The organism is Enterobacter sp. JBIWA003 (assembly GCF_019968825.1).
Classification (GTDB): domain Bacteria; phylum Pseudomonadota; class Gammaproteobacteria; order Enterobacterales; family Enterobacteriaceae; genus Enterobacter; species Enterobacter quasiroggenkampii.
This window is the reverse complement of the sequence record NZ_CP074172.1, coordinates 1-57,671: the sequence shown is the minus strand read 5'-3', so window position 1 is coordinate 57,671 and position 57,671 is coordinate 1. Positions and strand designations below refer to the sequence as shown.

35 protein-coding genes and 10 pseudogenes (1 of these 45 running past the window's edge) are annotated in these 57,671 nt (G+C 54.1%); 12 read left to right on the top strand and 33 right to left on the bottom strand.

The genetic code is table 11. The features are described from left to right. The 3 genes in view from KGP25_RS25870 to KGP25_RS25860 are tightly spaced (at most 36 nt apart) and all read left to right on the top strand, a layout consistent with a single transcriptional unit that may run on beyond the window. Window positions 1-437, top strand: the 3' portion of a protein-coding gene (locus KGP25_RS25870; RefSeq protein ID WP_223540659.1) for a recombinase family protein. The gene continues 181 nt to the left of window position 1, outside the view; the window shows 437 of its 618 coding nt (coding positions 182-618); its start codon lies beyond the left edge, outside the window; its stop codon occupies window positions 435-437. After that, entirely contained in the window at window positions 424-3,393 is a 2,970-nt protein-coding gene (locus tag KGP25_RS25865) for a Tn3 family transposase (RefSeq protein ID WP_223540660.1), read from the top strand. The genes KGP25_RS25870 and KGP25_RS25865 overlap by 14 nt, the downstream gene beginning before the upstream one ends. A gap of 36 nt (window positions 3,394-3,429) precedes the next feature. After that, a complete protein-coding gene (locus tag KGP25_RS25860) occupies window positions 3,430-3,660 on the top strand; it encodes a type II toxin-antitoxin system RelE/ParE family toxin (protein WP_223540771.1) in 231 nt (76 codons plus the stop codon). A gap of 361 nt (window positions 3,661-4,021) precedes the next feature. On the opposite strand, the gene KGP25_RS25855 is transcribed toward KGP25_RS25860, so the two are convergent. The 9 genes from KGP25_RS25855 to KGP25_RS25810 form a co-directional block, all read right to left on the bottom strand. Continuing rightward, window positions 4,022-4,324: a hypothetical protein gene (locus KGP25_RS25855; protein WP_223540768.1), complete on the bottom strand. Its 303-nt coding sequence runs from the start codon at window positions 4,322-4,324 to the stop codon at window positions 4,022-4,024. Between the two features lie 67 nt (window positions 4,325-4,391). After that, window positions 4,392-12,689, bottom strand: a complete 8,298-nt coding sequence (locus KGP25_RS25850; RefSeq protein WP_223540767.1) for a hemagglutinin repeat-containing protein — start codon at window positions 12,687-12,689, stop codon at window positions 4,392-4,394. 362 nt (window positions 12,690-13,051) lie between these two features. Further along, a complete protein-coding gene (gene traM, locus KGP25_RS25840) occupies window positions 13,052-13,402 on the bottom strand; it encodes a conjugal transfer relaxosome DNA-binding protein TraM (RefSeq protein ID WP_223540770.1) in 351 nt (116 codons plus the stop codon). Between the two features lie 6 nt (window positions 13,403-13,408). Continuing rightward, a protein-coding gene (locus tag KGP25_RS25835; RefSeq protein ID WP_223540765.1) for an IS3-like element ISEc36 family transposase occupies window positions 13,409-14,637 on the bottom strand; the annotation gives its coding sequence in 2 pieces (ribosomal slippage) (window positions 13,409-14,322 and window positions 14,322-14,637; 1,230 coding nt in all). Window positions 14,638-15,469: 832 nt separating this feature from the next. Beyond that, on the bottom strand, window positions 15,470-16,330 hold the full coding sequence (locus KGP25_RS25830; RefSeq protein ID WP_223540764.1) for an adhesin: 861 nt from the start codon (window positions 16,328-16,330) through the stop codon (window positions 15,470-15,472). Window positions 16,331-16,447: 117 nt separating this feature from the next. After that, window positions 16,448-16,753 (bottom strand): type II toxin-antitoxin system RelE/ParE family toxin, encoded by a 306-nt coding sequence (locus KGP25_RS25825; RefSeq protein ID WP_223540628.1) that lies wholly within the window; start codon window positions 16,751-16,753, stop codon window positions 16,448-16,450. Next, window positions 16,750-17,037, bottom strand: a complete 288-nt coding sequence (locus KGP25_RS25820; RefSeq protein ID WP_223540710.1) for a damage-inducible protein J — start codon at window positions 17,035-17,037, stop codon at window positions 16,750-16,752. The genes KGP25_RS25825 and KGP25_RS25820 overlap by 4 nt, the downstream gene beginning before the upstream one ends. Before the next feature lie 10 nt (window positions 17,038-17,047). Beyond that, window positions 17,048-18,115 (bottom strand): site-specific tyrosine recombinase XerC, encoded by a 1,068-nt coding sequence (xerC, locus tag KGP25_RS25815; protein WP_223539164.1) that lies wholly within the window; start codon window positions 18,113-18,115, stop codon window positions 17,048-17,050. After that, on the bottom strand, window positions 18,108-21,212 hold the full coding sequence (locus KGP25_RS25810; RefSeq protein ID WP_223540627.1) for a CHC2 zinc finger domain-containing protein: 3,105 nt from the start codon (window positions 21,210-21,212) through the stop codon (window positions 18,108-18,110). Before KGP25_RS25810 ends, xerC (KGP25_RS25815) begins: the two co-directional genes overlap by 8 nt. 131 nt (window positions 21,213-21,343) lie before the next feature. Between KGP25_RS25810 and KGP25_RS25805 the strand changes: the two genes are divergently transcribed. Then, window positions 21,344-21,706, top strand: a complete 363-nt coding sequence (locus tag KGP25_RS25805) for a helix-turn-helix transcriptional regulator (RefSeq protein WP_348984754.1) — start codon at window positions 21,344-21,346, stop codon at window positions 21,704-21,706. 1,030 nt (window positions 21,707-22,736) lie between these two features. Here the strand turns inward: KGP25_RS25805 and KGP25_RS25800 are convergent. The 6 genes from KGP25_RS25800 to KGP25_RS25775 form a co-directional block, all read right to left on the bottom strand. Continuing rightward, a complete protein-coding gene (locus KGP25_RS25800; protein WP_223540625.1) occupies window positions 22,737-22,988 on the bottom strand; it encodes a hypothetical protein in 252 nt (83 codons plus the stop codon). After that, window positions 22,975-24,015 carry a hypothetical protein gene (locus KGP25_RS25795; RefSeq protein WP_223540763.1) on the bottom strand — a complete coding sequence of 347 codons (1,041 nt, stop codon included), beginning with the start codon at window positions 24,013-24,015 and terminating at the stop codon, window positions 22,975-22,977. The genes KGP25_RS25800 and KGP25_RS25795 overlap by 14 nt, the downstream gene beginning before the upstream one ends. 117 nt (window positions 24,016-24,132) lie before the next feature. Then, window positions 24,133-24,438 (bottom strand): type II toxin-antitoxin system RelE/ParE family toxin, encoded by a 306-nt coding sequence (locus KGP25_RS25790; RefSeq protein WP_223540628.1) that lies wholly within the window; start codon window positions 24,436-24,438, stop codon window positions 24,133-24,135. Next, window positions 24,435-24,722 carry a damage-inducible protein J gene (locus tag KGP25_RS25785; RefSeq protein WP_223540710.1) on the bottom strand — a complete coding sequence of 96 codons (288 nt, stop codon included), beginning with the start codon at window positions 24,720-24,722 and terminating at the stop codon, window positions 24,435-24,437. The genes KGP25_RS25790 and KGP25_RS25785 overlap by 4 nt, the downstream gene beginning before the upstream one ends. 10 nt (window positions 24,723-24,732) lie before the next feature. Next, on the bottom strand, window positions 24,733-25,800 hold the full coding sequence (xerC, locus tag KGP25_RS25780; protein WP_223539164.1) for a site-specific tyrosine recombinase XerC: 1,068 nt from the start codon (window positions 25,798-25,800) through the stop codon (window positions 24,733-24,735). Continuing rightward, a complete protein-coding gene (locus KGP25_RS25775) occupies window positions 25,793-28,897 on the bottom strand; it encodes a CHC2 zinc finger domain-containing protein (protein WP_223540627.1) in 3,105 nt (1,034 codons plus the stop codon). Before KGP25_RS25775 ends, xerC (KGP25_RS25780) begins: the two co-directional genes overlap by 8 nt. A 131-nt stretch (window positions 28,898-29,028) precedes the next feature. Between KGP25_RS25775 and KGP25_RS25770 the strand changes: the two genes are divergently transcribed. Further along, window positions 29,029-29,391 carry a helix-turn-helix transcriptional regulator gene (locus KGP25_RS25770; protein ID WP_348984754.1) on the top strand — a complete coding sequence of 121 codons (363 nt, stop codon included), beginning with the start codon at window positions 29,029-29,031 and terminating at the stop codon, window positions 29,389-29,391. 1,030 nt (window positions 29,392-30,421) lie between these two features. Here KGP25_RS25770 and KGP25_RS25765 read toward each other — a convergent pair. From KGP25_RS25765 to KGP25_RS25740, 6 genes and pseudogenes are all read right to left on the bottom strand, one after another. Further along, window positions 30,422-30,673, bottom strand: a complete 252-nt coding sequence (locus KGP25_RS25765; RefSeq protein WP_223540625.1) for a hypothetical protein — start codon at window positions 30,671-30,673, stop codon at window positions 30,422-30,424. Continuing rightward, window positions 30,660-39,794, bottom strand: a complete 9,135-nt coding sequence (locus KGP25_RS25760; RefSeq protein ID WP_223540762.1) for a hemagglutinin repeat-containing protein — start codon at window positions 39,792-39,794, stop codon at window positions 30,660-30,662. Before KGP25_RS25760 ends, KGP25_RS25765 begins: the two co-directional genes overlap by 14 nt. A gap of 129 nt (window positions 39,795-39,923) precedes the next feature. Then, complete coding sequence (locus KGP25_RS25755) at window positions 39,924-40,499, bottom strand: Ail/Lom family outer membrane beta-barrel protein (RefSeq protein WP_123061010.1); 576 nt, start codon at window positions 40,497-40,499, stop codon at window positions 39,924-39,926. A 52-nt stretch (window positions 40,500-40,551) separates the two neighbouring features. Next, a complete protein-coding gene (locus KGP25_RS25750; RefSeq protein ID WP_123061009.1) occupies window positions 40,552-41,103 on the bottom strand; it encodes a toxin-activating lysine-acyltransferase in 552 nt (183 codons plus the stop codon). 10 nt (window positions 41,104-41,113) lie between these two features. After that, on the bottom strand, window positions 41,114-42,793 hold the full coding sequence (locus KGP25_RS25745; protein WP_223540622.1) for a ShlB/FhaC/HecB family hemolysin secretion/activation protein: 1,680 nt from the start codon (window positions 42,791-42,793) through the stop codon (window positions 41,114-41,116). A 360-nt stretch (window positions 42,794-43,153) separates the two neighbouring features. After that, window positions 43,154-43,249 (bottom strand): annotated as a pseudogene (locus KGP25_RS25740) (NgoMIV family type II restriction endonuclease); the annotation flags it as partial. Window positions 43,250-43,365: 116 nt separating this feature from the next. Here KGP25_RS25740 and KGP25_RS25735 point away from each other — a divergent pair. Beyond that, window positions 43,366-43,941: a hypothetical protein gene (locus KGP25_RS25735; RefSeq protein ID WP_223540761.1), complete on the top strand. Its 576-nt coding sequence runs from the start codon at window positions 43,366-43,368 to the stop codon at window positions 43,939-43,941. Between the two features lie 8 nt (window positions 43,942-43,949). Next, window positions 43,950-45,164, top strand: coding sequence for an IS91 family transposase (locus KGP25_RS25730; protein WP_223540665.1), 1,215 nt, complete (start codon window positions 43,950-43,952; stop codon window positions 45,162-45,164). Between the two features lie 256 nt (window positions 45,165-45,420). Here KGP25_RS25730 and KGP25_RS25725 read toward each other — a convergent pair. Continuing rightward, window positions 45,421-45,806: pseudogene (locus KGP25_RS25725) on the bottom strand (IS3 family transposase); the annotation flags it as partial. A gap of 291 nt (window positions 45,807-46,097) precedes the next feature. Between KGP25_RS25725 and KGP25_RS25720 the strand changes: the two are divergent. Continuing rightward, window positions 46,098-46,700: pseudogene (locus KGP25_RS25720) on the top strand (Rpn family recombination-promoting nuclease/putative transposase); the annotation flags it as partial. Between the two features lie 236 nt (window positions 46,701-46,936). On the opposite strand, the gene KGP25_RS25710 reads toward KGP25_RS25720, so the two are convergent. Beyond that, the gene (locus KGP25_RS25710; RefSeq protein ID WP_123061194.1) at window positions 46,937-47,263 is read right to left on the bottom strand and encodes a multidrug efflux SMR transporter; all 327 of its coding nucleotides are present in this window, start codon (window positions 47,261-47,263) and stop codon (window positions 46,937-46,939) included. A 62-nt stretch (window positions 47,264-47,325) separates the two neighbouring features. Continuing rightward, window positions 47,326-48,327, bottom strand: a complete 1,002-nt coding sequence (locus KGP25_RS25705) for an SLAC1 anion channel family protein (RefSeq protein WP_123061193.1) — start codon at window positions 48,325-48,327, stop codon at window positions 47,326-47,328. A 115-nt stretch (window positions 48,328-48,442) separates the two neighbouring features. On the opposite strand from KGP25_RS25705, the gene KGP25_RS25700 reads away from it, so the two are divergent. Further along, window positions 48,443-49,399: a DJ-1/PfpI family protein gene (locus tag KGP25_RS25700; RefSeq protein WP_123061192.1), complete on the top strand. Its 957-nt coding sequence runs from the start codon at window positions 48,443-48,445 to the stop codon at window positions 49,397-49,399. A gap of 277 nt (window positions 49,400-49,676) precedes the next feature. On the opposite strand, the pseudogene KGP25_RS25695 reads toward KGP25_RS25700, so the two are convergent. The 3 genes and pseudogenes from KGP25_RS25695 to KGP25_RS26820 form a co-directional block, all read right to left on the bottom strand. Beyond that, window positions 49,677-50,255: pseudogene (locus KGP25_RS25695) on the bottom strand (recombinase family protein). 73 nt (window positions 50,256-50,328) lie between these two features. After that, a complete protein-coding gene (locus tag KGP25_RS25690; RefSeq protein WP_223540760.1) occupies window positions 50,329-50,628 on the bottom strand; it encodes a polymyxin B resistance protein pmrD in 300 nt (99 codons plus the stop codon). A 146-nt stretch (window positions 50,629-50,774) separates the two neighbouring features. Then, window positions 50,775-51,630 (bottom strand): annotated as a pseudogene (locus KGP25_RS26820) (hypothetical protein); the annotation flags it as partial. Between KGP25_RS26820 and KGP25_RS25680 the strand changes: the two are divergent. After that, a pseudogene (locus tag KGP25_RS25680) lies at window positions 51,598-52,590 on the top strand (AAA family ATPase); the annotation flags it as partial. The pseudogenes KGP25_RS26820 and KGP25_RS25680 overlap by 33 nt on opposite strands. Window positions 52,591-52,794: 204 nt before the next feature. On the opposite strand, the pseudogene KGP25_RS25675 reads toward KGP25_RS25680, so the two are convergent. Further along, window positions 52,795-52,968: pseudogene (locus KGP25_RS25675) on the bottom strand (IS3 family transposase); the annotation flags it as partial. A gap of 11 nt (window positions 52,969-52,979) precedes the next feature. Beyond that, a pseudogene (locus KGP25_RS25670) lies at window positions 52,980-53,309 on the bottom strand (integrase core domain-containing protein); the annotation flags it as partial. On the opposite strand from KGP25_RS25670, the pseudogene KGP25_RS25665 reads away from it, so the two are divergent. Together KGP25_RS25665 and KGP25_RS25660 are read left to right on the top strand one after the other, a co-directional pair. After that, window positions 53,310-53,525, top strand: a pseudogene (locus KGP25_RS25665) (serine recombinase); the annotation flags it as partial. 121 nt (window positions 53,526-53,646) lie between these two features. After that, a complete protein-coding gene (locus tag KGP25_RS25660) occupies window positions 53,647-54,588 on the top strand; it encodes an Rpn family recombination-promoting nuclease/putative transposase (RefSeq protein ID WP_123061204.1) in 942 nt (313 codons plus the stop codon). Here KGP25_RS25660 and KGP25_RS25655 read toward each other — a convergent pair whose 3' ends face one another. The 4 genes and pseudogenes from KGP25_RS25655 to repA all read right to left on the bottom strand — a co-directional run bounded on the left by KGP25_RS25655 (window position 54,589) and on the right by repA (window position 57,671). Next, on the bottom strand, window positions 54,589-55,239 hold the full coding sequence (locus KGP25_RS25655; RefSeq protein ID WP_123061196.1) for a DUF2913 family protein: 651 nt from the start codon (window positions 55,237-55,239) through the stop codon (window positions 54,589-54,591). Between the two features lie 68 nt (window positions 55,240-55,307). Then, window positions 55,308-55,631 (bottom strand): annotated as a pseudogene (locus KGP25_RS25650) (NIPSNAP family protein); the annotation flags it as partial. A gap of 23 nt (window positions 55,632-55,654) precedes the next feature. Then, entirely contained in the window at window positions 55,655-55,888 is a 234-nt protein-coding gene (locus KGP25_RS25645) for a DUF2767 family protein (RefSeq protein ID WP_181013416.1), read from the bottom strand. A 907-nt stretch (window positions 55,889-56,795) separates the two neighbouring features. After that, window positions 56,796-57,671, bottom strand: coding sequence for an incFII family plasmid replication initiator RepA (gene repA / locus KGP25_RS25640; RefSeq protein WP_223540758.1), 876 nt, complete (start codon window positions 57,669-57,671; stop codon window positions 56,796-56,798).

The following is a 57,671-nucleotide window of genomic DNA, read 5'->3' as shown; positions in this document are numbered from 1 at the left end:
TCCTGATAGTCTGGAAGCTTGATAGGCTTGGTCGCTCACTCTCACATTTGATCCGAATTGTAGAAGACCTGAAAATCCGCGGTGTTGCCTTTAAGTCATTGACTGAAGCCATCGATACAACAACGCCACATGGCTCGTTCCTCTTTAATCTTTTCGGCACCCTCGCTGAATATGAAAGAACGCTTATCGCTGAACGTGTTAATGCGGGCCTGGCTGCAGCTCGCCGACGGGGGCGAAAAGGTGGAAGACCACCGACGATAGATGCTGAAAAGGTTGAGCAGATCCTCACTGCTCTGGAAACCGGTGCCAGTAAAGCGTCAGTGTGTCGCACATTCAGGGTACCGCGCTCGACACTCATCGATACGCTGCGGCGAATCGGCTGGACCGGGCCAGGATCCTGCAATCTGAAGGCAGACCAGGCCGATGTCCTTTCTTGACGCCAAATCGCATGATGCTCTTTTTGCGCTGCCTGAGGTTTATGAGGAGGCGCTTTCCCGGTTTGCACTGTCCTGTGAAGATGTTGCATTCGCCAGATCGCATCGTCGGTCTCATAACCGCCTTGGTTTTGCTGTTCAGCTCGCACTTATCCGCGACCTCGGTCGTACGCTACGTGCAGGAGAGGTTCCTACGGAGGCGGTTATCGCTGTTGTTGCAGAGCAACTGGATATTGACCCAGCCGTTTTTACACTTTACGCCCAACGCGAGGAGACTCGTCGGGAGCATGCCCGCGAAATTGTCTCTGCCCTGGGTCTTCGTTCCGTCCGGGTCAGCGATTACAGAATGCTCATTCTTGCGGCCGCACGCGAGGCAGCAACAACCGAACGGGGGCTACCGATCACCAGAGCGGTTATCGACAAGCTAAAGGACAAAAAGTTACTGGTCCCTGTCCCGACACAACTCGTTCGCCTGGCAATGGCGGGGCGGGCAGCCGCCCGCCGGCTGTCCTACCGGGAGCTGATCAGGGATCTGGAGCCTTCATCTATCACCGCACTTGAGCAACTACTTACCGAACGAGCCGGTGAAAGGAGCCTTCTTGGCTGGATAGCCGAAGCTCCGGAAGGTGTGAAACTCAAGAATCTCAGAGGACTGATTAGCCGGCTCGAGATATTACGGGCAGCGGCAATCTCCGATGAGCAGCGCAAAAGGATCCATGTAAACCGTTACGGTATTATTGCCCGCGATTCTCGTGTTTTACATGCACGTGAGATACAACGTCTGGCGTCCGAACGCCGCCGCGCCACGCTGGCAGCCTTCGTCATCGAAAAACAGGCGATAATTACCGATCTGGCTATTGATATGTTCTGCAAATTGATTGGCAGCACGAGGCGCAAGGCAGAGATAAGCCAGAAGGAGCGTCGACTGAAAGCCGCAGAAGTGCTTGAAGTCGTGGCTCTGGTTCATATAAAGCTGGGTCAGGCGCTTCTGGATGCCCGTGACGGCAAGACTGATTTTGCATCAGCGATAACGGCATCACTTGGCTGGGAAGGTTTGATCGCCAGTATGGCTGCTGCGGCTTCTGTCGCATCACCCCATCGTAATACCGAATTTGACGAGCTTATCGGAAGACAAAAATCATTACGTAAGCTGGGGCGGCTTATTTTCAGTACTTTTTCTTTCAGGGCGTTTCGCGCGGATGAGCCGGTTCTGCTGGCTGTGGATCATCTTCTGGCACTCTACCGCGGTCGAAAACTTCCCTCGAAGGTACCGCTCGATTTTATGTCCCGTAAATGGCTGCGGCGAGTCAGTCCGGGGGCGGGAAATACAGATTTTCAGGCATGGGAGGTTGCCGTATTCGTTCATCTGCGGGAGCGGCTGAAAACCGGAGACATATGGGTTGATGGCAGCAGGGCCTGGCGCAGTTTTGAGGATTATCTTCTACCACGCCATGTTTTCGACCAGATGCGTACAGAATCACGGCTCGGACTTGCCATTCCGGATAATTTTTCGGAATGGAGGGCGGAGCGTACCGCCACTCTAGATACAAAACTAAAAGCGCTGGCAAAAGCCGCCGCTGATAATGCCATACCTGATGCAGAGCTTTCTGACAGAGGGCTGTCCGTTTCACCAATCCGCGAGGAGGATAGCGACAGGATTACCACACTCAGCCGAAAGCTTTACATGCTGGTTCCCCGGGTCAGGATCACCAGCCTGCTCGCTGAAGTCCATAGCTGGACTAATTTTCTTGATTGTTTCACCCATTATCGCACCGGAGAACAGGCTGAAGACGAAGCGTCGCTCATGGCAGCGATCCTTGCTGATGCGACTAATGCCGGAGCTGAACGAATGGCACAGAGTTCACGTGGTGTCACCATTCACCAGATGATGGTAATGGTGGATCGTCATTTACGCGCTGAAACCTATGCAGCTGCAACCTCGGTACTGGTCGATGCCCAGCAGGAACATCCTTTTGCCGCTATCTGGGGGGATGGCCATGTATCATCCTCGGACGGGCAGTTTTTCCCTGCCGGCGGACGTGGTGAAGCCAGCCTTGAATACAATGCAAAATACGGCAAGCGGCCAGGAGCGTCGATTTATGGCTTTCTGTCGAACCGGTTTGCGTCCTTTTTCTCCAGAATGATCCAGGCCTCTGAGAGTGAAGCACCTTACGTACTCGATGGTTTGCTTCACAACGAAAGTTCAGTGGAAATTCATGAACATGCCACCGATACTGCCGGTGCGACTGAAACAACATTTTCGATGTTTCACTCCTTTGGTTACAGGCTCATTCCCCGCATTCGCAATTTGGGTAGTCGCAGACTGTACGTCATTACTCCCTCGGAGGAATACAGGCCACTTGATGCTCTGATTGCCGGAAGAGCCAGGATGGATGTTATAGAGCAACACTGGGATGAGGTGCTGCGGCTAAAGGCTTCGATCGGCGCAGGTCTGGTGCCTCCATCAGTGATACTGAAAAAGCTGGCAGCGTCTCCCAGACAAAACCGGCTCAACCAGGCTTTGCGAGAAATGGGACGCATTGAACGCTCTATCTTTATTTGTGACTGGTTGCTTGATACCCGCTTACGTCGCAGATCACATGCCATTCTCAACAAAGGCGAAAGCCGCCATGCCCTTGCCCGCGCCATTTTTCTTCACCAACTTGGCGAGCTTCGTAACAGAGCTGCCGAGGCTATGGCTTACAGGGCATCTGGCCTCAACCTTGTTGTTAATGCAATAGTCCTGTGGAACACGGTCTATCTCAGCCGTGCTGTTGATTACGTTCGCAGCCAGGGGATCATCATACCGGAAGAGCTGTTGTCCAGCGTGGCGCCACTACCGTGGGGTCATATATCTCTCACCGGAGATTACCTGTGGAACGAAATTGACCGTCCCCTTGAACGGTACAGGCCAGTTCGCACTAAGCGATTCAATCCAAAGAACTTCATTTTTCCTTAGCGGGTGTTATTGCAGAAATGACCACGGAACCCCTATATCAGCCAGGATAACCCGCAGGCAGCAATCGACCTGGATGATGAGTTTGAGACGGCGGCAGAGCGGGCCTGTGGCAATCCTGACATGTACAAACCTGGCCGGGTCAAAGGCACCCGGGAAGTAGTGGTCAGACCTCATTACATTCTGGTCTACCAGACTACAGCAGAAGAGGGAGTTCTGACGGTTTTACGTGTCCTTCATGCCGCCCGGCAATGGCCACCTGTTCGATGACGGAAATTTCGGCGGTTGCGGCGTAGAACCCCGTGTTCTGCATCCCGGCGTCGAATTACCTCGCAGCCGCACAGGCTGCTTAGAAATGCTTTCTCGAAGCGCTGCCACTCAGCGCATAACAGGCCCATAACCGGACCGGAAGGCTGTTGCTGAATTTACACCACCTTGACGGACTCGACCTTGCTGCGATGTTGGGAAGATCACCACTTCCTCGGGTTGTATTCCCATTGCTATCATAAAACCCAGGTAACTCACTACCGATGAAATCATGTGTCCCTGCGAACGACTTAACTATATTGTTGCCGGGAGAGCCCCAGTAATGCGGGAAAATTATTCAAACGCCCACAGGATCTCCATGCACCTAATTGCAAAGGCCAGTTGGTGCTTTCAGTGGGCCACATTCATCAAATCCATAAACTACATATCCTTTGCTTTTCATACAACTTTCAAGCTTTTCAGCTCTTGATACTGATTGCTGCAATGTTTCATTAGGATTTGAACCACCTCTACTCCAGGTTCCATCATCAAGATTTGTGCTTTTATCTACTCCGCATGAGTATAAATCACGCTTTCTTTGCTCAATATTCGTATCTCCTATTGTATTATTTTTCTGAAATGTTTTTATGTAAGGAACATAATCATAATCGGATGAATCCATATTCATAACAACACATCCAGTCAGAGAATGTATACTTATAGCGACGAGCAATTCTTTTATCATGAAATCCTCGCTATTTGCCTGCGGAGAAAATAAACTGCAGTAACTCAGGGGATACCAGTTCACTCATTGCAAATGGTGTAGCAATTGGTATTGCTGCTACCGTCCAAGTGTTAGCTGCTATATTTTCAAGTTCGCTACGCCCACGAGCAGTGTTTCCTGTATTATCGTAAAAGCCCGGGAGTTGTCCACCAATCAAATCATGAGTGCCAGCATAACTCTCGACTAAGTCGTCGAAAAATGAACCTGGGTTATAAGGTATTGGCCCCATACTTCCCGCACCTCCCTGAAAACCACCTGTTGGGCCATATAAGCCACCAGACATATTCTTGTCTGCTAATAATGAGTCAAATGTTGGATGCTTGTCATCACCTGTGTATTGAACATGGCCCTGAGCATCGAACACCAAGTTACCATTAATATCTTTTTTGCACCTCCCGTTACCCTTACCACATACAAAGTCAAGCCCCACTCTCACCCCCCCAATTTTTATACCATCATACAATCCATCACTTTCCCCAGAAACGTTACTGATAACTCGTCCATCTTTATCAACAGCACCTTTAAATATAAATGAGTTTTTAACACTTTCTTCACGCATCGCCGTGGCCGCCGTCGCCAGTGTTCCCTGCGTAATCGCCACGCCCGGAGTTCCCGCTACAACACCAACCAGCGTCTCCAGGAAACGTTTCTGGTACTGAAGCTTGTAGATTTCATCCAGTGCCTTATCACGGGCAACGGGATCATTTTCATCCATCGCCTTCTTCAGGTCGGCACGGGCGCTGGCCTGTTTGCTGTCGATATAGCTGTCTATCTGTTTGTTGGCATTGTCCCTGAACTCTTTGGTCACACTGACCTGCAGATGAAGCTCTTTGAATACACCGTCTTTATCAAAGTTATTGTCTAGTTTGCCTGAGTTCGCCGCCGCCGTCTCCGTACTGACATCCGTCCTTATAGCATCAATAGTTTCCGCCACAGTTTTCCCCGTCAGTGCCTGCTGTTCATCTGCCCGGGTGATAACGATATTGCCGGTATTGATCCCACTGTGTGTCACTGAACCTTCACTGCCATGGTCGTAACCAATACCTCCTGACATATTTTTGCCAACCAGCGTCTTACCGGAGTTGTTGCCATTCTCACCGTTGCTGGCAACGCTAATCCCCCCACTGAGCCCGACGCCTTTCCCTTCAAATTCAGAGTGGTTTTCAATATCACTCGCCGTCAGCGTTCCGGTACTGAGCTGGTTTTTACCCATGCGCTCAGCAATATCGTTCGAGGTGATAATCCCACCTTTGAGGTCAGTATGATTGTTGACGTTAATCTGGTAGCCATTATCTCCGGCAAAAATACCGGACTGCTCCTGTACCGAGGCATAATCCGCATTCACCTCAGCCATATTGAAACTGCCGGACGCCGAGAAACCGTAACCCATGGTGACCTGACCGCTCATGTCCATCTGCTTGCCCTGATACTTCATCGTATCCTGCAGGCTCTCAATGTTAAGATTGTCTGCGGTTATCTGCACACCCTGGCCCATAATCTGCCCACCACGCAGCGTAGTATCCCCGCCGCTGGTTATGCTGGTCAGCCCCCCGGCGTCTCCGACATGGCTGTTACGCCAGGTGACCTCATCCCCCTGACCGTTCCCCACGCCATACTGCCCGCCAGCGGTGACCCCAAATGCCGCACCGCTCTGACCATAGCTGACAGCCACACCCGCATTCCAGCCGCTGGAGTGGTCGTCCGTATGGTCATGGCGTTCTTGTTTTGCAGCAACGATATTGATGTCGTTATCCGCAAACAGGGTCGTCCCCTGTTTTCCGGCTATATCCGAACCTATAATGTTGATATCCGAATGCTCACCGCCTGTCGCCACAATCACGGCATTCTTACCGGCGTTGATTTTACTTGCCTGCGCGGTGGTGCTGTTGATGGTTTCGGTATTGGTCTGCTTGCTTTTACCGTAGGTCAGGGAAACACTGACGTTCTGCGCCGCCCCCTGCGCACCGTTTTCCATGACGGCTTTCGCACCGTCCATCATCGTGTTAGCAGCACCAGCACTGTCCCAGGCAGCATTCGCCGCCGCCAGCATATTGATACGGTCATCGCCACTCTTACCGACCTTCTTCACTGCACTGGCTGCCACCTGCAGAGCCTGGAGCGCCGGTACATTCACGGCAAGTGTAAATCCACTTTGCTCAACAGTGTGCCTGTACTGTGAATCCCAGGTATTCTGCGCCGCTTCGATGGTGACGTTTTTCCCCTGAATCAGCACATTTCCCGCTGGAGCGGAGACGGTGCTTCCTGTCTGTCGGTAATCATTTCCTGCCAGAAGGAGTGTGTCCCCCTGCAGGCTCCCTACCATGGATTGACGGTTGCCACGTACCTGACTGTCATTTTCAGTAGTTTCTTTGAGTGTGCCCACGGTAAAGCCCATGCCACCCGAACTCAGCAGCCCGGATTTGGTCGTTTTCTTCATGTGCCATTCCCGGCTGGTCTCTTCCGCGCTGGTTATTGTCAGATTACGACCCGCCTGCATGGCGATATCACCTGTGGCGGCAGCATCACTGCCACGCACCAGAATGTCATGACCGGCTTTTACGGTGATGGTATTCGCGCTAAGGGTGCTTGCGGCTGCCGTATCCCTGCTAAACGCATCACGGGTCGCAACCGTACTGTGGGAAAGCAGGCCACCATTGACGTTTTTCTTATGGCTCTCGTCCACTTCATCGTGGTTAGTGCCACTGACGATATTAATGTCATGGCCTGCCGCCAGGGCCAGCGCATCGCTTGCATTGATACTGACCGCACGGGCGTTGATATCCTGGCCTGCAGCCAGTGAGACACTGCCATTGCTGGCTATTTGAGTCCCAATTTCATTACTGTTGGCCTGATGCAGGGTGTTGTCTTTATCCCACGCCACATTATCCTGGCTGGCGGTGGTGACGGTGTTAAGGTTGACATTCCGCCCGGCTGCAATCAGCATCTGACTCTCGTTTCCGGCATTTACTACCTGCGCCGCCGTCAGATTTGCATCGCGTCCGGCGTTAATCACCAGTGTACTGTTATCATTCAGTACGGCAATGCTGGCGACCTTATCCAGCGTGGTACGGCTGAACTGGCTGGTTGTATTGCTGCTGCTTGTGCTGCGGGTCGTTGTCGTGATGTTAATGTCCCGCCCGGCATTCGCCACCAGAGAATCCAGCCCCTGAAGGGTGCCGCCGATGCTGGTGATATCGTTGCGGGCACTCAGGCTGACATCAGCCCCCTGAATGCTTCCCGCGTTATTAAGGATATTTTCAGCGGTGATCACCGTGGCTTTACGCCCGCCGATCACACCACTGTTGTTCAGATCACCTGTCAGGTTCATGGCGATATTCCCGCCGGACATCAGTGCGCCACTGGCATTGAGATCGCCCGCTTTAACAGGGGCATAAACCTGCGGCACAAGCACTGTCTGGCGTGAACCATCCGGCATGGCGATTGTGGTGTTTACCAGCCAGACGATAGGTTTGGTGAGTTTCGCCATCTGCTCCGCCGTCAGTGCCACGCAAGGACTGAGTTGATACTGATCGTTAAAGGCCAGGCCGTTATCCATCAGCGCCTTGTATTCGTCTTCATCATTGCTGAAGCCATCAAGATAGCGCATGCCGGACAGGGCAATAATCTGTTCACGCACCAGGCGTTGCTCATAGTAGCCATCGCCCAGACGTTTCATGGTCTGATCAATGCCCAGCCTGTCCTGCATATAATCGCTGCCGAGCCACTTTTTATTACTGGTAAAGCGCGGGTCAGTCTGGATCAGATAGCTGCTGTTGTTATCCGTGATCACGTTAAACAGGCTGTTGTCCGGCAAACGGGTGTCAGGGGTGACAGTGCGGATCACCGTACTGCCATCGCCACCTTCTGGCGTCACATCAAACTGGGTTCCTGGCTGTGGTGCCACAGGAGTTTTATCACTGCCGTTAACACCGGTGTCAGCACTGCCTGCGCCACCGGTATTAACATCCGTATTCCGGTTCCCCTGAGCATCAATGTTTTCGCCGCTCCCGCTGAAGCTGCTGTTGCCGTCCATGCGTCCCGGATTGAGCGAAATCGTCTGAATGATCGCCGGTGGAGTGTACTTAGAGGTATCGATCCCTGGGGAATCCCCTCCTTTATGACTGTCGCGCCAGTAGTGCTTCAGTGTGCCGTTGTCAGTGATGATGCGCTGGCCTTCTGCCTGCTCGTTGTCCACTGTCGCTGCATTCACCGCCAGCGTACCCCCCGCGACTATCTGGCTGTTTTCGTTGTAAACAGAGTCAGCGTTGATGGTCAGATTCCCCCCCGCGAGAATTTTCGCCGGATCGCTCTCTTTGACCTGCGTTTCCTGGGTGGTTTCGGTGTAACGGTACTCGTTGAAGTTATCACCATTGTTCGTACTGCGGCAGGTCACCCCTTCGATACAGATAATCCAGGTTTCAATTTTGTCGAGATGGATGTTGTAGTCCACCGTGTCATACATCGTGCCTTTCCACTGATACAGCAGTTTATCAATCACCGATACGGTCACCACCTCTGTCGCAAAATGATCGTTGATGTTGTTGAGCTTATTGACGTTCAGTAGCATATCGCCAGCGGATTCAAGCGTGGCGCTGTGATTGTTGATGGTATCCGCACGCCCGGTGACGGTGCCATCGACGGCCAGTGCACCACCCACCGCCAGCGTGCCGTCGCTGTAAATCAGCGCGTGTTCATAGTTGTTGATCGTCTGTGCGCCAACATTCACCTGCGCGCGCCCTGCAAGCACCGGCGCAACGCCATCTGCGACCATGTTGTTGAAGGTGGTGACATTCACTCCAACGCTGTCGCCGTAAATGCGTCCGGTTCCCGTATTGTTCAGGGTTCGGGATTCAAGCCAGGTCAGGCCACCATCAATCAGGCCGTAGTTGGTGATGCTGTCGGTGAAATATAACCGATCGGTACCGCCGTTGATTTCCCCGGACTGCTGGTTGCTCAGGCTCCTGCCGTGAACATTCAGGATATTCCCGGCCAGCAGTTGCCCGCTATTGATGAGATCACCGGAGGTTGTCAGCGACAGGTTGTGGTTGGCAATCAGGGTGCCCTGGTTGCTGAATCCCTGCTGACTGTTAACAGACATATCGCCGGTTGAAAGCAACTGCCCGTCGCCGGTCAGGTTCAGGGCATTGAGAGAAAGCAGGGAGCCAGCGCTGGCGGTACCGTTCGTGTTGGTCAGTTGCAGAGCAGTCCCCTCCATCGCGAGCATTTTGCCTGCGGACATCAGGCCGTCACTGTTATCCAGTTGCCCCGCAATGGTCAATTTCATACTGTCATTTGCCAGCAGGCTGCCACTCTGGTTATTCAGCCTGTCACTGGTGATGTTAACCGTCTGACCTTCGATTCCCTTGTTGTCACCTTGTGTTGTGCTGTTATCCAGTTGCTGTGCCACAAGCGTCGTCGTCGCTCCACTGCGAAGCAGACCATTTTGGTTATTGAGCAGCGTGACAATCTTCAGCCACAAATCCCCGGCACTCTGAATTTGCCCCTGCTGATTCTGTAGTGACTGTGTATTGAGGTGCGCATTCTGCTGCGCGACAATGCGCCCACCGTTGCGGTTATCCAGCGCATTTGCGGTGACAGTGCTGTTTGAGCCTGCGCCCAGCGTACCGCCCTGGTTATTCACATCCGCAGCGTTAAGTTTCAGTGCAGCCAGACTGTAGAGTGTACCACTCTGATTATTCAGTGCATGACCCTGCATATCCAGGGTAACGCCGTTCCCCTGCACAAGCCCGTTCTGGTTGTTCAGGTCGCTTGTGGTAGAGAGACTGACAGCTCCCTGTGCCACAACCTGCCCGCTCTGATTGGTCAGCAGCGAGTTCAGCAGCGAGAGTCTTTGACCGGCGAGCAGCAAACCTGCGGTGTTATCGAGTGAGGACGACGTTATGTTCAGATTGCCATTGGTGCTGATCCCCCCTTCATCAACAGTGCCCGTATTGCTGATGTTCTTGACGGTAATCGCCATATCGCCACCACTCTGAAGCAGACCGCCACGGTCATTTTTCAGTGTGTCGGCCTGCAAATCCAGCACGGACTGCACTGCAATTTTCCCGGCGTGGTTATTCACCACCGTGGCAGCAATATTCCCGTTGCCGTTGGACAGCAACTGCCCCTGGTTATTCAATAACGTCAGGGAGGAAAGATGCATATCACCATCGGTGCCGATGATTCCGCCCTCACTGTTATCCAGGGTGTTGTTCAGCGAAAACGTCAGGGAGTCACCGGCTTTGATTTTACCCGACTGGTTATTCAGGCTGCTGGCCTTCAGGGTGAAAAGACCGCCCGCACCGAGAATACCTGACTGATTCAATAAGTTTGTGCCCGTAATATTCAGGCTGCCGCTGCTGGCAATTTTACCCTGCCGGTTATCCAGTGCCCCACTCAGCAGCAGTTGGATATCACCGCCAGCGCCAATACTGCCTGACTGGTTATTGGCTGAGGTGGCATTGAGGGAAGCCGCTCCGGCCCCTGCCAGCGTGCCGCCAGCATTGTTAATGTGTGCGGAGGTGATCCCAATATCACCTACGGACTGGACGGTACCCGCGCTGTTGTCAATGCTCTGCTGTGCCGACAGGCTCAGTCTGCCCTTACCTGCATGGGTAATTTCCCCGGACTGGTTATTCAGGGCCATCGCACTTAGCGTCAAATTTTTACTGTTGCTGCGGATATGCCCGCCCTGGTTATCAAGCTGACCTGCCGGATTGAGCGTCAGGTCATCCTCGCCGACCTGGATGAGAGTGCCCCTGCGGTTGCTGATATCGTGCGCTGACAGCGTCAGTTTTTCAGCCGTCAGTGAGCCGCTGTCATTGTTAAATACAGATGTCGTTCGCGCCGTAAGCGCTTTCCGGGCATCAACAGTGGCACCGGCTGTGGAGAGGGGACCACCCTGCGCATCCAGTGACACGGATATTCCTGCAGTCTGGCTGCTACTGAGATCAATACCGTTTCCTGTCGCATTAATGTTGCCGCCCGCCAGATTCTGTCCGTGGGCGCTGAGCTGGCCGGTAGTGGTGAGAGTGAGATCACCCGGTTGTGTAAGGTTGCCACTATCATCCACACCGGCGGCAATCAGACTCTCCTTCGTGCTGGTGAGCATTTTAGCATGGACGGTCAGTGAGCTGCTCCCCGCCATCGTTCCGCTGTTGGTTAACGAGCCGTCACTGCTAAGCGTCAGTTGCCCTTTGCTGTGCAGCTTACCGCTGTTCGTAATATCGCCGCTGCTGGAGATTTGCATATCAGCGCGGCTGCTGATTTTCCCGTTGTTCTCAATTCGCCCGTCAGCAGTCAGCACCACGCTGCCTGCTGTCGCGCCAATTTCCCCTGCGTTATGGACACCGACCCCCTGTTCAGTGCCAATTAAACGAATTTTCCCCGCGTACATTCCACCCAGCGCGGAGACATCGAGTGCCATCCCCGGCTTGCTGCTGCCGTCATCGGTGAGTCTGGTTATAGTCTGATGCGCTGCATCCACCAGATTACGACCGGTTGTCACTTTCAAATCCCTGGCCCGGATTGCCGCGTTCACATTGAAGCTGCGCGCAATAATATCGGTGTAGTCACTTTCGTCGGAATTGAGGCCGCCGCCGGTAATGGTGATATTGCCACCCTTCACCTGATATCCCGTCAAATCTCCGTTACTGAACTGCGGTTTCCCCGTTGTCAGGGTTGAGCGGTTGGCATTAATAAACCCACAGCCATCGCAGCTGATGCCGGAAGGGTTAGCAATGACCACCTGGGCTTTTTTCCCGGCCACTTCGATGTAGCCATTGAGCTTACTCGGGTCACGCGAGTTGACCTCATTGAGGATAACTTTGGCTTCCCCTTTCACCAGATTCGGGTTGCCTGCCACCATCCCGGCCAGATTGGTATTGATATTCTTGTGACTGTTATTCAGGATTGCCCCTGCTTTGTCCACATCAAACTGGCTGTAAGTGTTACGAGAGACACCGGCAGCACTTGGTGCCTGGATATCGACCTGTGGAATACCGCTGGCGCTGTTTATCACCTGGGGTTGCTGGTTTCCTGGTGCGCTTTTATCAGCCACAATTCCTGCCATCGCAGGTGTAATCTGCGCAAACGCGAGCAACAGACCAAAGGTCAGCGGGGCCAGAGTGGCGGTAAGCTTCGCGCCTGGTTTGCTGTCCGAGCCGGATGACGGTGAAACACCAGCACGATGGGAGCGTGTAATGTCAGCGACAACCATCAACATGCCGCGCGCTTTGTTAAAAACGATACGATAGAAAAGTTTATTCATTGCCGTAACTCACAGTCATCCGTTGTCCGCAACAGGCGGTCAGAAAATCATCCAGGGGAAAACACGCCCGTGAGGGCGTGCTAAAAAAATCAGAAACGATAGCCCACGCCGATATTGAATCCATTGATGGAGTAGTTATCGCCATAGATATCGGCGCTGGAGCCTTCTTTGCCTCAGGTATATTCGCTTTACCTCTGCTGTCAGCGCTTCCTCCTCCGTGACCATGCCCACAGGTCTGCCCGAGGCGTCATACCGGAAAGCCCCTTCCCTGATGCCCTCCAGATACATCTCGCTCCTGACCAGCGCTTTCAGCGCGAATGCCACCGTCAATAACTGACAATGGACTTTCCATTCTATTAACCTTAACCTTCATCATCCGGAAAGAAAATTCCAACATTTTCTTTAGCAACCTTATCAATAAATAGCTTAATAGTTTGTCCGTCAAATTTACCACTAGCTACAGACTCCTCACTAAGCATATTCATTCTCATAATTTCACTACACATAGCCCTGACTCTAACCAAACTGTCCAGCATAACCTTGTTGTACTCCATCTGGTTAAAACCGCCTTCCTTCCTTTCTCTCTGAATACGATAAACTCTGAGCCCTAGCTCTACTAACATGGAAGTTATTGACGAAACTGTTGCATCAGTCTCCGTTGCTCCTTCCTGCCTGCGCTCAGTAATAATCGCATCTATTTCTTCCCTGTGGATTGGCCCCTATATTTCCATACACTTTTTATCACTTAACCCATTACTGGTTCGCCGCCGCAGATATTCCCGTGGCGAACGATACCCCAGTGCACTATGCGAATGCCATTCGTTGTAATGTTCGAAGGCCTCCGCGAGGTTCTTTACCGCTGTTAACCCGTCGGGTTTCGGCATGATGCTGATGTAATCGCGCTTCATCGTTTTCACGAAGCTCTCTGCCATCCCGTTGCTTTCCGGGCTACGTACCGCCGTATGTTTAGGCTCCAGTCCTACCATTCTGGCGAACTGACGCGTCTGATAAGAACGGTAGGCTGAACCGTTGTCTGTCAGCCACTCAACTGGGGATGTCGGCAGGCTGTTACCGAAGCGACGCTCCACGGCACCCAGCATGACGTCCTGCACGGTTTCACTGTCATATCCACCGTTACTGGCCGCCCAGTAAAGTGCCTCGCGATCGCAACAGTCCAGCGCGAACGTGACCCGCAGTTTTTCACCGTTATCACAGCTGAACTCGAAGCCGTCAGAGCACCACCGCTGGTTACTTTCTCCAACGGCCACTTTCCCTGTATGCGCCCGCTTCGATGGCGGTATTTCCGGTTTACGCTCAAGCAGCAGCGCATTCTGACGCATGATGCGGTATACGCGTTTGGCATTGATCACTGCCATGTCGTCAGTTTCTGATTGTCTGCGCAGCAGTGCCCATACCCGACGATAACCATAGGTGGGCAGATCGCCGATAACGGTATGGATACGGGCCAGCGCGTCAGTATCATCAGGCTTGCGCTTGCACCGACGATCCTGCCAGTCCTTCGACCGACGGGCCATGGCATGCAGTTGCGCACGTGAGACCCGGAGGCAACGACTGACAAGGCTTATTCGCCATCCTCCGGCAACAAGGGCACGTGCGCTATCCACTTTTTTTGTCGGCCATATTCAACGGCTTCTTTTAGCAGCTCGTTTTCCATGGTTTTCTTGCCCAACAGGCGCTGCAGCTCTTTAATTTGCTTCATCGCAGATGCCAGCTCCGACGCGGGCACAACCTGTTCTCCTGCGGCAACGGCTGTAAGGATGCCTTCCTGATACTGCTTACGCCACAGGAACAGCTGACTGGCAGCAACGCCATGCTGACGGGCGACCAGCGACACGGTCATTCCGGGCTCAAAACTCTGCTGAACAATGGCGATTTTTTCCTGAACACTTCGCCGTCTGCGCTTCTCTGGACCTAAAACATCAATCATTCGGACTCCAACGACTAGTCTAAAAACTAGTATTAAGACTATCACTAACTTAAGTGATACCAACTGTCTGGAGATTCATGGGGCCAGTCTACCCTGACCTGATTACTGACAAATGTTTGTATCCGTGGCATTCTTTGCTTTTCCTTACAGATTTAGAATCTTATTAAAATATAAATTCGGAAAATTATCCATAGTATGTTCAGAGTATATAATTTATTTTTGCAGAGTATAGTAACGAGTACACCCCCCCTCGAAAAACCAGAGTATACTCTAGAGTGCACTCTATCTATATAATTGATTTTAAATGTATAGTATAAAAAGAGTATATATATACTCTAATTATACTCTGCATAGAGTATATATATACTCTATGCATCAATGATGCAAAATGACTTTGCAGTCTTAAAAAAACTATAACAGCATGATTTCAAAGAAAAACCAGGCAAGATGCAATCTTGCGAGGTGTGTGGGGATTTTGAGGTGAGAAGCAGGCTATCGTAAAATAACCTGCCGGGATGGATTCAGTAATTAGTGAGCAAAAAATCCCGCCAGCGAAAGGGCGGGATTCTAGTTTATAACTTAGGATTAGACGGTGGTCTTTTACTAGTATTAACTTTGTCTATTATTTTATACAGCAAAGTCACTAAGGTTATCGCTCCACCACATATACCCCCAAAAACAATAGCGCGCCACACCTGATTTACAGGGTAATAAAACACACCATTGGACAGATAATGCATGATTGAAATTACGCCGCCAACTGCTATCAGCAAAAAAAACACAAAAAGAGAAGAGTAAATAAATAAAATAATGTATGCCAATACACCTTTCATTATTTAGCGCCCTCGTTTTTTTGAGGTGGATTATTTAAATCCTTAATAAAGCCATTTGTAAATTCAGATGTGACCCCTCCAATAAAGTCATACGCAGTACTCGGAATAGGATCGTTTCCAATAGTTTTAGTTACTATAAATGGTGCGTATTTACCTATTGCGCCCCCAAGTCCGGCACCAATACCAGCCCCGGCCAGTGACACTGTATTTGGACCATCAGTAAAGAATGCCCCCCCCATTGCGATACCTGTGTTCGCAAGGACACCACGACCGGGAGCCATCATGCCTGTTGTAAATGAGGTCGCGCTTCCCAGATAGTCCCACGACTTATTCGCATTCTGCGGCTGGTTTAAATCATAGACCTGATAACCACTATTGGCCGCCAGTCCAAGAAGCCCGCCACCAAGAACTTTACCTGCTGACGCAGCAGGCCCCAGATACCATGCCCCGGCAATCATCACACCATCCTGGTAGCCATCCACGATCACTTTCGTGATATTGGTGCTGTCCGGCATATCACCTTTCGCTATCTTATCCAGCCCGGCCTGCTTTTGTTCCGGTGTCAGATTATTGTCCACCGCGTACTTGTTCCATGATGTAGCCGCCGCAGCATTGCTTTCAAAACCATCACCGAAGCTGAGCGCGTTATTCTCAACAACAACTCGTTCCGGTACACATTGCTGCGATGAACACGTTTTTTCCCTCTCCTTTCCGTGAGTTACAGCCGCTTTTGCCTGCTGTACTTCCTGCCCGCCGACTTTTTGCCCCGACGCGCCTTTTTCGCCCGAACACGCTACCGCCCCGGTGAAGATCACCAGGCACAGTAACAGGCTCATCAGACGTGTCAGCTTTTTTGGCATACAGCATCATAACCCATCTTTGTTTTAATGAGTTATGCCGTTTTTATTTTCTGTTCAGGGAGTTAGCGGGATTATACGGGTATAGATGGGATAAGGCCGGAGAGGCCTCTGCGGACCTCAGCTCTGGCTGTATTGTCCGGCTATTTTGCGGGAGGTGTGAAGTACACGCAGGATGCGCACACGAGCGCTTTCTGCCACATACACGATGATGAACGGGAAGTGCGGCACCACCAGTTTACGCTGCTTCTCTGAGCGTCCGGCTTTCACCCCGGCAAGCGGGTTTTCCGCAAGGATAGCCGCCATGCCTGCCAGCCGTTCATCGGCTGCGATGGCGACCAGTGCGCCGGCTTCCCGATTCAGGTACAGGAAGATGTTTTCTCTGTCAGTCTGTGCGCGTTTTTCCCATTCAACCCTGACCGTCACAGCGTACCCCGCGTGGCCTGTTGTTTCAGCGCCTTCATTCGCTTTTCCATTTCATCGTTGCTGATGTACTCGCCTTCACCTGCATCATGGCGGCTGAACGCCTGGGCTATCTGTGTTTCCAGCCAGCCTTCATGCTCGCTGCTCTGATGGCGACGTTCTTCTGCGGCCAGCTCTTCGGCCCGCTGGCGCATCAGCTCTGTAAGGCTCATCTGCTGGCGCTCTGCGGCCTGCATCGCCAGGCGTTTGGTTTCTTCGTCGATTCGGAAGTGGATAGTGCTGCTCATCGCCATAACCTCACGTGGTGTCAGTTGTGTTGTCATTATGATGATTGTCCTCAAGGTTGTCATCCAGGATTCGTGCTTCCCGCTCTGCCGGATGGGTTGAGGCATGAACCGCCTGTAACGCCCGCACCGACACCTGCGTGTATATCTGCGTCGATTCCACGCTGACATGGCCCAGCATCGCCTGTATCCACCGCAGATCTGCGCCGTTTTCCAGCATCTGGGTCGCCATCGCGTGCCGGAACAGGTGACAGCTTCCCTGCGCAACCAGCCCGGAGGCTCTCATATGGTGGCTGACGATGTTAGTGATCCCGTTGGGCGTCAGCCCCTCCACACCATCAAGGGCCACGAACAGCGCCTTACAGTGCGGGTTAACCAGTAACTGTGGCCGGACGTGGTGCAGGTAACGCTGCACCCACCACAGCGCACGCTCGCCCACCGGCACCACCCTGTCCTGCTTTCCCTTGCCCTGAACGATGGTCAGGATGCGGCGGTTTGCATCCACGCTGAACACCTCAAGCCCTGCGGCTTCGCTGCGCCGTATGCCCGTTGACCACAGCACCTCCATCAGCGCACGGTCACGGATGCCGCCGGGCGTGCTCAGGTCAGGCAGCGCCAGCACCTGCTCCACCTCGTCCACGCTCAGGATATAGCGCGGCAGGCGTTTTTCCAGCCTCGGCAGCTCAAGGTCGGCCGCCGGGTTCGCCAGTATCAGGTTCTGCTGCGTCATCCAGCGGAACCACACCTGGATGGGCTGCACCGCCGTGCGCTGGGTCCGGGTGGTCAGCGGCTCGCCGTTGCGCTTGCGGTACTGGTACAGGTGGCGCTGGTAGCGTTCCAGCACCGGACGCGTCACCTCTGCCGGATGGTGCAGCCCGCGCTCTGCCGCCCACTGGACGAACCGGTAGCTGTGGTGCGTCTGCACCTTCAGCGTCGTCTCTGACCAGTTGCGCTCCCGCCGCCACGCCACGAACCGCAGCAGCAGCGCGTACAGGCTCTTCGGGTCTGAGGCCGGGCCGACAGGCTGACGGTACACGTCATCGACCGTCAGCAGACTGCCACGCCGTTTTCGGTTAGCCATGCGTTACCGCCGCTGCGAAGGCGCTGTTGTGGTGATTATCGCTGTGATGATGGGGGGCAGTAGTGTGATGCGGCGCTTGCGGGTTATCACTCTTTACTGCGTTTTCGTTCAGCCCGTCCGGTTGTGGCTCCGGGCCTTGCACCGTGAGGCCTGGAGCTGTCTGCTCTGTACCAGACAACGGGCAGACCTGACCCTGACCTGAACCAGACCTTACGCCATCAGAGGCAGACTTGCGCTCGCTGCCCTCTGTTTTTGAGGCCGCGTTTATCAGCTCGCCCACATCCGGCAGACCGCACAGGTGCGGGGCCTGTGTGTTGTCGCCGTCCCACAGCAGCTCGTAGTGCAGCAGGTGGCCCCGACTCCCGCCGTGCAGCAGCAGGTATTCCATTTCCACCAGGCGCACACAGTGGTTTTTAAGCTGGCTGTCGCTCCACCCGGTACTGGCCCGGATATCACGGCGGGTGAAGCGAACCTCGCCCGGCAGACACTGCTGACGACCCGCCATCTCCCTGACCATCGCCTGTATCAGCAACAGCAGTTTGCGCGTCTGTGGCGGCATTTCATCCAGCGTCCGGCCCAGCACCTCGTGCGCCAGCCGGGTTGCCAGCGCGATATCGGCTTTTGTCACCTCGGTATACTCGATGACCTGCCCGCGATGGGTCGCACGTTTCACCTCCCGCTGGTACTGGTGCAGCAGCGCCACCGCCTGTATCAGCGTCAGGTATTTCATATGGTCGCGCCGGGTGCGGGTTTTGTCGCTGAGGAACGTTAACTGGTGCGCATACGGGTTCACTACTTTCAGCGGCCGCAGCAGCCGCTGGGCGTTCTGATGCAGGGTCGTCAGGTACTGTTTCTCACTCTGCGCCAGCAGACCCTCCAGCGTCTGCCCGTGGCGCTGCATCGCGTGTATCGCCTGCGTCTGCTCCCGGCTCTCGTTCACCGTCAGCACCAGGCAGCGGTTCAGCAGCTCTTCGTCCACGTCGATGGCCGTGGTCGTCAGCATCAGCATCACCGGACCCTGAACGCTGTATTCCCGCGTCACCAGTTCGCCGCTCTGCTCGTTCTTCCCCGTGCTGGCGATGGTCAGCGACCCGTCTGACTGCAGCAGCTTCAGCGCATACGCCGCCTGCCGCACACCTTCTTCCTCGGCGATGGCCAGTATCTTGTGTTGCAGCGAGGTTTCACCCAGGTAGTACAGGCTCTGGCCCGTCATCGCGCTGTACTGCACCCGTTCTTCATCCGGCATCAGCCCCAGCACCGCATCCATCAGCGAAGACTTCCCCGCCGCCGACGAGGACTGGATAAGTACTGCCAGCGGTTTATCCAGCTTGCGCGATACCGCCGCAAGATACCCGGTCAGCAGATTGGTGGACTCACCCACCACACCGCAGGCCGCCAGGTCATCGGTGATACGCGCCGCAAGGTCCGGGGATTTCAGGAGTGCCAGCGCCGCCGCTTCATCGTCAGCGTTCATCGTGATGGCGGTCCTGTTGTCGGTGGCTTCAGACTGTCGCGCCTCGTCCTGTTTCTGCTCCAGCAACAGCAGCAGGCGGCCGCATTCGCGTTTGATAACCGATTGCTCACAGGCCAGCTCTGTTGCCGCCGTGCTGACGTAGTTCTGCCGGCTCCGGGCATGGTACATATCCAGGCTGTCCACATGGACCGCCCCGCTCAGGCTGTCGCGCACCTGCACGTTAACTTTCATCACCTCCGGCTGACGCTGTTTCTGCCAGCCACGTACCCGCCACACGCGCGGACCGCAGGTCAGCAGCAGGTCACCGGACGCGCTCACCTCGTGCGCCACAGTGCCTGTCGTGCTCGCTGACGGTGCGGAGGCCGGGACGGCTAAGGAAGGGCCGTTGTCCGGTGTCCCTGCCACCTCTGACGATGGCGGGGATTCATGGCTGAACACCACGCCGGGGCCACTGCCCTGCCCCAGCCACTTCGCCTGCTGCAGGGCCAGACCCAGCGCCGACTCCGGGCTGCCGCTTTTCAGCGCATATTCATTCGCATCCATCCCCGCCGGGAACGGCACCCGCCACGCCTCCAGCCCACATGCCAGCAGTTCAGTTGCCACACGCTCTGCGCCACGGTCGCCCGCCTCGTCACGGTCATACGCGATAAGCACCCGCTTCACGCCGTGGTAGCGCAGGGCCGTCAGGTGGTCGGGGGTGAAGCCGTTCACCCCGTAAGCCGTGGTGACGTTGCGCAGCCCGGCACACCAGAAGGTCATCGCGTCGATCAGGGATTCACACAGGATGATGTCTGAGGAACCCCGCATCGCCGCTTCGTTCCATACGCCACACAGCGGCGACGGCAGATACAGGTGACGCGAAGATCCTTTCTTGATCTGGTTATCGGCCATTGTTCGCCGTCCGTACACTTGCAGCATTCTGCCACGGTGCGCCACGATGGCAGATTCAGACCATCCCTCTACAGGCATTGTCACGCAGCCACGGAAGTGATCCTGTCGGGTCTGCTCACGCAACACACCCAGCGCGGCCAGACGTTCCCGCAGACGACGGCCCTCTTTGCTCGTCGTTGAAGGCAACAGCCCCGTATCGCCGCTGATACCGTGCGTACCCGCGAACCCCAGCCGGAAGTGACTCACCAGTTCGGGATGCGTCAGGCCACGGTGCGCCAGCCATGCCTGCGCTTCCGGGCTGTCCAGCAGATTGCGGTGATAGAAGTCCGTTACCTGACGCAACAGTGCCTGACCGTCCACGTCCAGATCGACGAGCAGCTGACGCGCTGGCGTCGCTTTTGGCTCCACAGACGGGACAGCTAAGGAAGAAGCGTTACCGTCAGTCCCCGCCAGCCGGGCTTTCAGGAACGCCACCGCCTCCCGAAGCCCCTGCCCGGTGGTGCTCATCTGCCAGTCGATAACCGAGCCTTTGGCCCCGCAGCCGAAGCAGTGGTACAGCCCCTTTGCCGGGGTGATCACGCAGGACGGCGTTTTCTCGTCATGGAACGGGCACAGGCAGACGTAGCTGTCTGCCCCATGTTTTTTCAGCTTATGGCCCTGCGACTGGGCCAGTGTGAGCAACGAGACGTGGCGTTTCAGCTCATCCAGTTCATGCACCGGGATGCGGGCCATAAGCGTACTCCTGTAAAATGCGTCAAGATATATACAATATACTTTTACAGTACACTATAATATACTTACGTCAAGTCAGCTCAACAGGAGGGGTTAGTATCATGGGTAACATTCATCACTGGTTTACTACCATGAGCTTTTCCCAACGCATCGTTGCACTGCGTAAGCAGCGAGGATTGACACAGCAGGGACTGTCCGATGCCACAGGCATTCATGTCCAGCAGATAAAGCGCTATGAAGCTGGTAGCTCTTTACCTACTGCTGACGCCCTCAAGAAGCTGGCGATTGTTTTACATGTCACCTCTGATTTTCTCCTGTTTGAGCCGGGGGAACGTGAGCCAGAAGATGACATGAAGCTTCGGTTTGAAGCCGTTGCGGCAATGTCTGATGAAGACAGGGAGATCGCCAAAGCGGTACTGGATGCAATGATTGTAAAGAGTCAGGTCACGCAAGCTGTTGCCAGAGTAGGCAAAGCGACAGTTAAAAAGATCTGAAGACCGACAGTTAATAAAAAAATAACTATGCGCGATCAGTGCATGGTTTGGGGAGCCTTTTTTTATTTTTAATACAGTAATAAAAACAATACGTTTAAACCTTCTGCATCAGTATGATCCTTCCGCTGTTTATCCCTCCCCTGCTACATCTGATATCCAATAATAAAAACGACGAACACTGACAGATTTTAATCTGGCGGTGTGAAGCGTTGGACAACGAGCAACGCGAGGCGTCAGGGAAATTTAAAGGATTCCCCTTTGGCGTGCAGCTGTATACAGTCTGTAACGTGTCTCTGTCAGATAATGTAACGAAAAACCATATCAGGGAACTTTCGTTAAGTTGCATTAAATTTCATTACTGCCTTTTATTATTTCCATGAGTTACACCAAATAGCGCTGAGTTGATTTAAGCCTCGCAATGGAAAATTTATCAACTGCAGATTCACGCTGTCATTATCCTGAAGTATAAATAACACCTTACTGTAAAATTATTATTTAAAGGATTTTTGAGATTTATTTATACGAATATTATTCACCTTTTTCGTAGAGTCGGATTAGAGTCGTCAATAATATTTATGGGATTCACTGTCTAAAAAATGACGACTCTACTCCCTGTAAAAATCAGAGTGCACTCTAGAGTACACTCTACTTAAAGCCTTGCTACATGTGGGCATACTCTAATCAGACTCCAGAGTGTACTCTAATCAGAGTCTATGTAGAGTCGTCGGCGACTCTGTTTCATTATCCGGCGTTAAAATTACCATAACATTTTCCAGATAACCATTTGAATTTAAACAATAATCATGCAAGATGCAATCTTGCGACGGGTGTGGGGATTTTGAGGTGAGAAGCAGGCTATTGTGAAATAGCCTGCCGGGATGGGTTCAGGTATTACCGGGAGAAGGTAATTTTAATTATATTATTATTTTCATTCACCTACAGGCAAACCACCTCAAACTGTTCAACATAACACCATAAATTATGTCTGGCATCATTCGGAGATCACTGCAAAGATTTTGGTTGGCAGTTTTCAGTTTTTTTTACTGCTCTGACGCTCTTGCAGCCTTGCTTTTATCCACAAGCCTAATCCAAGAGTAAAACCTATAGCTACTCCTTTTTCTAGCGAGATAAAAACGGTCTCTTTCCAGTCAAATAAAAATGAACCGATTTTGAGAAAAACAAAAACAGTCGCTAGTAAACGACCTAAAAAGACTATTATTATAAAGATGAAAATATTACACCCAACAAATATTAAAAACTGAGTTAGATTATTTTTTCTCATCTTGCTTACCTGCTTGATCAAGCAACTCTTTTGTTCCATTACCGAATACTTCGCTTATAGCAGAACCACCAACCGTACCAGTTAAATCTGCTGTAGTATCTTTAACGATACCAGCTGCTTTATCAGTAATTACTTTACCTGCAGCGCCACCGACCACACTCCCGAAGCCAGCCCCAATAACCGAATTCGTCGGGTCTTCTCCTTTAATCCCACTCCCTATTGCAGCACCACCCATATTGATAGGGGTCGAGACGATAATACCTTTTCCTGTTGTCGCTGCTGCTGTTACGCCAGCCATTATCGCATCCACATAACTGAAGGGGTCTTTTCCTGCAAACTGAGCGGCAGAGTTAACTCCAACACCAATTGCGGCATTAGCTGCCATACCTTTCACTGTAAGTCCCAGCACGCTGCCTCCGAACATTACAGGCGCATCACCAATACTGGCGTTGGATTTATGATAACCCCAGGTGTTCATGATGCTCTGGGCTTTAGACATGGCTTCGGAGTCAGGATCTCGTTTCATGTAATCCTGACCAGAGAGCAGACCTGTAACCAGTTGCTGTGCTACCGCTGGCCCGTAAGTATTTTCCATTTCAGAGGCATAAACACGCAGATACCCGGCCAGTTCAGCACGCTCTGTGCTGGTCATTTCTGAAGGATCTTTGGTGAATTTGGATACCAGAGCATCACTGCGTTTATCGGCATTTTCTAATTTCAGCAGGTCATTAGCCGCTTCCAGTGATTTATCGCCGTTCCTGATTTTCTCAATGGCTTTGTCGAGTTTGTCTGAGGATGTGGCACCGAGGAAGTTATTCTCAACAACAACTCGTTCCGGTACACATTGCTGCGATGAACACGTTTTTTCCCTCTCCTTTCCGTGAGTTACAGCCGCTTTTGCCTGCTGTACTTCCTGCCCGCCGACTTTTTGCCCCGACGCGCCTTTTTCGCCCGAACACGCTACCGCCCCGGTGAAGATCACCAGGCACAGTAACAGGCTCATCAGACGTGTCAGCTTTTTTGGCATACAGCATCATAACCCATCTTTGTTTTAATGAGTTATGCCGTTTTTATTTTCTGTTCAGGGAGTTAGCGGGATTATACGGGTATAGATGGGATAAGGCCGGAGAGGCCTCTGCGGACCTCAGCTCTGGCTGTATTGTCCGGCTATTTTGCGGGAGGTGTGAAGTACACGCAGGATGCGCACACGAGCGCTTTCTGCCACATACACGATGATGAACGGGAAGTGCGGCACCACCAGTTTACGCTGCTTCTCTGAGCGTCCGGCTTTCACCCCGGCAAGCGGGTTTTCCGCAAGGATAGCCGCCATGCCTGCCAGCCGTTCATCGGCTGCGATGGCGACCAGTGCGCCGGCTTCCCGATTCAGGTACAGGAAGATGTTTTCTCTGTCAGTCTGTGCGCGTTTTTCCCATTCAACCCTGACCGTCACAGCGTACCCCGCGTGGCCTGTTGTTTCAGCGCCTTCATTCGCTTTTCCATTTCATCGTTGCTGATGTACTCGCCTTCACCTGCATCATGGCGGCTGAACGCCTGGGCTATCTGTGTTTCCAGCCAGCCTTCATGCTCGCTGCTCTGATGGCGACGTTCTTCTGCGGCCAGCTCTTCGGCCCGCTGGCGCATCAGCTCTGTAAGGCTCATCTGCTGGCGCTCTGCGGCCTGCATCGCCAGGCGTTTGGTTTCTTCGTCGATTCGGAAGTGGATAGTGCTGCTCATCGCCATAACCTCACGTGGTGTCAGTTGTGTTGTCATTATGATGATTGTCCTCAAGGTTGTCATCCAGGATTCGTGCTTCCCGCTCTGCCGGATGGGTTGAGGCATGAACCGCCTGTAACGCCCGCACCGACACCTGCGTGTATATCTGCGTCGATTCCACGCTGACATGGCCCAGCATCGCCTGTATCCACCGCAGATCTGCGCCGTTTTCCAGCATCTGGGTCGCCATCGCGTGCCGGAACAGGTGACAGCTTCCCTGCGCAACCAGCCCGGAGGCTCTCATATGGTGGCTGACGATGTTAGTGATCCCGTTGGGCGTCAGCCCCTCCACACCATCAAGGGCCACGAACAGCGCCTTACAGTGCGGGTTAACCAGTAACTGTGGCCGGACGTGGTGCAGGTAACGCTGCACCCACCACAGCGCACGCTCGCCCACCGGCACCACCCTGTCCTGCTTTCCCTTGCCCTGAACGATGGTCAGGATGCGGCGGTTTGCATCCACGCTGAACACCTCAAGCCCTGCGGCTTCGCTGCGCCGTATGCCCGTTGACCACAGCACCTCCATCAGCGCACGGTCACGGATGCCGCCGGGCGTGCTCAGGTCAGGCAGCGCCAGCACCTGCTCCACCTCGTCCACGCTCAGGATATAGCGCGGCAGGCGTTTTTCCAGCCTCGGCAGCTCAAGGTCGGCCGCCGGGTTCGCCAGTATCAGGTTCTGCTGCGTCATCCAGCGGAACCACACCTGGATGGGCTGCACCGCCGTGCGCTGGGTCCGGGTGGTCAGCGGCTCGCCGTTGCGCTTGCGGTACTGGTACAGGTGGCGCTGGTAGCGTTCCAGCACCGGACGCGTCACCTCTGCCGGATGGTGCAGCCCGCGCTCTGCCGCCCACTGGACGAACCGGTAGCTGTGGTGCGTCTGCACCTTCAGCGTCGTCTCTGACCAGTTGCGCTCCCGCCGCCACGCCACGAACCGCAGCAGCAGCGCGTACAGGCTCTTCGGGTCTGAGGCCGGGCCGACAGGCTGACGGTACACGTCATCGACCGTCAGCAGACTGCCACGCCGTTTTCGGTTAGCCATGCGTTACCGCCGCTGCGAAGGCGCTGTTGTGGTGATTATCGCTGTGATGATGGGGGGCAGTAGTGTGATGCGGCGCTTGCGGGTTATCACTCTTTACTGCGTTTTCGTTCAGCCCGTCCGGTTGTGGCTCCGGGCCTTGCACCGTGAGGCCTGGAGCTGTCTGCTCTGTACCAGACAACGGGCAGACCTGACCCTGACCTGAACCAGACCTTACGCCATCAGAGGCAGACTTGCGCTCGCTGCCCTCTGTTTTTGAGGCCGCGTTTATCAGCTCGCCCACATCCGGCAGACCGCACAGGTGCGGGGCCTGTGTGTTGTCGCCGTCCCACAGCAGCTCGTAGTGCAGCAGGTGGCCCCGACTCCCGCCGTGCAGCAGCAGGTATTCCATTTCCACCAGGCGCACACAGTGGTTTTTAAGCTGGCTGTCGCTCCACCCGGTACTGGCCCGGATATCACGGCGGGTGAAGCGAACCTCGCCCGGCAGACACTGCTGACGACCCGCCATCTCCCTGACCATCGCCTGTATCAGCAACAGCAGTTTGCGCGTCTGTGGCGGCATTTCATCCAGCGTCCGGCCCAGCACCTCGTGCGCCAGCCGGGTTGCCAGCGCGATATCGGCTTTTGTCACCTCGGTATACTCGATGACCTGCCCGCGATGGGTCGCACGTTTCACCTCCCGCTGGTACTGGTGCAGCAGCGCCACCGCCTGTATCAGCGTCAGGTATTTCATATGGTCGCGCCGGGTGCGGGTTTTGTCGCTGAGGAACGTTAACTGGTGCGCATACGGGTTCACTACTTTCAGCGGCCGCAGCAGCCGCTGGGCGTTCTGATGCAGGGTCGTCAGGTACTGTTTCTCACTCTGCGCCAGCAGACCCTCCAGCGTCTGCCCGTGGCGCTGCATCGCGTGTATCGCCTGCGTCTGCTCCCGGCTCTCGTTCACCGTCAGCACCAGGCAGCGGTTCAGCAGCTCTTCGTCCACGTCGATGGCCGTGGTCGTCAGCATCAGCATCACCGGACCCTGAACGCTGTATTCCCGCGTCACCAGTTCGCCGCTCTGCTCGTTCTTCCCCGTGCTGGCGATGGTCAGCGACCCGTCTGACTGCAGCAGCTTCAGCGCATACGCCGCCTGCCGCACACCTTCTTCCTCGGCGATGGCCAGTATCTTGTGTTGCAGCGAGGTTTCACCCAGGTAGTACAGGCTCTGGCCCGTCATCGCGCTGTACTGCACCCGTTCTTCATCCGGCATCAGCCCCAGCACCGCATCCATCAGCGAAGACTTCCCCGCCGCCGACGAGGACTGGATAAGTACTGCCAGCGGTTTATCCAGCTTGCGCGATACCGCCGCAAGATACCCGGTCAGCAGATTGGTGGACTCACCCACCACACCGCAGGCCGCCAGGTCATCGGTGATACGCGCCGCAAGGTCCGGGGATTTCAGGAGTGCCAGCGCCGCCGCTTCATCGTCAGCGTTCATCGTGATGGCGGTCCTGTTGTCGGTGGCTTCAGACTGTCGCGCCTCGTCCTGTTTCTGCTCCAGCAACAGCAGCAGGCGGCCGCATTCGCGTTTGATAACCGATTGCTCACAGGCCAGCTCTGTTGCCGCCGTGCTGACGTAGTTCTGCCGGCTCCGGGCATGGTACATATCCAGGCTGTCCACATGGACCGCCCCGCTCAGGCTGTCGCGCACCTGCACGTTAACTTTCATCACCTCCGGCTGACGCTGTTTCTGCCAGCCACGTACCCGCCACACGCGCGGACCGCAGGTCAGCAGCAGGTCACCGGACGCGCTCACCTCGTGCGCCACAGTGCCTGTCGTGCTCGCTGACGGTGCGGAGGCCGGGACGGCTAAGGAAGGGCCGTTGTCCGGTGTCCCTGCCACCTCTGACGATGGCGGGGATTCATGGCTGAACACCACGCCGGGGCCACTGCCCTGCCCCAGCCACTTCGCCTGCTGCAGGGCCAGACCCAGCGCCGACTCCGGGCTGCCGCTTTTCAGCGCATATTCATTCGCATCCATCCCCGCCGGGAACGGCACCCGCCACGCCTCCAGCCCACATGCCAGCAGTTCAGTTGCCACACGCTCTGCGCCACGGTCGCCCGCCTCGTCACGGTCATACGCGATAAGCACCCGCTTCACGCCGTGGTAGCGCAGGGCCGTCAGGTGGTCGGGGGTGAAGCCGTTCACCCCGTAAGCCGTGGTGACGTTGCGCAGCCCGGCACACCAGAAGGTCATCGCGTCGATCAGGGATTCACACAGGATGATGTCTGAGGAACCCCGCATCGCCGCTTCGTTCCATACGCCACACAGCGGCGACGGCAGATACAGGTGACGCGAAGATCCTTTCTTGATCTGGTTATCGGCCATTGTTCGCCGTCCGTACACTTGCAGCATTCTGCCACGGTGCGCCACGATGGCAGATTCAGACCATCCCTCTACAGGCATTGTCACGCAGCCACGGAAGTGATCCTGTCGGGTCTGCTCACGCAACACACCCAGCGCGGCCAGACGTTCCCGCAGACGACGGCCCTCTTTGCTCGTCGTTGAAGGCAACAGCCCCGTATCGCCGCTGATACCGTGCGTACCCGCGAACCCCAGCCGGAAGTGACTCACCAGTTCGGGATGCGTCAGGCCACGGTGCGCCAGCCATGCCTGCGCTTCCGGGCTGTCCAGCAGATTGCGGTGATAGAAGTCCGTTACCTGACGCAACAGTGCCTGACCGTCCACGTCCAGATCGACGAGCAGCTGACGCGCTGGCGTCGCTTTTGGCTCCACAGACGGGACAGCTAAGGAAGAAGCGTTACCGTCAGTCCCCGCCAGCCGGGCTTTCAGGAACGCCACCGCCTCCCGAAGCCCCTGCCCGGTGGTGCTCATCTGCCAGTCGATAACCGAGCCTTTGGCCCCGCAGCCGAAGCAGTGGTACAGCCCCTTTGCCGGGGTGATCACGCAGGACGGCGTTTTCTCGTCATGGAACGGGCACAGGCAGACGTAGCTGTCTGCCCCATGTTTTTTCAGCTTATGGCCCTGCGACTGGGCCAGTGTGAGCAACGAGACGTGGCGTTTCAGCTCATCCAGTTCATGCACCGGGATGCGGGCCATAAGCGTACTCCTGTAAAATGCGTCAAGATATATACAATATACTTTTACAGTACACTATAATATACTTACGTCAAGTCAGCTCAACAGGAGGGGTTAGTATCATGGGTAACATTCATCACTGGTTTACTACCATGAGCTTTTCCCAACGCATCGTTGCACTGCGTAAGCAGCGAGGATTGACACAGCAGGGACTGTCCGATGCCACAGGCATTCATGTCCAGCAGATAAAGCGCTATGAAGCTGGTAGCTCTTTACCTACTGCTGACGCCCTCAAGAAGCTGGCGATTGTTTTACATGTCACCTCTGATTTTCTCCTGTTTGAGCCGGGGGAACGTGAGCCAGAAGATGACATGAAGCTTCGGTTTGAAGCCGTTGCGGCAATGTCTGATGAAGACAGGGAGATCGCCAAAGCGGTACTGGATGCAATGATTGTAAAGAGTCAGGTCACGCAAGCTGTTGCCAGAGTAGGCAAAGCGACAGTTAAAAAGATCTGAAGACCGACAGTTAATAAAAAAATAACTATGCGCGATCAGTGCATGGTTTGGGGAGCCTTTTTTTATTTTTAATACAGTAATAAAAACAATACGTTTAAACCTTCTGCATCAGTATGATCCTTCCGCTGTTTATCCCTCCCCTGCTACATCTGATATCCAATAATAAAAACGACGAACACTGACAGATTTTAATCTGGCGGTGTGAAGCGTTGGACAACGAGCAACGCGAGGCGTCAGGGAAATTTAAAGGATTCCCCTTTGGCGTGCAGCTGTATACAGTCTGTAACGTGTCTCTGTCAGATAATGTAACGAAAAACCATATCAGGGAACTTTCGTTAAGTTGCATTAAATTTCATTACTGCCTTTTATTATTTCCATGAGTTACACCAAATAGCGCTGAGTTGATTTAAGCCTCGCAATGGAAAATTTATCAACTGCAGATTCACGCTGTCATTATCCTGAAGTATAAATAACACCTTACTGTAAAATTATTATTTAAAGGATTTTTGAGATTTATTTATACGAATATTATTCACCTTTTTCGTAGAGTCGGATTAGAGTCGTCAATAATATTTATGGGATTCACTGTCTAAAAAATGACGACTCTACTCCCTGTAAAAATCAGAGTGCACTCTAGAGTACACTCTACTTAAAGCCTTGCTACATGTGGGCATACTCTAATCAGACTCCAGAGTGTACTCTAATCAGAGTCTATGTAGAGTCGTCGGCGACTCTGTTTCATTATCCGGCGTTAAAATTACCATAACATTTTCCAGATAACCATTTGAATTTAAACAATAATCATGCAAGATGCAATCTTGCGACGGGTGTGGGGATTTTGAGGTGAGAAGCAGGCTATTGTGAAATAGCCTGCCGGGATGGGTTCAGGTATTACCGGGAGAAGGTAATTTTAATTATATTATTATTTTCATTCACCTACAGGCAAACCACCTCAAACTGTTCAACATAACACCATAAATTATGTCTGGCATCATTCGGAGATCACTGCAAAGATTTTGGTTGGCAGTTTTCAGTTTTTTTTACTGCTCTGACGCTCTTGCAGCCTTGCTTTTATCCACAAGCCTAATCCAAGAGTAAAACCTATAGCTACTCCTTTTTCTAGCGAGATAAAAACGGTCTCTTTCCAGTCAAATAAAAATGAACCGATTTTGAGAAAAACAAAAACAGTCGCTAGTAAACGACCTAAAAAGACTATTATTATAAAGATGAAAATATTACACCCAACAAATATTAAAAACTGAGTTAGATTATTTTTTCTCATCTTGCTTACCTGCTTGATCAAGCAACTCTTTTGTTCCATTACCGAATACTTCGCTTATAGCAGAACCACCAACCGTACCAGTTAAATCTGCTGTAGTATCTTTAACGATACCAGCTGCTTTATCAGTAATTACTTTACCTGCAGCGCCACCGACCACACTCCCGAAGCCAGCCCCAATAACCGAATTCGTCGGGTCTTCTCCTTTAATCCCACTCCCTATTGCAGCACCACCCATATTGATAGGGGTCGAGACGATAATACCTTTTCCTGTTGTCGCTGCTGCTGTTACGCCAGCCATTATCGCATCCACATAACTGAAGGGGTCTTTTCCTGCAAACTGAGCGGCAGAGTTAACTCCAACACCAATTGCGGCATTAGCTGCCATACCTTTCACTGTAAGTCCCAGCACGCTGCCTCCGAACATTACAGGCGCATCACCAATACTGGCGTTGGATTTATGATAACCCCAGGTGTTCATGATGCTCTGGGCTTTAGACATGGCTTCGGAGTCAGGATCTCGTTTCATGTAATCCTGACCAGAGAGCAGACCTGTAACCAGTTGCTGTGCTACCGCTGGCCCGTAAGTATTTTCCATTTCAGAGGCATAAACACGCAGATACCCGGCCAGTTCAGCACGCTCTGTGCTGGTCATTTCTGAAGGATCTTTGGTGAATTTGGATACCAGAGCATCACTGCGTTTATCGGCATTTTCTAATTTCAGCAGGTCATTAGCCGCTTCCAGTGATTTATCGCCGTTCCTGATTTTCTCAATGGCTTTGTCGAGTTTGTCTGAGGATGTGGCACCGAGGAAGTTATTCTCAACAGCGTTCTTACCCGCCAGTGCCCCCGCAACAACATTAGCACTGCTATCACCCACTACGCCACCAACCAGTCCTGCCGCCAGGGTACCCAGCGCACTGATGGTCTGACGTTGTTCTTCCGTCAAGTCGTTGCGGTCGATACCGGGGTACATCTGTTGGGCGATAAATTCCCCCATCACTGCGCCGCTGGCTCCAGCCAATGCACTGTTGCCATTGACCGCAGCTGTCACCGCACCGAGAACCGCGTGGGCCATCAGGTTGGCCTCGGTGTTCACTATCTTGCCGTCCGCACTGGTGGTCATATTGTGGATGACTTCCGCCAGATACGGTGCACTGGCTCCCGCCAGGGCTTTAGCCATATCACCGCCTGCAAGCCCCTGAATGGCCGCCGTTGCCGCCTGGATACCTTGCTGTAGTGCACTACCGGTGCCATATTGCTTCATGGCATCTTTATACTCTTTGGTTTCACGAAGTTGCTCAGTTGTCTTGTCCGGGTACTTCTCTTTCGCCGCTTTCAGCCCGTTGATATCCCCCTGCGTCCGGGCAATATCTGCCGCCTGGCTACCGATCTCACCGATCAACTGTGCTTCCCTTAACCGGTTCTGTTCTTTCTCTTTATCAAAGATTTTGTTCAGACCCGGATTCGCATTCTCGACATCACGGCTCAGCCCAGCCACGTCTTGCTTCTGGTTGGCCTGGTCACGAATGGTGATGGTGCCATCACTGACTGCCGACTGGGTTGTTGAACTGGCGCTGCCGCTGCCATTCACCCCGGTCAGGAGACCATTCGCCATATTCCCCGCGAACTGCCCGCCGATGCTACCACCCGAGCTGATACCCACACTCTGATGCTCAACGTCGTACCTGGCCTTGTTCTCGATGTTGCTGAAACCCAGCGTACCGGTATCCAGTTTATTCTTGTCCGCTGTGGCGGTAGAGCCGATAACTGCCCCGTTGAGTTGGGTATGCTCACCCACGGTAATGTCGAAGCCACCTTTTCCGGCGAACACCCCGGTCTGCTCCTGCACCGCATCGTAAGTGGAGTGCATCCTGTCACGGCTCAGATTGACCGAACCACTGGCAGAACCGAAACCGACGCTACCGCCTGCGCTGGCGTTCTGCTGCTTCGAGTCGTAGTTGTCGCTGTCGCGCTCACTGGTTAAGGTCAGGTTGCGGCCCACATCCATCGTCACCTTCTCACCGCTCACCTGTGCTCCTGTGAGGGTGGTGTCGCGGCCGCTGGTGATATTGAGGTTGTTACCGGCGTTCAGCGTGGTCTCGGTATGGGTCAGCATATTGCCGCTTTCCGAACCTTTTCCCTTGTTCACGCTGGCATTCAGCGTCAGGCCGTTCTTGCCCTGGCCGAAGTTCACACCCACACCCACCGAGCCACCCTGGCTTTCGCTCCTGCCATCCACCGTCTGGGTGTTCCGGGCTGAAAGCAGATTGACGTCCCGCGCCGCATTGAGGTTGATATCCTTCCCGGCCTGCAACTGGCTGCCCTGGACATTGATATCGGTGCCGGTCGAGCGGATGTTCAGATTGTTGCCTGCGGTCAGGGTGCTGCCCTGGCTTTGCGATTGCACCGTAGTCTGCTCAGATTTTGACGACTGGCTGCCCCAGGAGAGGTTCAGCCCCACCAGGCTGGTATTTTCATCTCCGGCGTTGTGCACTTCATTCGCCTGCGCCGCCTGTACCCCGCTCAATGCCGCTTTCATCCCCTGCAAGGCAGCGAGACGCCCGTTACTCTCCTTGCTGGCGTCACTGGCGCTCGATACTGCAGAACTCACGGCACTGCCCACCGTACCGGACAGCGCCAGCGTCAGGCCACTTTGCTTCTGCTCCACCACATGCTTCCGGGTGCTCTGATTTTCTGCGGCAAGGACATTAACTTCCTTGCCGGTCAGGTTGATGTCTTTTCCGGCCAGCACATCAGAACCCTGTACCGTCAGGCTATTACCCGCATTCAACGTGACATTCCCCTGGGTGCTGCCCACCGTGCTGCCGACGCTGGTCCGGGATTTGCCATCATCGGTGGTTTTGGTGTCACTGGTGCCGTAGCTGAAGCCAATGCCGCCAGTGCCGGACAGGCCGCTTTTCTTCTCCTGCAGCATATGGGTTTCATCGCGCTGTTCGGTCGCCGCCTGCAGGTTCAGGTTGTTACCGGCGGTTAAATTGACATCCTGCGTAGCCGCCACGCTGCTGCCCGTGACGGTTAAATCACGTCCAGCCTGCATGCTCACCGTGTCGCCGCTCAACTGGCTGCCATTGACAGTCTGCTGGCTAATGGTGTCCCGCGACTCGGTGGTGGTTTTCGAGAGCATGCCGCTGCTGCCGGTCGCCTTGTAATGCTGGTCCAGCGTGTTGGTATCAACGCCATGCTGAATGTTGATATCGTTACCTGCCGCCACACTGAGCTTATCACCGGCAGAGACGTTGCCTGCGGTGATATTCACATCTTGTCCGGCTCCCAGTTGCACGTTACCTGCACCGACGATTTCACTGCCGACCTGCTGGCTGCTGGAGTGGTGCTGCCAGTTGTCGCCCCAGTTGAGGTTGTCTGTGCTGCCGGTAGTCACCGTATTGAGGTTGAGATCACGCCCTGCCGTGATGGAGGTGCTGCCGCCTTCCCCGCTATTCACAATCTGCGCCGCCGTCAGATTCACATCGCGCCCTGCCTGCAATGCCAGCGTACCATCCGGCTGCTGCACATATAGCCCGGCGACGCGATCCAGCGTAGTGCGTGCAAAATCGCCACCGGCGCTCTTGGCGCTGCGGGTGGTGGTGGTGGCGTTGATATCCCGCCCGGCGGTTGCGGTGAGGCTTTGTTGCCCGGCGATCACCCCACCGACATTACTGATGTCGGTCCGCGCCTTCAGCGCGACATCGTTCCCCTGGATCAGGCCGCCCAGGTTGCTGATGTTTTCTGCCAGGATCTGCGTACTTTGCTGGCCGTTGATGCGCCCACTGTTAGTCAGATTGCCGCTCAGGTTCAGGCCGATGGTTTTTCCGGCAAGCAGTGCGCCGCTGCCATCCAGATCCCCTGCCTTGACGGAGGCATACACCTGTGGCACCAGTACCTGACGGGTACTTCCGTCCGGCAGGGGCACGGTCTGCGCCACCATCCAGACGATATCGCCCGTCAGCAAGGCCATCTGTTCAGCGGTGAGCGCCACACCCAGCGTCAGATTGTATTTCTTGCCGAACTCCACCCCGTTGTTCATCAGGGCCTTGTACTGCTCTTCGTCGTTCTGGAAGCCGTCGAGGTAACGGTTACCGCTCAGAGCGATCACCTGTTCACGGATCAGCCGCTGCTCGTAATAGCCATCCCCCAGGCGTTTCAGCACGTTGTTCGGATCGGTGGTGAAGGCGTTCATCATGTAATCCGAGCCCAGCCACTGTTTCTTGTCCGTGAAGCGCGGATCGGTTTCCACCAGATACGGGCTGCTGTCCGGTCGTACCCGGAACAGGCTGTTGTCCGGCAGGCGGGTGTTTGGTCCCACCAGACGCACCACCTTACCGGAGTCCCCGAGGTTCACCTCGAAGGTTTTGCCTGCTGGCAGAGTAATCGCCCCCGGCACCACCGGCAACAGGTTACCTGCGCCCGGCCCGGCAATTGGCGTGGCATTAATGCCCACTGCCCCCTGGATATCGCCATTAATATCGGCCTGCTGCTGGGCATCAATCACCAGATTGCTGCCCTGGCTCTGGGTGTATTCTGCCAGCGTACTCGGTTTCAGGGTGATGGCCTGGATCACCGTCGGTGGTTTATAGGCGGTCACATCGACATTGGAAGAGTCTCCGCCTTTACTCTGATGGCGTGAATAGTAGGTAGCGGTGCCCACATCGTTGATCTGGCGGTTGGCCTCCACCTCGACGTTATTCAGCGATCCGCCCTGGAGCGCCAGTGCCCCACCGGCGATGATCTGGCTCTTGTCATTCAGCACGCTGCCCGCATTGATGCTGAGATTGCCCCCGACCAGGATTTTGGCAGGGTCAGACTCTTTCACCCGATCTTCTGTGATGGTGCGGGTGTAGTCGTAGCGGGTAAAACGGTCTCCGTCGGTGGTGTGGCAGATCACCCCTTCGATACACAGGATATTGACTTCGTCCTTGTAGATATAAATGGTGTAGTCTTTGTCGTTATAGCGCACGCCGTTATTCAGACGCGCCACTTCGTACTCGGAAACGTGCTCCTGGGAAACCAGCACGCTTTCCAGCGAGAAATGGTCATTGATGTTGTTGATTTGCGCGATATTGAGCGCCATATCCCCGGCAGATTCAATAGTGGAACTGTGGTTGTTGAGTACCCCGCCCTGGCCGATGGCCTGATAGCTGCCATCCAGCGCCCCGCCAATCGTCATAAAGCCGTCGCTGTAAATCAGCGCATGGTCGTAGTTGTTGAGGGTGCCGCCCCCCAGATCCAGGCGCTGACGCGCGGCAATCGTCGCCGCCTGGCCGTTCTCCGCCTGGTTGTTCAAGGTTCCCGCCTGGATAGCTAACGCATCGCCATAAATACGGCCACTGCCGATATTGTTGACGGCGGTGCTGTTGAGGCGGGTATAAAAACCGTCAATCAAGCCATAGTTGGTCAGGGTCTGGGTGGCGGTGAGTTGCGTGGTACCTGCGCTGATTTCCGCAGCGGTACTGTTGAACAGGTTGGTGGCGACCAGATCAAGTTTGTTACCCGCCTGGATCAGCGACCGGTTGGTCAGAGTACCCTTGGTGGTCAAGCCCAGGTCATGACCTGCCTGGACTGACCCGGTATTGAAGAAATCCTGCACCAGCGTGAGCGACATGTCCCCCAGCGACAACAGCGAGCCGTCGCCGGTCAGAGAACCACTGGTGAGATTCAGTTGCTGACCCGCTTCCATGGCACCGGCTCTATTGGTGACTTGTTGGGCCAGGGTGTGCAGGCTATTCTGCGCACTCAACAGCCCCGAGGTGTTGTTCAGGCTGCCGCTCAGATTAAGCGTCAGCGCATCATCGACGCGCAATGCACCCTGGCTGTTATCAACATCCTGCGCACTCAGCGTCAGGCTGCCGCCCTGGATGCCATTTTGTGCACCGAGGGTATTCTGGTTGAGAATAGTGGCAGCGTTCAGGGTGACCTTCAGTGCCCCCTGGATCAGCCCGGCCCTGTTGTCGATAACGGACTGAACCGCGTTAAGCGCCATATTACCCAGCGCCTGGATCTGGCCCTGCTGGCTATTGATGTTGCTGGCTGTGAGATCCAGTGTCCCTTTACTGAACAGGTTACCCTGCAGGCTGTTATCGAACGCGGCGGTATTGAGCGCCATCGCCCCGCCGGAAGCCAGCAGCCCATACTGGTTATTCGCATCTGCGGAGGTCAGCGACAGGTCACCCTGCGCACTGAAGGTGCCGTGCTGGTTATCCAGCCCGTCCCCCTGAGTATTCCACTGTAAATTCTGCCCGGACTGCAAGGTACCCCAGGCGTTATTCAGCGCCTGCGTCAGGGCATTGATACTGCCCAGTGCAGCGATCTGGCCCTGTTGGTTATTGACGGCCCCGGAGGTCAGGGTCAGTTGCTGATTACCGATCAGAACACCCTGCTGGTTATCCAGCGCAGCGGTTTTAAGCGTCAGCGAACCCTGGCTGGTGATGCCCCCCTGGTCACCGCTGCGGGTGTTGATGAGGGTCCCCCCCTGGGTGTCAATCGCCAAATCAGCAGCGCTTTGCAGCAAGCCGCCGTCATCGTTCAGGAGCCCGGTGTTAAACAGTGACAGATTACTGAGGGAAGCCAGTTGGCCGCCCCGGTTATCCAGTAAGCCGGTGCGCAGTAACGTATCGCCACCGCCCACCAGTTTGCCCTGACGGTTATCCACTGCACCGCTGGCAAGCGATAGCGCGCCAGTTGCGCCGATCAACCCACCTGCCGAGTTGTCGAGTGTCTGGCCGTGCGTGTTCAGCGTCAGTACCGCACCGGACTGAATGTTCCCCGCCTGGTTGTTGAGAACGCCGCTGCTGAGCGTCAGCCCCTTGTCTGCCAGGATTTTGCCTGCGGCATTATTGAGTGTGCCGGTCCGGGCATTCAGGGTGCTGGCAGCAATCTGGCCGTTGCGGTTGTCGAGGTTGCCGGTCGCAAGCTGCATATCACCTGCGCTGACAATGCCGCCCTGTGCGCCGCTGTTGCGGTTCAGCACCTCGGCTCCGCGACTGTTCAGACTCAGGGTGGAACCCGCCTGCATCAGCCCACCGGTGTTATCCACCGCACCGCTGAGCGAGATCAAACGACCATCGGCGGCAATCAGACCATCGCGGTTGTAGAGCGCACCGTCCAGGGTCAGCGTTACATCGTGCTTGTCGGCAGCAATCAGCTGGCCTTGCTGGTTGTTCAGGGTTCCCGCCGTCAGCGATAACGCACCGTTGGAGAAGATTTCCCCTTCCTGATTGTCGAGCAGGTCGGTAACATTCAGGTTCAACGTGCCGCTGCCGGTCTGAGTCATCTGCCCGCCACGGTGCGACAGGCTACCGGCATTAAGGGTAATATTTCCCGCCTGGGTGGTGGTGTTATCCAGTTGCAGTTGGGTACCGCTGAGCGCCAGACTGCCGTTGGACAGTACCGCGCCCTTATCACCGTTCATCTGTGTAGCCTGAATGATCAGCGCACCGTCACCAGCATGCACAAGGGTGCCTTGCTGGTTGTTGAGATTCGCCGTGTTGAGCGTCAGGTTTTTACTGTTGCTGGCGATAGTACCTGCACGGTTGTTGATGCTGCTGACGTGGGATAGCGTCAGATCCTGCTGCTCGAGCTGCTGCACGGTACCCTGCTGGTTAGACAAGCTATTGGCAGTCAGGGAAAGCTGGTCGGCACTGAGTTTACCGCCGTCGTTATTGAGCATCCCGCCGGTACGTGCAGAGAGTGTTTGTGTGGCCGCCAGATTGGCCCCGGCGGTGCGGATATCACCCACCGTGGCCTGGAGAACGATGTTGTTGCCGTAGGTCTGGCTGCCGCTGAAATCCAGCGCGGTGCCGGTAGCGGACAATTGCCCTGCTGCGGAGTTCTGGCCGTTGGCGTTGAGCTGACCCTGGCTGTTGAGCGTCAGGTTACCGCTGCTACCGAGTTTCCCATTGCTGGCCATCCCTGCTGCCAACACCCCTTGTGCGGTGCTGTTAATGCTGGCTGTGGTAAGTGTGGTGTTGCCCTGTGCGGCCAGAATGCCGCTGTTGGTCAGTGCGCTGCGGCTCTGCACCTGGGTATCTGCCCCGGCGTACAGCTTGCCGCTGTTATTGATATCCCCGGTGGTCGTCACCTGGACGGCCTGAGAAGCGTTAATCGCCCCGCTGTTGGTGAGCATCCCATCCGCATTGACCACCACGTCACCAGCGATGGCATTGAGCGCCCCGGCATTGTGCACGCCCACCCCGGCCTCGGTGCCCAGCAGGCGGATTTTATTGGCGTACATGCCGCCCAGTTGTGACACATCCACCGCCACCTGTGGACGGGGGTCGCCGTCAGCGGTCTTTGCTGCGACAGTTTGATGTGCGGCATCCACCTCGTTGCGCCCGGTGGTCACCGCCAGATCGTTGGCCCACAGCCCGGCATTGATTTTGACCGAACGCGCAATCAGATCGGTATGATCCTGCAGGCTGCTGTCCAGCCCCTTGCCCTGTATGACGATTTCACCGCGTTCGACGTTATAGCCGGTCAGTTGGCCGTTGGTCATCTGCGCCTGACCGGTGGTGAGCGTGGCGCGGTTGGCGTTGATAAAGCCACAGCCGCTACAAGTAATACCTGCCGGGTTGGCGATCACCACCTGCGCTTTCTGCCCGGCCACTTCGATAAAACCGTTCAACTGGCTTGGGTTACTGGCATTGACTTCATTGAGAATGACTTTGGCTTCGCCTTTTGCCAGCCACGGGTTGGCGGTGACCATGCCAGCGATCTGGGTCTGGGTGTTGAGGTGGCTGTTATTGAGCACCACGCCCTTATTATCGATGTCGAACTGACTGTAGACGTTGCGCGAAACGCCCTCTGCGCTTGGCGTCTGGATATTGACCTGTGGCGTGCCGTTGGCACTGCTGATAATGGTCGGCTGCTGGTTACCCGGTGCACTGCCATCGGCCACGATGTTGGCCTGCACCGGCTGTATAGCCCCCAGGGCCAGTAGCACCGCAAAACTCAGTCCATGAACTTTACCTATCATCTGGCTGAGGGTATGACCGGTACCCGACGGCGACGATGCGGCCCCCGCACGGCCAGCCCCGGCGATATCGGGCACCACCATCAGCATGCCACGCGCCTGGTTGAAAATGAGTCGGTATAAATTCTTGTTCACAACAACGTCCCTGCAGAAAATGTGGAAGTGAAAAGTTAGTTTTTTTATCTACCCCAATGGCCTCAAGCGACAGCATAGTGGCCTGTCGCTTCAGGTCATTAATCCCGGCGAAAACCGGGATGTCTGGCATCAGAAGCGATAGCCGATCCCGATATTGAAGCCGTTGATAGCATGAGATTTACTGCCGTCATCCAGGCTGGAGCCTTCATAACCGATATCCACCGCCATATTTTCAATCGGGTTAATCTGCAGACCCACACCGTACATCAACGAGGTTTTGTTGATGTTGCCGGTTTCCGTGCCCATATAGCGATAAGAGCCGGATTCGTAGTTGGTCCAGGAGGAGCTGTAATCCACTTTGTTGCGATTGAACCCCAGCAGGCCATAGACGCTGAAAAACTCGTTAAAGCGGTAAGCCGGGCCGACAGACAGCGAGTAATATTTGATGTCTACCTTGTTGTCGATGATATCGCGCGCCAGAAGGTAGGAATCATTGTCATTCCCATTCATATAAGTGAATGAACCGATAACGCTGACCGGTGAATCCCACTCATAGCGATACTTGATGTTCACCCCGTTGATATTGTGCAAGCCCTGCACCTTGCTCTGCGCATAACCCAGAGAAACGGTTTGCTGAGCGGCATGTGCCAGCGAACTCAAGCCCAGAGTAGCGACCAACGCCGAGGTCATCAATAACGCTTTCATTGTTTTATCCTTTTTAGTGTGTGCTTGCCTTAGCCGCGGTTTTACGTCGTCCCTAACCCTGTCGCTCATCGGCGTGCGGGGTTTCGGGCAGAGAAACAGATAAGGGATTGGCCACACGCCAGGCACGAGCCTGCGCTTGACTGACCTGGTCACCCTTGAAATTCATCACGCGTTTACCGCGTTGTACACCACGGTGATAAAGGGAACGAAAACAGTGCTCAGGGAACAGCACGGCCCCTACCAGGCGGCGCATCACCCGGACATCGCCAAACGGCGCGATCCAGTCACGGAGCCACAGGCGATCGCCGCTGGCCCAGTCATCTTCCTTCACCAGAATGGCCGGTTGCGTGAGATAGCGCGCTTCCGCCTCCGCGCTCAGCCACATCCAGCTGAGGAAAAACAGCGGCTGTGTACCCCGGCTGACCAGCATATAGTGCTGGTGTTTGATAATCGGCAACAATACCGTGGGCAACGCATGCAATGGCAGATCCCGGTGCTGTGACGAGTGCATCCACAGCCACACGGCGGCCCCGAGCACCTCGGCTTCACTGAGATCCCCACCTAACATCAACGGCGCATGGACGTCATAAGCACCTGTCTGCATAGTCCTGCCCTCAGAAATCCCAGTTCAGGGTAAAGCCCAGCGTCAACGGGCTGGTCTTGAAGCCATCCGGTCTGGAGAGCGGTACACCGGCAAACAGATCATAACGCGTCTTTAAGGCGCTGCCGCGCATACCGAGCACGCTACCGGCCAGGTTGGTTCCCGCCAGGTTTTCGGTGCCACGGCCGCTGACGTGACCGTAATCTGCCCCCAGATACAGTTCCTGGTTCGGCACTGGCGTGCTCCAGGCCAGCTCATTGCGCACCGACCAGCCCGCACTGGCATTGAGAGTACGTTCTCCGTCAAAACCGCGCACCGTAAAGCGGCTGCCGATGGCAAACTGGTCCTGCGGCGTCAGCGGGGTGCTGCTCATCTGGCGCTGATACTGAACGTTGTAACGGAAGGTCTGTTTGCCCAGCGCAAACGGCACATTAAGTTGGCTGGAAAGCTGTATAATCTTGCTAAGTGCAGTGGCATCGCCATACGACTCTTCCGGCGCAGGCAATGCCCCGAACCAGCGGGTGCCACGCTGATAGCTGATACCGGCGTCCAGTGTCGCCTGCTGGATAAAGTGGCGGTGTTGCAGCCCCATACGCCAGCCTGCAGTGCGGCGGCGCTGTACTTCCACTTCGGTGTCATTGATGTAGTTCTTCGACCCGCGCGTCAGGATATCGTAGGTGAAGGTAGTTTTCTGATTGCTGCTACGGTGCAGGACGCGGCTCAGTTGCACCGTCAGGTTCTGGCTGTCGCCGCTGTAACGGTAATCGCTATTCAGCCCGGCCACGGTCTGGTGATAGTTGTAGTCGTTGGCAGTCACCGACAGCATCGCGTAGCGGAACGGCACCGAGTAATGGGCGGTGAGGTTATTGCTGCCCTTGTCATTACCGGGTTGCAGCGCACGGGTACCGGAGATGTAGAACAGGTCGCTGAGCGACAGCGGGTTATCCAGCGAGAAGGTCAATCCGCCCTGGTAACGCCCGGTACTGCGGGTGCCGGAATCGTCCAGCGACGCACCCAGCCGCCATATTTTGGCCTGCTGCCAGTTGAGCTGAATATCACTTTCGCCGGGTTTTTCACCGGGGACAATTTCCATCCTGGCCTGTACGGTCGGCAGGCGCTGCAGGTTCTCCAGGCCTTGCTCAATGCCGCGCAAATCCAACAATTGACCGGATCGCGGCGGGAACGCATTGAACAGCGTGATATAGCTCCCGCTGTCCGGCGTCAGTTTCACCTGACGGATGAAACCAGGCAGGATGTTCAGCTTCAATGTCCCTCGTTTTAAGTCTTGCTGCGGGGCCAGCACGCGGGTGGTGATATAGCCGTGGTCCACCAGGCGATTCTGCATCGTGCTCATCAGGAGATTGATGCCCTTGCCGCCCAGACACTGGCCCTGCGTCTGATTGGCGATGCGTTGTAACGGTAACCAGCGTGGCAAGGCTTCCTGACCACTCAGTTCCACGCGATCGATATTGAAGCAGGTTTTTTCTGTGGGGAAAACAAGATGAGAGGGAGAGGACGCTTTCTCAGAAAGACGGATATCCGGTGCTTTTGGTGTAAGAGCCTCGTCTCGGGCTTTTTGCTGCTGCTCCTGCAGCTGAAACTGCCGTGTGGCATCCTGTTGAAGCAGGTTTTGCAGGATAAACGGTTCATCGCCAGTGGGTGCCGCAGAGACGGGGACAACACCGGACAACATCGCTGAAATACAGACAACACAAAAAGAATGCTTACGTATCCGTGAGCGACGCTGAACATCCATGTCGATATAACCCTTACACAATCGCATTATCTTTTAAAATGGAAACAAAGGACTGAATATAACCGATATGGCTGCATTGATTCATTCCATAAAAACCTTTGTTATTCAGTAAAATAACGCAAAGCAATCGTCTTGCAAAGAGGGTTTTATGCTGCCATTCATGGCGGTAACTGCCACATTCCCTCCGTAAAAAGTATATCTGACCAGTCAAATGCGATCATACCCCTCTGAAATGAAGGACAGACATCTTTTCTGGGTGCAGGGGCTGAACACCGCGGTCAGGCGTAAGATGGTGCTGTCGTCCTCTGTTTCGCGTACCACCACGATATCCGGTGTGATGGTGTAGTCGCTGCCGAGAGCTGCCGCCAGTTCTGGAGCGGCCTTGGAGGACCGGTGAACGTAGCGCCCTTAGAGGGCGAGCGTCACGGCTCTGCCGTTCCGATGGTGTTCATGCCCGGCTCACGGCCTTATACTCTGCGGTATGTTAATACCCGAAGGATATCTCCAGCATGCCGCGCAACAAATCTCCGAAAAAACGTAAACAGCACAAACCCGGAAAACCCGGCAGGTCTCCTGCTGACGGGCGTATCCCGTACCGACGCTACCCCAAACGTTTCATGGTCTCCGCGCCTCCTGAGCACGGCCATGAGACCCCGCATGAGTTCTTTTATGACAGTCCCGAAGAAGCCATACAGCACTGCGTCCGCCTTGGGCCTCAGTTTTTTCTCGACACGCTGAACTATCCGCCCCTGGTCACGGTTATCCGGGGTTTTGAGCAGCATCCCGGTGATGCTGAGAGGGCCGGATACGACTGTACCGATGGCGCAATGACTGAAAGCATGCCCGTGGATCAGTTCATGACCTGTACAGAGCTGGGGATAATGCCGGTGTCCTTCGACCCATGGGACAAATCCACCGACAACTGGGCTGACAGACCCGACGAACTCGACTGCGACTGCGACTGCGACTGCGACTGCGACTGCGACTGCGACTGCGACTGCGACTGCGACTGCGACTGCGACTGCGACTGCGACTGCGGGCAGTATGTCGATTTTAGTTTCACCGGCAAGATACCCGGCCTGTAATACCCCGGATGTATATCCCGCGTCCCGCAAAACTCCTCTTCACCGTCGATGACGGCTGGAACAGGTACCTCGGTTCAAATGGCGACAGCGTCAGCCTCTGGACCCGTCTCTGCGTTGAGCGCATGCTCGCCTGCGGGACCACTGAGATGGGTGTTCGTCGTTTTTGCTGTTCGTCACCCGGTTGCACCCACTCCCGCTTTTTCTGCCAGAGCTGCAAGTCAAAGGCCTGCAGTTCCTGCGGATTCAAAGCCACGGAGCAGTGGGTGGCGCAGCAGAGCCACATCCTCCCCGACTGCGACTGGCAGCACATCACCTTTACTATGCCCCACCTGCTGTGGCCGTTTTTTAACAACAACTGGCCACTGCTCAATCAGCTCTTTCAGGCCGCCACACGGGCCATGTTACGGTGGGCCCGCAAACAGGGCGTGGTGGTCGGTATCTTCTGCGCCCTGCACACCTGTGGCCGCCAGCTCAACCAGCATCCGCACATTCACGTCTCCGTCACCCGCGGCGGGCTCAGCATGAAGCACGGCGTCTGGAAAAGTATCTTCTTTAAAAAACAGGCTGTAGAAAAAATCTGGCGCACTGCCGTCACGGAGCTGCTACGGGACAACTATGACCGGATTAACCCCGCCAGCCTGCCCGGCCATGGTCATCTCCGGGATGAAAAACAGTGGCGCCGTTATCTGCAGGCGCAATACGGACGTCGGTGGAAAGTCCACTTTGCGAAGAAGACCCGGGGTGCCTGGCGGAGCGTCAAATACCTCGGCCGGTACCTGAAGCGACCGCCGGTGTCGGCGACGAAGCTGAGGCACTACAGCGGTGGTGCCGTGGTGCACAATTATTACGACCACCGTACACAGCAATACCGGCAGCAAACGCTGACCCAGGAAGAGATGATCGGACGCTATATCAGTCATATCCCGGAGAAGCATTTTAAGATGGTGCGTTACTACGGTTTTTTGTCAAATCGTAAACGGGGCGAGCTGCTGCCAAAAGTGTATGAAGCCCTGGAGATGGAGACGCGGGAAAAACCGGAGCAGCCGGGCTTCGCCGTGCTGATGAAGGAATTTTTGCGCACGGATCCGTACAAATGCCTTCTGTGCGGCAACCGGCTGCGCTTCAGCAGTGCACAGGCAGGGAGACATACGACCGAATTAGTGGCAGAAAGGCTGCATGACATAGACAGAAAACGATGGCTTCTGGCACAGGCTGCAGGATAAGTGCGTCTGAAATATGGGTTACGGGTTAAAAACACGTCAAAAACAGCATTTTATGACTATAACGTTCCCGATGGCGCATCATTACTGCATTGTTGACACTGCTGTTCATGGTCAGGAAATTTTCAAAACGATGATTCATTTTCCTAACCATCAAGGCTGGCAATATCAGATGTCACGCTGGCAACGATGGTTAAAAGATAGTGGCATCGCCCAGAGTATGTCTCGTCGGGGAAATTGCCTTGATAATGCAGTGATAGAGATCGCTTTCTGCTACCGCAATTTTGCCTTTATGTTCGAGCTTCGGCCGCTCTGGTTTGTCATGCAACAACAGGTTATAGTGGCTCATTACCCTGTAAAGCCGTTTGGTGTTCACAGGTTGTTCTCCCTCTATGTGACGTTGCTTGTGCAGGATACCCGACTGTATTTCTGCGTCTGCTTTGTCATTACACAGGTTACAGCGCATATCCTGCCAACCGGAAGAACGGTTAATCCACAGTGACAGTTGCGCATGCGACACGCCCATTGTACCGCTGACAAGGGCTATTACCCGTCCTTTGGCAACAAGGGCGCATGCGCTATCCATTTTCGCGACTGGCCGTACTCTGCTGCTTCTTTCAGGATCTCAACTTCCATCGTCTTCTGGAGCTTCCATTTCAAGCATGTTAGCCAAAATAACCCGGCTGTAATCTGCAGATCCGACTCAGCATCTTTTCAGATCTCACGAGAGGAGAAGAAGGATTATTGCATTTAAAGCAAATATCACGGATTACTCAGTCTGATACAGCAATAAAGAGGGAGGCTAAATAAGGTTCAGAAAGGGGACCCACCACCCCGGTATAGTCCCCTGAAGGAATAGCAATTCAGTTTACCGCCAATATTAACTTTTTCCGGGCTGTGATAACATATCCTAGTCATTTTTCAGAGTCAGGGGTGATGAAGAAGAAAAACAGCACACCCACACCTCACAATGCCACATTTCGGCAGTTTCTGACTCAGCTGGATATTGTCCGGGATTTTATGGAGCTACATCTGCCGACAGAACTACGCGCCATCTGCGATCTTAGCACGCTGAAGCTCGAATCCGGCTCGTTCGTAGAGGATGATCTCCGCCAGTATTTCAGCGACGTCCTCTACAGCCTGCAAACCACAGCTGGCGAGGGATACATTCATGTCCTTGTCGAGCACCAGTCAACGCCGGACAAATATATGGCTTTCCGACTGATACCATATGAGGTGGCCGTCATGCAGTGACACCTGGAGGCAGGGCTTAGGAAACTGCCGCTGGTGATACCGGTACTTTTCTATACGGGCAAACGCAGCCCTTATCCGTTCTCCACCCGATGGCTGGATGAGTTTGACGAGCAGGCCAGCACTTTCCCGCTGGTTGACCTTACGGTCATTCCTGATGATGAAATCGCCGGTCATCGCAACATGGCCGCCCTGACCTTACTGCAGAAACATATTCACCAGCGCGAACTGGTTTACCGGCTGTCGCCCATTTTGCTGGCCGCATATCTGTCTTCATCGCAGGTCATACGTTAGCGGTATACACATTTACATGGACGACAACGGAAGCGCTGATGTTGGCAACAACTAAGACAATGTCGATAAACTTCATCGTAATGACAGTAAGGACAATGAACGCTAACAGTAGCCACGGAAAACCTCAAATACTAGTAAATTAACAGAAACTTCCATCACTTGAAGGCATTACCATTTTTCACAGGACTTAAAATGGGACTGTTAATCGTTAAATTAAGTATTTGCTCTGTTTAACCAGCCCAGCGTAATCCTGCGACGCTCAGCAGGATCATGCCTATCCAGACAAGTTTCCAGAACGATACGGCATCACCCATCCAAAACATTCCGACGATAGCTGTGCCGGCAGCGCCGATACCAGTCCAGACCGCATAGGCGGTTCCTACGGGCAGCAATCGTAATGCTATCGTCAACAAGCACAAACTGCCCGCCAACGTTACGATCGTACCCAGCAGTAGCCATGGACGTTCAAGACCGTTTGCAGATTTCAAACCGACTGCAAATAAAATCTCCAGAAATCCGGCGCAGATCAGCAGTAACCAGGATGTGTTATAAGTCATTCGATAGAACCTATGTGATTATAAAAGTAGCGGGTTAAGGCTCGCTAAAGTGAGGTAAATAGTCATTCGGCCAACAGTTTCCCGCTGAACAAGCTGGTCAGGGTTTTCACCAATAACACGGTCACAGACATGGTGAGAAACAGCAGAATTAGAGCAGCGATTAGCATCAGCACAGTGTTGTCATGGGCATGTGCATATTTAAGCGCGGCATTGCTGAGGGCAGCAACGGGAAAGCTGATTGCCCACCATGAAGGGGAAAAAGGCACATCGCGACGGAACACTTTGAAGCCCAACACTACGAACAGAAATAGGCCGAAATAGAACAATATGCTGGCAAACCGGTCTATCTCGCCGACCAAATTGGTATATGCAAGGAAACCGACTTCAAACGGTGCTATCAGAACCATCAGCGATGGAATCATGCCTTTGACCAAAACTGTTTCATGCACCAGACGTGAAAAAATCCGGGTGAAAAAAACCAGTGCGAGTACCGCACCAACTGCAAGGGCAAACAGTTTGAACTCAGCAGCCCAGATCATTGGCATGTGCTCACCAGTGACAGTGATGTCGAGAGTGGCAACACCCGGAATCAACCAAGCAGGAACGGCATTCAATGGATCCTGATTGCCCGACAACAGACGGTAAACCACGAGACCTGCGAGCAATACCGTCAGTGCGCTACCCAGAATCCAGAATGCCTGTCCTAGTAATTTGCTATGGGGCGCTGCGACAGATGAAAGCAGTAAGAGCGCAATAGTGACGGTGCCAAAAAAGTTGCTCGCAATCGGATGGTTGAACTCGGCCTTTACCACTCCCGGGTGTTTTGCCCATTTGATAATGTAAACTAGGGATAGCAGCGCAAATACTATCCCGGCCAGCGCACCAATCGCTTCACCTAACACGCCGCCGACGCCGTAATAGTGACCACTCAGGCGCCATGCCAGGGCCAGACCGGCAAGGCCCATGACTGAGCCGAACAGATTAACAGGCAGGTTTTTGATGAGCGCCGTGCTAGTTTGTTCGAGTTCAGAAGCAGCGACGTTGTGGGTATAGGCAGTCTTCATGGTAGTCTCTCGTTTGACTGAATTTGCTGTTGAAGCTATTATCAGCCAAATTAATTTAGGCTGAAATAGTCATTAAGCGACGTATTCAGCCAATAATTCGACGAGGACAGACATCATGCGCATAACATTCCTGGCATTCCCCCGTGTCCAGCTGTTGGACGTTGTCGGCCCTGCCGACGTCTTCGCCGAAGCAGCCAGACAATTAGCTGATCCACGCGCCTACAGGGTCGAAGTGATCGGAACTTGTAAGGGAATGCTCAAAGGCTCAAACGGTTTAAAGATTGGCATCGACAAAACCTTCGAAACTTATAAAGGTAAGATAGACACCTTGCTTGTGGCTGGCAGTCCACACATTGACGAAATTGCGCTTGATCCTGCACTGCAAGATTGGCTACGTCGGCAGGTGAAATCTGTACGTCGTATCGGATCGGTCTGTAGCGGTGCTTTTCTTCTGGCCGCTGCTGGCCTGCTCGACGGACGCCATGTCACCACTCACTGGAACTCCAGCGCAAAACTCGCAAAGGAACACCCTCAAACTCACGTTCACCCGGACAGCATCTATATCAAGGATGGCAATATCTACACTTCAGCCGGGGTGACGGCGGGGATGGATCTTGCTTTGGCATTGGTCGAAGAAGACCATGGGAGAAAACTGGCGCTCAGTGTTGCCCGTGAAATGGTGATGTTCTTCAAACGGCCTGGTGGACAATCACAGTTCAGCGCACAATTGGCGGCACAAACCGCCGAACGCAGTGTAATCAGAGAGGTACAGGATTATGTTGTAGAGCACCTGAAGTCCGATTTGAGCGTACCCGCCCTGGCCACTCGCGCTGGTATGAGCGAGCGGAACTTTGCGCGTACCTTTAAGACCGAAGTGGGTTTGACTCCAGCAGCATTTGTCGAACTGGCGCGCATCGATGCAGCCAGACGGCTAATTGAAAATGCGGACGTATCACTCAAACGCCTGGCCAGTTTAGTCGGTTATGCAAATACGGATGGGTTCAGAAGGGCATTTATGCGGCGTATCGGAGTGAAGCCACGTGATTATCGAAAGCGTTTTTCATCAGTTTGATGTCTGTCAATTAACCGTATTCCTTTATTTAACGGCTTAAATTCATGCGTAAATCGTGGGGGCGCATACATTCTCCCTTGTATCTCAAAGGATTACTATGAACGGGCTCAGATTTGACAAAGCCTGTGTAGTTAGGGGTATTCAAGCCCGCTACATAGCGAAAGAAGCACATGATGGGCCGTTCATCTGAATCCCAGACCGTTGTCAGGACTTCAAGCAGCCATTGATGTTTCGACAGGAACTGAGGATATTGAAATTAGCAGTATTTCCCGCCACTTTATTGTGCCAAAGGAGCCTGACGTGTGTTGCTGGTACTAAGTTTCAGCGTCTTTCGTAAACCAGCATCTTTTTCTCCTGTCTGGCGGGCTATGGCCGTGGCCCCCATCTTCTCCGTGGTGTACAGGCTCCAGAGTTGTGCAGGGTCTATGCAGGGCTTTCTTCCTCGGTACACGCCCCGCGCTTTCGCCGCGGAAATCCCTTCAATCTGGCGTGCACGTTGCAGATTGGTTTCAAACTCAGCGAAAAGACCCGGCATATCAAGTAAGGCTTTACCTGCTGCCGAACGCCTGCCCACAGGCTGTTCCGCTTCCCTGAGCGTTACGACATGCTGATTCAGGACAAACTTGATATCCTGCTGCTCCTTATTGCTGCAGGCCAGGCGATCAACACGGGTCACCATCAACGTATACCGGGGCGCAGGAACTTTGGCAAAAACTGCTATTCGCTCCTTCCGGCCCGCTGCTTCTGCTGACTTTTGGCACGGATGATTTCATAACCAGCAGACACGGAAAATTTGTGTCTGCCGGGTATGCTCCTGGTCACTGTTTGAAACGCGGGCATAGCCGTAGAGTGCCATAACGATGATAACGTAATATTAGGATGATGAAAAACAACCAAAATGAGACAGGAAAAATGTCTCACAGGATTGACTATTTGGGGTCTACCCAAATCTTACGCCATGGTAAAATATTGCGCCCGATTTTAGTATAACCTTTCAGGAAGCGCCAGTGCGTGGCTGAAAATGCTGAGGCACTAGTGACTTTCAGACGCTGGTTTTCATTTTTGTTAATGACATATATGGCATCTCTGACCGGATAAAGAATATCACCTGCCTCTATGGGAGATTCAGAAGAGACTTCTGCCATCATTTTTAATGATGAAGCCTGTAAAATTAGTACCCAGGCCCCTGTTGTTCTCAGATAAACAGTATCAATCACCAGCCATTCCATAGCGGCTCCTTAAGAAATACCAATGAAAATATTAACATAAAGTGTTCTTATGCAGGAGGAGGAGAACAAAAAGTGTGTTCCGGAAGGCTTAATAAATATTTGCAGTTATTGTGAGCTGAAAATGGTGATGATTGCGAGCCGCTGCATATACGCGCTGTCTGATAGGTCTGCCCGTGTCGGCAAACGGCGTCAACGGTAATTTTATCCCGCTTTTGAAAAAATTACTGACCCGAGTTTCTTTGTAGTCGCTGTCAGAGGCCTTTTCACCAAACGGAATGTCGAGGACATAGGATCTGCCTCTGCCTAGGATCCCAGTCAGGGTGTTCAGTTCCGGAGAAAATTTCACCACGGTTCCGTCGAGCGAACCGTGCCCCTCTAATGCTATCTGACTGATATAGATGTGGATCAGGACCGATGGTTTCTTCCTGCTGACGAGATGTGTGAAATCCTGCAGCACAAAGCGGACTGCATCAAACCTGTAATCACCCTGCTTTATATAGCTGGCAACTTATCTTGCACCAATAGGCTCCAGCGTTTTGGCATCGCTTCCCTGCACTTTGGCAGGATAGCGCTCCCCCGAGCAAGCCCTGAATTTTGGCCCGCAGGTAGTGGGTCATAACTATCTGAAATCCCGTCACTCGTCTGCGGACGGGCTTATTATCAAAAAGCTCAACTGTCCTGCCAAGGTTCAGACAGCCCCATAACCCGTTATCGGAAAACACCACGAACGTGTGGACGCCGGCCAGTACATTATTGACAGATAACTACACACCGTGGAACAGCCCTGTACCTTTACGGCTCGCTGCTTTACACAGTGCAACAAACTCACCGGGGTAAAATTTATTGTGACTGGTGATAACCTCCATTCCCGCTCACGCCTCTTTAAGCGGTATTCACAGCGTCGGTAATAAATCGGTCGCTTTCACCGGCATAGCAAAATTCTTTATCTGCATGGGTATGAAGATGAAAATAACTTATGCCGGCTATAAATACAGGGTGGATATTGTCGGTGAGGGCGATCAGAGAAAACTCAGGCTTCGACACATGGATTTTGACGGGTACGTCAGTGGCGGCAGCCAGCATCTCAGCTACGGAGAACGAAACGCCTTTGCGATTGTGTTGTTCATGTATGAATGCCTGTCAAAAAATCCGGGACTGATTATCCTGGACGATCCCATTTCCTCTTTTGACAAAAACAAGAAGTTTGCCATTCTCGAAATGCTGTTCAGGCGGGGCAGCGGTGAATGCCTGAAGAACCGGACTGTACTCATGCTGACGCATGACGTGGAGCCTGTGATTGACACGCTGAAGTCTGTCAGAAAGCTGTTCAGTAATCTGGTGACCGCCTCCTGCCTGCGTCTGTCTGCCGGAGTCATAGAGGAATTACCCGTTAACGACGGCGATATCATGACGTTCATGCAGATATGCAAATCCATCACCGTATCAGCAGACTGTGAGGAGATCACTAAGCTCATCTATCTTCGCCGTTACTTTGAAATCGTTGACGAACGTGGCGATGCTTATCAGCTCCTGTCCAATCTGTTCCATCGTCGCGCGGTCCCGCTGGATCATCGCGAGCCTGCCGCTGAGGGCACGGGCTACCCCGAAACGGCACCGGAGAAAATTCAGCTGGCCCTGCAGAATATCCGGGAATATGTGGACAGCTTTGATTATCCGCGACTTCAGGCACTCGTAAGCAGTCCGGAAGAAATAAAAAACCTGCACCGTCGCTGCCGTAATGGCTATGAAAAACTACAGGTATTTCGTTTACTGGAGCTGGATCAGGACCATCCGGTAATACGAAAATTCGTTAACGAAACGTACCACATAGAAAATGAATTCATCTGTCAGCTGGATCCGTCCAGGTTCGATCTCATCTCGGAGTACGTAATTGTGGAATGTGACAAGCTCATCGCCCTGCCACCGGCTGCAAATCTGAGTACGATTGCTCGTACCGCCTGAGTCTCCTGCCTCCCCCGGAGTGATTTCCGGAAGGGAGGCCCTTTGCTACATAAATCAGGAGTTATCACCGCCATACAGGCTATCCGAAAGGGACTGAAGTACCTCCTATTCGTAAGCGTCACAATTAGACCGTCTGTGCAGCAGGCTCCGGTTCCGGGAAAATAGTGTCCATCATTTTGATCTGCGCCCCAGATCTTGGACAACTTATGCAGCCTGACTCAATCGATATTGTACCGGACTAAGACCGCCAAGTTTTTCCTTTATCCTCAATTGGTTATAATAATCAATGTAATCGATAATGTCTCGCTTTAAGTCATCCACATTTTTATATTCATTGAGGTAATAACATTCTGATTTCAATGTTCCAAAAAAACTCTCTGGATTGGCCCTTATATTTCCATACACTTTTTATCACTTAACTCATTACTGGTTTGCCGCCGCAGATATTCCCGTGGCGAACGATATCCCAGTGCACTGTGCGGATGCCATTTGTTGTAATGTTCGAAGGCCTCCACAAGGTTCTTTACCGCGGTTAACCCGCCGGGCTTCAGCATGATACTGATGTAGTCACGTTTTATCGTCTTCACGAAGCTCTCTACCATCCCGTTGCTTTCCGGGCTTCCTACCGCCGTATGTTTAGACTCCAGCCCTACCATTCTGGCGAACTGACGGGTCTGATGAGAACGGTAGGCTGAACCATTGTCTGTCAGCCACTCAACAGAAAAGACTACGAGGACTGCCGACGCCGCCAGGCTGAAGGTATTAGCAAGGCAAAAGCGGAGGGCAGATACCGGGGCAGGGTGGCCGATGTTCAGAAACATGAACTGATTCGCACTCTGCGCCTGGCTCATGGAAAATCACTACGCGAAACAGCCCGACTGGCGGGGGTATCTAAAATGACGGTAATTCGCGTCTGCAACAAAGAAGAAGGATAAAGAAGGGGACCGAACCACCCCGGCACAGTCCCCTGAAGGAATGGCAATTCCGTTCACCGCCAATATTAGCTTTTTCCGGGCTGTGATAACATCTCCGGGTCATTTTTCAGAGCCAGGGCAGATGAAGAAGAAAAACAGCACACCCACACCTCACGATGCCACCTTCCGGCAGTTTCTGTCGCAACCGGATGTTGCCCGGGACTTTATGGATCTGCATTTGCCGGCAGAACTGCGAGCCATCTGCGATCTCAGCACGCTGAAACTGGAGTCCGGTTCGTTCGTTGAGGATGACCTCCGACAGTATTTCAGCGACGTCCTCTACAGCCTGAAAACCACTGGCGGCGACGGATATATTCATGTCCTGGTCGAGCACCAGTCAACACCTGACAAGCATATGGCTTTCCGTCTTATACGCTATGCAGTGGCCGCCATGCAGCGCCACCTTGACGCAGGCCATAAGAAATTACCACTGGTGATACCGGTGCTGTTCTATACCGGTAAACGCAGCCCGTATCCTTACTCCACACGGTGGCTGGATGAGTTTGACGATCCGGGGCTGGCAGGCAAACTCTACAGCAGCGCTTTCCCGCTGGCAGACGTTACGGTCATTCCGGATGACGAAATCGCTGGCCATCGAAGCATGGCCGCCCTGACTTTACTGCAGAAACATATTCATCAGCGGGACCTGGCAGAACTGGTTGACCGGCTGGCGCCCATCCTGCTGGCCGGATATCTGTCTTCATCACAGGTCATATCGCTGGTACACTATATCGTGCAGGCTGGCGAAACATCCGACGCCGAAGCCTTTGTACGCGAACTGGCACAGCGTGTGCCGCAACACGGAGACGCACTCATGACCATCGCACAACAGCTCGAACAAAAGGGTATCGAGAAGGGCATCCAGCAGGGTATTCAGCTAGGCAGGCAGGAGGGTCGCAATGAAGGCAAGCTGGAAGGCAAGCTGGAAGTTGCCCGTACCATGCTGCAGAACGGCATTGACCGCAATACCGTCATGAAAATGACCGGTCTGACGGAAGACGACCTGGCGCAGATCCGCCACTAATCATCCTTTCCTGAGACTCCCTGTCTGGCGATCAGTGATGGCAATGACAGGGTTGCATTCACGCTGCCCGTTCTTTGCGCTGATAGTCACCAGCTGCCAGTGATCGTCGTTGCTGATGGCCTCCCAGCCACAGGTTTTAAGCAGCGCATTCAGCCCGTCAGTTCGTCCGCCAATTCTGGCCGGAACCGGCATAACCTGCTTCCCGTCATCATTAAAACCGATATCCAGCGCGCTTTTCAGCAGAAAGATGCTGTTTACCGACGCCGGCGGCTGAATCTGACGCCGGCCGCTCCACTCACTGTCGCTCAGGACGTGATACACCCAGTCGTACTGCTTCGCCAGCTCGAGGGCGTATGTCAGGCGAAAGAGGTCGTTCTGCTCAGACAGTTCGCCCGTACAGCTGCGCCAGAGATAATCAAGCTTATGCCGTAACCTTGCCCGGACGCCAAGTCTTCTCCCCTGCTCCAGTATCCAGTCAATATCGGTGGCCACGTCACGAGAAAAGCGCCGCTGCTTTTTCGCCTGCGCAAACCAGCGGCTGATAAACAGATTTTCCTGCGACTCCGACACCACCAGGCCGTCTTCCCGCGCCGTGTGCAGGGCAACAAGAGCGCACCATGCCAGATGGCCCGTTTTTTCCATGCTTCTCATAAATATTCACCCGCCAGCTGCAGAGCGTTGTTTCCTTTCAGACCAGAGGAAGACAGGTTATGTTTGCTGCGAAGCTTTTCCACGCTTTCCGCAGGCAGCCTTATCACCGTTTTAACGCAGCTGTCGATACAGCGAATAATGTCTTCACGCGGCCCGCAGCGCCAGTCATCGCCGGCATAAAAAGCATCAAGCACAGCAGACATACTTTCCGGGCTGTCGAAAGCCCGTACCAGAATGTAGTAATCCGGATCATGCAGGGACCGGGCAGACCACACAACATCTATGCCGTGGCGCTGATGCAGGGGAACGCTGATGTCCCTCATGATTCGGTGAAAACCGACACCGCTGCCGCTGTGTAAGGTGTACTGCAGTATTTCGACCGTTCGTGACATTCTGGTGTCTTCCCCTGACGTTATCAGTTTCCCTGCCCCGGCAGTAAGCGCGCCTGTTCCAGCAGGTCGATGGCCAGCTGCAGATAAAGCACCTGGTCCGGCGCCCATTTTCCTGTTTCCGCAATCTCACTGTGGAGCACGGAGACAATATTTTCCCGGCGCGAATCAAGGCCGGCTTCGGCCAGCGTAAAAACGATTTGGCCAACGACCCGGCACATCTCTTCATGCTGGCGCATGAAGGCGTCTGAATACTCCATTCTGCTCTCCCTTAAACGATAGATACCAGGCTTCAGGTGTGATTATGCCGTGAAACGGCATGGAGGCGCAAAGCGCCGGAGGCCCCCGCAGCGAAGCGAGGACGAAAAAAGCATTACGGCTTCAGCCGTAATAACCCCCCACCCTGTAAAGCCCAGACAACCCAGCTTTAAGCCGCGAAGAAGCCTGTGTGCGCCACCGGAGTGATTCCGGCGTAGCCGGAATGTATCTCCGCGTTAGCGGGCCGTCAGGGCCGCTTACGGGCGTGTACGCAATACTTCCAGCGATACCACTTACAGCGACTCAAAACCTGGTTACAACATCCATCACTAAAAGCGACACCACTCCCGGCCTGTGGCCGGGGGCGGCGGCGCTTTTCAGGGGTGGGTCCCGGGGCAGGTGGTGCCGCTGTGCACGGTCTGCCGCTCTCATTGTTTTGTATGTTGTAACTATGCGCGCGCGACAGCGCCCGCTGCAACGCGGCGGGACCAACCTTTGTTGTTTCCGAACCGGCGCAGACGTGAGTCCGCTGCAGGGGCGGGCATTCTCCTGAGCCTGTCCACAGGGCAGGCGACGAACAGGTTATTTATTTATAAGAGAGAAAGATTATTTATTTAAAAGAAGTACAGAGCTGGTTTTTAAAGGAAACCACGCACTTTGAAATCACGTCGGCTGGCGCTCAGTAAGCCATTCGGTTGTAACCTTACGGAAAGGTCCCTTGCAGTTAAATGTGGGTAACTGAATTCAGCGACCGCAACGGGCTTCATCGGTCAGATTTTCGGCCGTTCTGATGGCGGAATGGGGTGAATGTCAGAAAGGACGGGCGTCATTTCGTGCAGAAAACCGTCAGCCGGGAGCAGCAGACGTGCGAAACCCTCCGGCGTCAGCCGGATTTTTCATGAAGGAGGATTATATGGGGACGGAGGCCAGTCGCGTGTAGTTGTTGCCGCGCGACATCAGCATGCGCTCCTTAACGCGCCGCTCAAGCTCGCGCTTCATTGCATCCAGCCCGCCGGTAAAGCGGCCGCTGGCGTACTCGCGCGTCAGCTGCTGTTTCACCAGGGTGACAATGTCCTGACGGGTTCTGCCCGCATCGCGGCGCGCGCGGGCGCGCTTCAGCCCGTGCGACTTACGCTCGGTCTGGTAGCTGCGGAAACGTTCGCGCACAAAGCGCCAGGCCTTCGCTATCAGCTCGTCCATCCCCAGCGGCTGGAGGTTCTGTTTTTTGCGCTGCTGGTTTTCCCATTCCACGCGGCTGCGGCGCGCGGCCACCACGGCCACGTCAGAGACGTCGAGCGCGGAGAACAGCGCCGGCGTGAAGGTGATATCGGTCGGGATATTGCACCCAATCTGCGGGTCATACTCCGTCTGGTAGGTTATCAGCCCCAGCTCTGCCATAAACCTGAGCGCCCGTGTGGCGCGGGTGATGGAGAGGTTGCCACTCTTCGACTCCGTCGCCAGCCCGCACTCGATGGCCAGATTGGTGATAGAGCGCTGGACGCGGTTGGCCAGCGGGTCATAGTGGAAGCACAGCCCCTGCAGCAGCGCATCGATGGCACGACGGCGCAGCACCGGCGGCATGCGGTGACGTTTACCCAGCGATCGCACAAAGGCCACGTGGACGGAAAAATCAAAACGGGACGTGAAGCCTTCGGCTTTCGCCATCAGCTTACGGCAGAACGGCAGTGTCTTTTTGCCTTCACGCGGCGTGAATGCCGGATGCGGGTTTCTGACCTGACGGTAATGGGAGAACAGGGTCTGAGCGTCAGTCACACCTTCCCGCAC

Bases quoted from the DNA above. Each gene is read 5' to 3' on its own strand.
- KGP25_RS25710 (WP_123061194.1), bottom strand. From the start codon at position 47,263: ATGACTTATAACACATCCTGGTTACTGCTGATCTGCGCCGGATTTCTG.
- KGP25_RS25750 (WP_123061009.1), bottom strand. From the start codon at position 41,103: ATGCAGACAGGTGCTTATGACGTCCATGCGCCGTTGATGTTAGGTGGG.
- KGP25_RS25655 (WP_123061196.1), bottom strand. From the start codon at position 55,239: ATGAGAAGCATGGAAAAAACGGGCCATCTGGCATGGTGCGCTCTTGTT.
- KGP25_RS25810 (WP_223540627.1), bottom strand. From the start codon at position 21,212: ATGGCCCGCATCCCGGTGCATGAACTGGATGAGCTGAAACGCCACGTC.
- KGP25_RS25660 (WP_123061204.1), top strand. From the start codon at position 53,647: ATGAAGAAGAAAAACAGCACACCCACACCTCACGATGCCACCTTCCGG.
- KGP25_RS25795 (WP_223540763.1), bottom strand. From the start codon at position 24,015: ATGCCAAAAAAGCTGACACGTCTGATGAGCCTGTTACTGTGCCTGGTG.
- KGP25_RS25755 (WP_123061010.1), bottom strand. From the start codon at position 40,499: ATGAAAGCGTTATTGATGACCTCGGCGTTGGTCGCTACTCTGGGCTTG.
- KGP25_RS25645 (WP_181013416.1), bottom strand. From the start codon at position 55,888: ATGGAGTATTCAGACGCCTTCATGCGCCAGCATGAAGAGATGTGCCGG.
- xerC (WP_223539164.1), bottom strand. From the start codon at position 25,800: ATGGCTAACCGAAAACGGCGTGGCAGTCTGCTGACGGTCGATGACGTG.
- KGP25_RS25830 (WP_223540764.1), bottom strand. From the start codon at position 16,330: ATGCCAAAAAAGCTGACACGTCTGATGAGCCTGTTACTGTGCCTGGTG.
- KGP25_RS25770 (WP_348984754.1), top strand. From the start codon at position 29,029: ATGAGCTTTTCCCAACGCATCGTTGCACTGCGTAAGCAGCGAGGATTG.
- KGP25_RS25855 (WP_223540768.1), bottom strand. From the start codon at position 4,324: ATGAATATGGATTCATCCGATTATGATTATGTTCCTTACATAAAAACA.
- KGP25_RS25865 (WP_223540660.1), top strand. From the start codon at position 424: ATGTCCTTTCTTGACGCCAAATCGCATGATGCTCTTTTTGCGCTGCCT.
- KGP25_RS25775 (WP_223540627.1), bottom strand. From the start codon at position 28,897: ATGGCCCGCATCCCGGTGCATGAACTGGATGAGCTGAAACGCCACGTC.
- KGP25_RS25765 (WP_223540625.1), bottom strand. From the start codon at position 30,673: ATGAGAAAAAATAATCTAACTCAGTTTTTAATATTTGTTGGGTGTAAT.
- KGP25_RS25785 (WP_223540710.1), bottom strand. From the start codon at position 24,722: ATGAGCAGCACTATCCACTTCCGAATCGACGAAGAAACCAAACGCCTG.
- KGP25_RS25690 (WP_223540760.1), bottom strand. From the start codon at position 50,628: ATGGAATGGCTGGTGATTGATACTGTTTATCTGAGAACAACAGGGGCC.
- KGP25_RS25700 (WP_123061192.1), top strand. From the start codon at position 48,443: ATGCGCATAACATTCCTGGCATTCCCCCGTGTCCAGCTGTTGGACGTT.
- KGP25_RS25820 (WP_223540710.1), bottom strand. From the start codon at position 17,037: ATGAGCAGCACTATCCACTTCCGAATCGACGAAGAAACCAAACGCCTG.
- KGP25_RS25705 (WP_123061193.1), bottom strand. From the start codon at position 48,327: ATGAAGACTGCCTATACCCACAACGTCGCTGCTTCTGAACTCGAACAA.
- KGP25_RS25735 (WP_223540761.1), top strand. From the start codon at position 43,366: ATGCCGCGCAACAAATCTCCGAAAAAACGTAAACAGCACAAACCCGGA.
- KGP25_RS25805 (WP_348984754.1), top strand. From the start codon at position 21,344: ATGAGCTTTTCCCAACGCATCGTTGCACTGCGTAAGCAGCGAGGATTG.
- KGP25_RS25850 (WP_223540767.1), bottom strand. From the start codon at position 12,689: ATGAATAAACTTTTCTATCGTATCGTTTTTAACAAAGCGCGCGGCATG.
- xerC (WP_223539164.1), bottom strand. From the start codon at position 18,115: ATGGCTAACCGAAAACGGCGTGGCAGTCTGCTGACGGTCGATGACGTG.
- KGP25_RS25730 (WP_223540665.1), top strand. From the start codon at position 43,950: ATGTATATCCCGCGTCCCGCAAAACTCCTCTTCACCGTCGATGACGGC.
- KGP25_RS25745 (WP_223540622.1), bottom strand. From the start codon at position 42,793: ATGTTGTCCGGTGTTGTCCCCGTCTCTGCGGCACCCACTGGCGATGAA.
- KGP25_RS25800 (WP_223540625.1), bottom strand. From the start codon at position 22,988: ATGAGAAAAAATAATCTAACTCAGTTTTTAATATTTGTTGGGTGTAAT.